The organism is Pseudaeromonas sp. HNCC25DJ180, assembly GCF_055413345.1.
Map to the genome: position 1 here is coordinate 113,561 of NZ_JBVAYF010000014.1, position 40,413 is coordinate 153,973.

Consider the following 40,413-nt stretch of genomic DNA (forward strand, 5'->3'; position numbering starts at 1 on the left):
GGAGACGGTGCAAACCCTGAGTCAGCAACCCAAGGGAGCCAAGGCGCTCAACTGTCTGGCCGAATTTGTCTACCGTCAGGGGTGGGATAGCTCACCTCTGGGTGAGGCTCCGGCTGCCGATCAGCTGGCGGGCAGCCCGGATCGCTTCGGTGGCGCGCTCGCGGGTCGTCTGGCCTGGTATCGCAGCGTGATAGCCGACGCCAAGGCGCCCGCCAGCGAGAAGAGTTACGCCCTCTATCGCGCTATCAACTGCTTTGCCACCAGTGGCTATAACCACTGTGGCAGCGAGGAAATCGCCGCGGCCGAGCGCAAGCGCTGGTTTATGACCCTGAAGCAGAGCTACGGCAAGAGCAGCTGGGCCCAGCAGCAGAAGATCTACTGGTGAGACGCTTGGCTGCTGCGTTGTGGCTGCTGGTCGCGGCGGGCTGCCAGCCCGTCGTTGCCCCCCAGGCGCCGCTAGCCGGGGCACCCTGGCAAGCCTCAGTGCTGGTTGAGGCCAGCGGCTATCATGCCTTCTGGCTCTGGGGCGGCGTGCGGCCCCAGCCTGTGTTGCACCAGGCCGAGCTGCTCTATCTGCTGCAGGGTGAGGTGCGCGCGAAGAGTACAGGTGTGGCGCTGCAGCCCCAAGGGCTGCCCCCCTCCCATCTGAAGGTGCCGCAGCTCTGGTTAAGCTACCGGGTGGCGACCCTGGAGTGGCCCCAGGGCGTGGTGCGGGATCTGCTGCGCCAACGCGCCGCCTGGCAGGCCCATGGCAACCGGGTGGTGGGGATCCAGATCGACTTCGATGCCGCCACTCCCAGACTGGCCGACTACGCCGTTTTCTTGCGCCAACTGCGCCGGCAACTCCCCGCCGACTGTGCCCTGAGCATCACGGGTCTGCTGGACTGGGGCGCCAACGGCGATCTGGCCACCCTCAATGGCCTGGCAGGCGTGGTGGATGAGCTGGTGGTGCAAACCTATCGGGGGCGCCACACAGTCACCGACTATCAACGCTACCTGCCCGCCCTGACACGCCTCACCCTGCCTTTTAAGCTGGGACTGGTGCAGCACGGCCAGTGGCAACCCGACTGGCAGCGCCAGTTCCGCCGTCAACCCAACTACCGGGGCGAGGTGGTGTTTTTGGTGAATAATACCAATAAAATCAAATAGATACAAAATAACCAATATAATCAATTACATATAACTAATTGAAATTATTGATTATTTTATTCGTATTGAGGCTAGAATTGACCCGCAATTAATAGTGTTAATCGCCACCTTTGCCGATAAGATGGATAAAACCCCAAACCATCCGGTTGATAGCAAAGGATTTCAACCGGCGCGGGGAACCGTTACAGATTAAAGCCGCACAAGTTCACGCTCGTATGGGGATTGGTTTCGGATAAGACATTGTTTAGTGTCAAATAAACTCGATGGAATTATTTAAAATGAGTTCAATTAAAGAATATATGTTTGGTCTTCGTGAAGATGACATGTGTCAATGGATTAGAGAGCATCTAGACGATGATGAAGCTGATGAAGAAACTCCTGGTTGGGATGATTTAGCTGAAGAATGGCATTATTTACAAGAGTTCCGAGATGAATCAGATGCAATGAATAATTGGATTCGCCAACATTCTTATTCAGATATGCATCGGGATTTTTTATATAAGATAAGTAACTTACGTGATTTAGTTGAGATGCAAGTAGCGACAGATCATGAGGATACATATTATAAAATGAGTTTTGCGCATGCAGTAACACTGATGGAATCATTTCTGTCTGATAGTGTCCGCTCATTGGTTTTATCTAATAAAACATATTTAGTGAATGCAATAACCAATATTGATGAATTGAAAAATTTAAAATTTTCCCTTGCTGAGATCATCAAATTTACAGATGGCATTTCAAGCATTGTTACATCTGAACTTGGTCAGCTCATGTACCATAATATTCCTAAGATACGTCAGGTTTTAGGCGCAATATTAGGCAAGAAACTATCACTCGACATAAGTAAAGTTTGCGAAATAACAACATATCGCCATGATATTGTTCATCGAGATGGAAAGACATTAGATGGAAAGTTCATCGAAATTGATAAGCAATTTGCCCTAGACACAATAATGCACATAGAAATATTTATTCAACAAGTTGCATCAGAAATAAGTGAAATTACAACTGCTAAACACGTATAACCAAAACTTGGTGTGGGACCGCTTTGCGGCCCCACAAGTGAGAAAACCCTGACGCTGTCGCAGTTATCAATCCATTTCCCCGGCAGACCGGATGATCATAACCGGATGATCATATTGACCTATGATCGGCTGATTACAAAATATTGAACACCCTCTGCAGCAAACTTAATATTGTATTTTATGGGAATTTAAAATGATTTTCTCGTACTTTTAGATCAGGTACGTTTTCGATATATGGGTGTGCTACATCTTTTTCTCCAAAAGAGTTTGATAAGCAATCTGTCGTGCTTAAAAGAGTATATCCATTCTTAACGTCTAAAAATGCTAATGCTCCGGGGGTTTCTTGAGGGACTCCTATCGTATAGGAGTAACTACCCCTGTAAAATCCAAAGTACCGCGTATAGGTTGTTTCGTCCGTCCAGCGTTTCAGCTTGTTCTTTTCACTAAATTTTACCTCAAGCTCTACATGGCCTTTTCTTTTGAAGAAATACGTTAATGATGTGGGCTTTTCTAGTGAGTAACAAATCAATGCCTTCCGCTCCACTTTCCCAGGAAGAGAACACTCTGCAATCAGTTTTTGTCCTGATGGACAACCACCAGCAGCATAAGCTGCATTAGTAATGAATAATATTATTGCATAGATTGACTTCATAAAAATACGCTCTCACATTCTCGGTAGGCGGCTTGCCTTTCTTCCAACCCCATATTTCTTCCATTTATTGCTCTGGTGATGCCTATTACATCTTGGAATCCATTATTGTTGTCTGCCAAATAGCGCGTAGGTTGGGCTGAGCTTGCGAAGCCCAACGTTTACCGAGCAACTAACTGCCTTTATTATTTAAGAAGCCAATCGTTAGATTAACAACCACGACTGTCCTATCGCATTTAACTATCACGCGGTAAACGTTGGGCTTCATTTCATTCAGCCCAACCTACGGGTTACCCATTTCGCTCTAGAAGGACAACTGTCCGTAGCATGTGCGGCACTTGCCAACAATAAAGCGATAAACTTCTTACAAAAACCTTTCGCAACCATGGGAAGCAGATTCCCTAAAATTGTGATTTTTGAATTACTATCTATTGATGTGGCCTCTACGATCAAAGAATAATCATGGAAAGAATATACTTTCAAAAAATTCATCTTCAGATAAATCCCTCACAAATGATCCTTTTTTTTCCTTTTCTGTGAATGAATTCTCGTCGCATTGTTTGTGCGCTATATATTTTTTGTCTTTTTTCACATCTAAAAATGCCTTTACCCCGAAGTTTTGTGAAGGAATACCCAAGACGTATATATATTCACCCCTGTTGAATCCAAGGTATGTTGTATAAGTCCCCTTATCTAGCCAGCGTTGAAGCTGATTCCTTTCATTAAACATCACACTGAGTTCAGATTTGTTGTTTCGAGTAAAGATATATCTGCCATTTTTACCGTTTTTGTCTGCGCATATATATGCGGCTGATTTGGCTTTGTCTTTAATATGGCATTCTGCAACCAATGTTTCATCCGACTGACACTGCTTCGAAAGTGATGATTGACTAAGAATGATCGTTGCAAATAATACCACTACTTGAATACTTGCGTGCATAACTCATATGCCTCCTGTCGTTCGGTTAATCCCATGTCTCTTCCGTTGACTCTCTTTGTTACTCCTATTACATCACTCGCTCCATTGCCAAGATCAAACCGGTATACCGTTCTGTATAACCAAAACCAAACTGCACTACGAATTGCATAGGGCATTTCATTAACTTTTTCAGGTTGATTTACGAAGTCTGGCGGAGTGTCTGTCCAATAATTATTATAATCAGAGAATAACCCATAATATTTCTCATATCCTGTTATTTGAATTAATCCTCTTCCTCGCAAATTTAGACCGTCATCGGGGTGATCACTTCGATTACCATTTAATCTTGAATAGTGTTTTCTGCCAATTGCCTGCTCATTAGCTCGGCGTGTAATTCGTTTGGTACGAGGGTCTTTTACATAGCCATCTTCATCAGCTTCAGACGGATGGGCTTTATAGTAGTCACTAAATCTTAGCAGTGTCGCAGGTGAAAACTGAAACGACTCTGTTCTGCCCTTCATGGTCGGGCCGACCTCTCCTCTTATCTGAGAGAAAAAGTGTCGTAGTCGCAAGGGCGTGTCCAGCTTATATGCTTCCAGCTTTCCATCCAGTTCAGTGACGACAGCTTGAATATCTTCGTCAGAGGCTTGTGGAAATATTAATTTTAGTTGCTCGGGAGTGACGCCTGCCTGGTGAGTGCGAGCCAACTCTGCCATCCCCAGCGGCCAGAAATGCCAGATATCGCGGTTTAGTTTTAGACTGGTGGCGCTTTGCATCCATTCCAGTTGGTCGATGCGCTGTTTTTCATGGGCCACTAACTGGTCAAATTCCGGTTGGGCGACTTGGGCCTTGAGCTTACCTAGCCACTGGTGACTGGCGTCGGTGGATTTGTCGTACCATTCGCTGGGATGGCGGACGATCAGCTTTTGCAGACGGCTGCGGCTTTGGGGGCTGTGCAGTAGGGGTTCGAGGTTGCACAGGGCGGCGGTGATCTCTTCACCACTGAGATGACCATCCTGGTTGGTATCGAGGCAATAAACCAGCTCCTGAAAAAAAGCCGGGGCCTGCTGCGGATCCAGATAGCCATCCGAGCCGCTACCATCCACTTTCTTGAAGCCCAGTTTCAACCAGTCATGCTGGCTTAACATCTCTGCCTGCTCCTTGCGCACATAAGCTCCCTCTTTGACACAGAGCCACTGCTTGTCACCGCTCTTTTCCTCCCTGGGGGCGGTTAGCAGAGTTGCCTCACTCTGTTGACCACTATCGACCCACTGGTTATCGCGTTTCTCATACAGCGCCAACCCGGCTGGCACTCTGGCATAGCGGGTACCGCCTGCGGTGTTTGCTTGGTTAGCCAGTACACCATCGAGCCGAGGGTCCTGGGTAAACAACTCCAGATGCACCTGGTGTTTGCTCTGCTTACCGCCCAGCAAGGAGCCTGGGCTCTCCATCAGGCCGAGGAAGCCTACGGTTTCCCCTGCCGCAATGGCAACTGGCGAGGGCAACACATAGAGCTGGTTGAGATGGCTCGGCGTCTGGCGCTTGATACGGATGTTGCTCTCCTCTACGCAGACCCAGGTTACCCCACACCGTCCAGAGAGCCTGCCCTGCGAGGGTGTCCGGTAGCGGCAACGCGCCATTTTGCGCACCTTGTCGCCCTGCCAGTGGAATTCAAGTTGATGAGCATCATATTCGATTAGAGTTCCAGATGGCAGCGATGTGTTATGGCCTCCTATCATCACGCGTCCAGTCGGGCCGTTAAACTGCGGATCGGCATGCCCCACCATGTCGTGGGTCAACTCGGCCTCAATCTGATCGAACAGCCAGAGTGGTTGTGGCGGGGTGATCCGCTCCAGCGCCGCCTCATCTTCGGCGACCCATACCTGGCTGCCCTGATTAAGCAGCACGCCTGCCTGTTCTCCGGCCGCCAATACCTCCCGGGGCAGCGCGCTTTTGATGCTCACCTTGATAAAACGGTAATCCTTGCCATCCACCGTGCCCCATTCCGGCTCGCACCCTGCCACCGGCTCCAGCTCGGTGCGGGCAGGCAGGGGGACTTTGGGTAGCTGCGCATCGGCTTGCTGCTGCTCGGCATCAGGGTGGTGATGGGGGACCGAGTTGCGCACATTCCAGCGTTTTTTCAGCACCAGTCGCTCACCATCCTGCTCCGGCTGCCAGGGTTTGAGGTGCATATAGAGGGAGTAGAAGGTGAACTCGTTTTTGGCCTGGGTATCTGGATTGATTTCGCAGTAGGCGTGTTCAATCAGACAGAAACAGTTGGAGTAGCGCAGGGTCTGTCCCTGAAACTCCGAATTGAGATAGTCATCCATCATGCGAAAAGCCACCACCTTGCCATCGGCCATGGCCCGCACTGGATGTTTATCCCGACACCAGGGGGCACACTCATCGCTGATATGGATGCCGCCGTGCCATTTTCTGTGATTCCCCAGCAGGTAGTGACCCGATTTCTCGGTACTCAGCACCTCGTCCAGTGCCTTGGCATCGGCAAACTCGCGGCCATCGGCGGTGAGGATGGGTAATGCAAACTTCATTGCAGCTCCTTATGCGGAAAATCGGCGAGCCTTATTCGGAAAAGAGGTAGAAGGTAGCGGGTTTGAGCTCATTCACCTGAGCCGCGCCGGTGTGCTCGGTGGGGGCGGCGGCGATAAGCTCGACCGCCTCAGGTGCGGCTTCGTTGGCTACCCCGCCCGGCAATCCCGGCATCTTTCCCGCCCAGCCTGAGCCGCTGCCCGGGCTGCCGCCTGAGTTCAGCTTGATGCCGGGGCCAACTAGCGTGATACCGCTGGCGTCCAGTTTGATAAAGCTGCCTCCGGCCTTGAGGGTGAGCTCGCTGCCAGCTTCAAGTACGACTTTCTGTCCCGCCTTGATATGTACCTCTTGCCCGGCCTCGACCAGCAGCGCCTGCGCAATCTTCTGATGGAGTGAGGCATCAACGGTGAGCGAGTAGTCCGCTTTGATATGGTCGCGCTTCTCGCCCTCCACCGTCAGATGGTCGTTGCCCAGGCTTGGCGGTGCGCCATCCTGGCCCGGCACCTTGCGCACGCGCGTCACCCGCTCGTTGTCGATATCCGTGTGCAGGTCGTGGCCGATATGCCAGGTGGCATCGTGCTTAATTACGGCGTTGAGGTCTCTTTGGCCGTGGATATATATCTCCTCCTGCCCGGCCTGGTCCTCAAAGCGCAGCTCGTTAAAACCTGTGCCCTGATGAGTCTCGGTGCGTAGCACGGTGCGGCTCTTGTGGCGCGGTAGCTCGTAGGGCGGGCGGTTGGTGGCGTGAAAGGTGCGTCCGGTGACTATGGGCTGATCCGGATCGCCCTCGAGAAAGCTCACTATCACCTCATGCCCCACGCGCGGTATGGTCAACAGGCCATACTGGCCACCGGCCCAGCCCTGAGCGACCCGCACCCAGCAGGAGCTCTGGTCGTTGCTGGCGCCGTAGCGGTCCCAGGGGAATTGCAGCTTCACCCGGCCATGCACGTCGCAGTAGATCTCCTCGCCCTTGGGGCCAACCACTGTGGCGATTTGTGGGCCATCGACCCTCGGCTTGCCGGGCGGAGTGGGGCGCCAGTTCTGCTGGCCGGGAATGGCGGTGAAGTGGTGGTAGTAAACCGTGGCGCCGCTGCCACCCTCCTCCTCCAGTGCCTGGGGTTGTTTGCCGGTATGGCGGATGGTGACCAGCTGCCACTCCCGGTTGCAGGCCGGATTGGCATGGCCGCTCAGGGTAAAGCGCAGCCCGGGCTGCAACTGGGCACAGTTGCCCTTGCCGCTCGCCTCGCAGGCATCGGCGCGCAGGGACTCCAGACGATAGCGGGTGAAGGCCTGACCGCTGGCATCCTGCTTGAAGCGCCCCGGGTAGTCGAAGTGCTGGTAGTCGGCATGCTGCGGCAGCTCCCGCGCCTCCTGCTGATGAGAGAGGCGATAGGCCGGCGTCCTGAAGCTGTAATCCTTGAGCTCGACCCGGGCCGGGCGCACTCGTTGGCTGACCTGGAACTCCCGCACATAGGCGCCCTGCTCCAGACCGTGGTCAGCGCGATAAAAGGGCAGCTCGGGGCCGCGGGGCAGCAGCCCGGCATCATCGCTGACTATCAGCCTGTGATGACCGGCCTCGAACTCGTGGTAGTAGCTCATCCCCTCCTCGGCCAGCAGCCGCTGCACAAAGGCCAGATCGCTCTCCCGATACTGGACGCAATACTCGCGTGGGGCATGGTTGTTCCGCAGGGCGAAGGCGTAATCCTGAATGCCCGCCTCCTGCAGCAGGATGGAGAGGATCTCTTCGGGCTTTTGTGCCTGAAAGATGCGGCTATTGTGGCGCAGCCCCAGACGCCAGAGGGCGGGCTGTACCGTCAGCTGGTAGTGGGTACGGCGAAAACCGCTGTCGCCCTGGATAAACTCGCAGACCACACCACAGACTCGCCGCTGCAGCTCCCCCTGATACCAGATGGCCAGCTCACAGGGCTGCTCCAGCACCTGGGCTATCTCGATATCCGCTCTGGGGCTGGCCAGCGCCAGCTGCAGGGTAAAGGGTTGGCTAAGGGCTTCATTATGGTCGAAGGCGGCCACCGCAAAGGTCTCATCCGGCAAGGCGCCCACCTTGACGGTAAACTGTAATCCTGTCGTGCTGGCCATGGGCCACTCCTGCTGCGTTTTCCCATGGCTACCGCACGCCATGGACGTGCTGAAACAGAAGGGAATGAGTAAAAAAGGGCCCCGATAAGGGCCCTGGATGTCGTGGCGCGGACTCAGCCAGCGATGGGGGTGCGCCAATCATCTGCGCCTGAGGTGCCAGAGACCATGTGCTCCCAGTCAATCTTGCGGTAGGCCAGGGAGACCTGGATCAGTTGGGTGAACTCCGACTTGGCGGCATCCTGGCAGTGGGGCATTTGGCAGTCGATATCGACGATAGTGGCATCGGTCAGCACTGTGCTGAAGAAGTGCTCCTGCTTGCCCTCTACCGAGGTGCGGAACCACTTGAGGGTCACCTTGGGCAGCATCTCGCCGGAGGCGAGGGCGTTGTACATCAATGGCACGGCCTTGTTGAGGGCGACGGTGAACTTGAAGGGCTTGTGGACGCGCTGCCCCGCTGGTTGGCCAGACTGGGGGTCCGTTGGCACGGTCACAACGTGATTGAACTCCTGTACCAGCATCTCGTCTTCGTGACCCTGCACGTAGATGTTGCCGACGGAATCGGAGGTGAAGGCCCCGGCGGTGATGTTGCCCTGGGTCTTGCCTTGAATGCTGATATAACATGGGGTTGGCATGTATTGCTCCTTTGAGTGAATGGTTGGAAAACTCAACCAGCCTCGCTATAGCAGCAAGCATGCCATCTCTATTTTTCTTTTTAATTCAATCAGTTAATCAGAGTGCGTCCTTGCTTGCCCAGCTGCGGGCGCAACTCGTTGCGCAATGTGCGGTTTATTGCTGGCAACGCTGGGTATTGGTAGCGGGATCTGCTGCCATGTGCGTAATAAGTTGCGCGGATAGGATGAATATAGTGGTGGCCGGGAGGGATTGGGTTCCTCTCAAGCTGATGGCAAGCGCCCCCGCTTGGATGGGAGGCGCTCACTCCGTGGCGCTACCGTGTAATGATGCCTGTGGTCTGATGATCGCGCATCATGGCAGCTCAGTGCCCCGTATGGTGACATAGAGTTGATACCACTCGCCCCGGCTGAGCTTAACCTGCTCGGCGGCCCCGCAGGCGCGGATGCGGCCAGGATGGCTGGTGCCGATCACCGGCTGGATGCGGGCCGGATGTTGCAGCAGCCAGGCCAGCACTATGCTCTCGCTGGCGACGCCATATTGATGGGCCAGTTGCTGCACCAGGGTGGCGGTGGCATGAACGGCTTGCGGGGCCTCTTGAGGCGCGGCGCCGCTGAACCACCCCTTGCCCAAGGCGCCCCAGGCCTGGATCTGCACCTGGTTTAAGCGGCAGTACTCCAGGGTGTCGCCCCACTGGCGGGTGCCCAGCCCCTGATCATTGTTGAAGCAGGTGGCGTTGTCGACCCAGTCATGTTGCAGCAGGCTCATCTCCAGCTGGTTGGCGATGAGGGGGTCGGGCAGGTAACGCTGCAGCAGGGCCATCTGGCCACTGTGCATGTTGGAGACCCCCAGATGACGCACCTTGCCGCTCTGCTTCAGTTGCAGCCAGGCTTCGGCCACTTCGCTGGGGTCCAGCAGCGGATCGGGTCTGTGCAGCAGCAGGGTGTCCAGATAGTCGACGCCCAGACGCGAGAGGATGCCATCTACGCTGGCCAGTATGTACTCCCGGGAGAGGTCGTAACGCTTGGGCCCCTGCTCATCGCCGAAGCGGATGCCGCACTTGGATTGCAGCAGGAGGCGTTCACGCAACGAGGGGTCGCGCTTGAGCAGTGCGCCGAAAACCACTTCGGCCTTGCCCAGGGTGTAGATGTCAGCGTGGTCAAATAGGGTGATGCCAATCTCCAGCGCCGCCTCCACGGCCGCGTGGGCGTGGGTGATATGGGCTTCGGTTACGGGTTGGCTATCCCAACTTCCGCCAAGCCCCATGCAACCGAATACCAAACGGCTGCTGCTGGGCAGGGACTGTTGCAGCATGAAAGCGTCAGACATGCTCCTCTCCTCTATGATGAATTTGCTAAACTAGCGCCGCCAGCATAATCTCGTACCTTGGTGCGAGAAATCAACACCAGGGTTCGAAATTCTAGCGGTCAGCAGGGAGAGTCAGATGTCAGAGTGCCACTCAGAGCCGGAAACCAGCTTTGCCGATCGATTGCGTCAGTTGATCGGTAGTGAGAGCGTCTCTGCCTTCTCCCGTCGGGTCGGCCTCTCCGAGGCCATGATCCGCAAGTACCTCAATGGTAGTGAACCCACCCTCTCCCGCGCCAATCAAATTGCCCGCCAGGCGAACTGCTCTCTGGAGTGGCTGGCCACAGGCCAGGGATTTCAGTATCGCCAGGCCGAGGTGGTGGATATGAGCGCGCTGGAGGAGGCGCTTTTGCTGGCGCTGGAGCTGCTGGATGCCGGCGAGGCGACCCTCTCCAACGAGAAGGCGCTCAAGCTGCTGGTCGCCCTCTACCAGTATCTGCGCGCCACCAAACGCGCCGATGGCTCTCTGGATAGTGCGGCCACCCGCGACTTTGCCAAGCACCTGCTGGGGCTCTGTAGTTAGGCTGGATTCTGGCTATGTTGGGGGGTGGCTTGTGCCTTGGTGATCTGGGCGGTTAGCCAGGCTTCGGCTTCCTCTTCACTGTTGCAGAAACAGTGGGGCAGGCCCGCGCTCTCATAGAGATGGCCCCAATAAAACTTGAGCAGTGAACTGGCGTGGGAGTGTTTGAGCTGTACGGCGGCACCACAACAGCCGAGCGTGGCGCGCGTTTTCACCACCTGGATCAGCATATCCGTGGCCTCCGGGGTCAGTAAGGCATCCCCCTCGACGATCAGATGTACACCCCAGGGTTGGCCCAGCAGGTGGGTGATGGCCGCATCAGCCTCTTTCCGGTACTGGAGCACCAGCTCCAGATTGACACCTTCGGCCACCGTATTGCGCAGCCAGTGCTCACGTAACTCGATGCTGTAGTAACCATGGATGACTTGCGGATCCGGGGTGGCAGGCGTGCTCATCTGGAGAGAGTCCGAGTAGCGGCAGATGGTCTAAGTCTAGCAGAATCCTGTGCTTCTGATGACTCCCTGTCGGCGCGCTAAACAGCCAGGCACCGTTGCCGGTGCCTGGAATGGGTGAGTTATTTCTTCTTGCTGAGATCGACCAGCGGCTTATTCACCAGTTTCACCGGCGCGTTACCCTGGATTTTGGCCACCTGAGCCAGGGCCTGCTCGGTATCAGCCTTGTTGCGTAGCAGGGTGTAGCTCAGATCGAAATGCTGACTCTGGCCCGGTTGCAGCTTGGGCACCAGACCCAGGGGGCGCTGGTATTTGGTGTTGTAGGCGTAGCTGGTACCAGGCTCTATGCCGGTCACATAGCCCTGCTGCTTGGTGTCGGTATTCTTCCACAGGGTCAGCACCGGCAGCTGCTTGATGTTATAGCCCACGGCTACCCCCATCTCCCCGGACTTGTTGTGCAGCACGGCCAGGCTATTGCCTTCGGCATCGCCCTTTGGCTTCAGGTTGAACACCATTTCATCGAAGTCCTTGGTGGGGGCCAGATAGGTTTGCCAGCTCTTGAGGCCCGCCTTGGCATAGTCGTTAAACGGCGAGATCTCGCTGGCGGCGGCGGTTACCACGGCACCCTCTTCCAGCAGCGGTGTGCCGAAGTTGCTGTGATAGATGATCTGGTACTCATCTTCGTAATCGGCCAGATTGGTCAGCTCGTCATGGATCTCGAAGCGGTTGGCGCCTGGCTCGACACTCAGCTCGGTCCAGGTCACCAGGTTGGCTTTCTTGAAGGTGCGTTCGGCCACCTGTCCACGCACATGAATGGCGTACGGAGCCGTCTCGTCGATGATCACCTTGACCGTGGAGGCCGGGGTATTCTGGGCGCGACCGTGCAGGCTCAACAGCTGGCCGTTGTCATCCACGCCGGGATGGCCGGTCCACTCGTAGCCGCAGCGCACCATCATCTCATTGAAACCATCCAGCCAGCCCAGGCCGTTGCGGCTTTCCAGATCGATAAAGGCCGGGTTGACTATCTCCTTGACGGGGGAATCCCAGCCCAGACGTAGGTCACCACTCTTCACCTGATAGATGCCCATGCCACGAGTCGGTACTAGCGTGATCTGCATGACGCCGTTGTCGATCAGCAGCAGGTCTACCCCCTCCTGTTTACCCCCATGCAGACGACGCTTTTCCAGGGTGAAGGGGGTGGGACTCTTGATGCCCAGGGAATCGCTGCTCACTTTCCAGTTACCCAGATCGCTACCGGTAGCGGCATCGCTCAACACGAACTCGGCGGCTTGGGCCGAGAGGGAACCGAGGGCGAACAGGATGGCGGCTGAGAGGCTCTTTAACATGATTGGTGCTCCTTGTTGTGGTTGTTTGCTGAGATTAATCGTTTCAGCTTGACGCCAACTTAGGAAGTTAGTCGTCAGTCGGCAAGCGCCACCGCAGGGGTGTGTGAGTCAGCAGGCAAAATAGTGGTGAAATAAACAGCTGAATTGGGTGCTGGATCCCAATGATTTTGAGAGCGCTTTCAAGGTGCTGAGGTCAGTGAAACCAGGGGGAGGCGGAGTGGATACGGGGCTATTGTGGCACTCCCCTTTTGCACTCCCCTTTTGCAAGGGGAGGAGCGTTCGAGATCTACAGGGGCGAGGGGCCCCCCATGCTTGGTTGCTCGCCATTTGTTTCAAATGGAGACATGAGCATACGCTAACCCTGTCAGGGATGAGCGACTGACTTCAGGCCAAGGGCGTCAGGTGCTGGTCATTGATGGCCACCACCTTGGCGACCCGGCGGCGGTACTTCTCTTCACCGGCCAGATGATCTGTGTGCATCCAGACCCGGACTATCTCCAGGGCCAGGGCAGAGCCGATGATCTTGCCGCCCAGGCAGAGCACATTGGTGTCCGAGTGGGAGCGGGCCAGTCCGGCGCAGAAGGGATCCTGGCAGACGGCGGCATAGACCCCATACAGCTTGTTGGCGATCATGGCGCTGCCATAGCCGACACCATCGATAAAGATGCCGCGATCCACCAGACCCTTGCTGACCGCCTGGGCGGCCGGGTAGACCGAGTCTGGCAGATCGCAGGCCTCTTCATCATAGGCCCCAAAATCCAGGGTCTCATGACCCCACTCCTGCAACAGGGCCTGGACCTGCTGCTTCAGCGCAAAACCGGCATGGTCGGATGCTAAGGCTATTTTCATCTCTCTCTCCACGTAAATGAGTCCAGAGCCCGGCGGGATCGCCATCCGGGCACCAGGGGTTATTCGGCCCGGATCTTCAACCGCCTGGGCACCACATGGATGCCTGGCTTGTAGTGGTGCTCGATGGCTTCCATCGTCAAGGCCAACGCCTTCTCGGCGATGAGGGGGAACTGCTGGGGCAGGGCATTGATGCGCACCGGCAGGAAGTCCAGCAGGCGATTGTCACCGAAGGTGGCCAGCTTGGTGTTGGCCAGTAGATCTGGATGTTTTACCAGCTCATCCAGCACCCCCTCCAGCAACACGTAGGAGGTGGTCAGGATCGCCTGGGGCAGCTGCCCGGACTCAATCCATTCGGCGCACAATCTGGCGCCCTCTTCGCGGCTGAAGTGGTCGCCATACTGGGTCTGAGGTCTCAGTTGCGGCGCCGAGTAGCTGATGGCCTTGCGAAAGCCCAGCTCCCGCTGCTGGGAGATGGCGATGTCGGCTACCGCACCTATGAGGCCTATGCTTGTGGGCTGGTTGACCAGCAATGAGTCGGTCAGGCGCATGGCGCCCTGCATATCTTCGCTGATCACCGAGGCGAAAAAGTCATCATCCAGCGCCCGGTCGATGGCGATGATGGGCACCTTGGCCTGCAGCTCCCGGTAAAAGCTGTGGTGGCTCTCCAGCACACTGGCGACCAGCAGGGCGTCGATGCGGCGCGCCACCAGCATCTCCGCCAGGGCCATCTCGGTGGCGGGGTTGTCATCTGAGCAGGTGATGATGAGCTGAAAGCCCTGTTCCCGGGCGCCCGCCTCCAGCAACTTGGCCAGTCGGGCATAACTCTGGTTTTCCAGATCCGGCAGGATGAAGCCGAGCAGGCGACTGCTACCTAAGCGCAACGCCGTGGCAGCCTGGTCTGGTTTATAGTTGTATTGAGTGACTATGGCCATCACCCGCTCCTGGGTCTTGGCGCTGATCCTGTGCTGTGCCGCCTTGCCGTTGATCACATAACTGGCTGTGGTGCGAGAGACACCGGCCAGACGGGCCACTTCTTCGAGTTTCATGCTTGGTTCTCCAGGTGCGAGTGCAATTTGTCCATCACAATGTGCACTCCGTCATATTACGGAAAACATCTTAACGTTTCGAGCTTGAATATAACACTGAAACGATCCAGCATTTGAGCTGAAACGATTAATTTGTGAATTGAGTTCGATGTTGACCCTTCTGGGGTCAAGAGTTGATAGGTGTCATGCAAGACACTATACCTAAACCATACGTTAGAGCCGTAATCGCGAGGTAGCACACCATGCTGACGCTGAAAAGTAATGACATACAACTTGGTGCCTCGGCAGCCGACAAGCAGGAGGCCATCCGCCAGGTAGCGGCGCGGCTGAGTGCGGCAGGTCTGGTCGCTGATGGTTATGTAAACGGCATGCTACAGCGCGAAGCTCAGAGCGCCACCTACCTGGGCAGTGGCATCGCCATTCCCCATGGCACCACGGATACCCGGGATCTGGTGCAACAGACCGGGGTTCAGGTGCTGCACTTCCGCGAGGGTGTGGAGTGGGCCGAAGGGCAGAAGGCTCATGTGGTGATCGGTATCGCCGCCAAGTCGGATGAGCATCTGGGTATCTTGCGGCAACTGACGCGGGTGTTGTGTGACGAGGCGGTCGCCGCCCGTCTGCCTGGGGTGGAAAGTGCCGCCGAACTGGCGGCCCTGCTCAATGGTGAACAGCTGAGCCAGCCGCTGTTGCTGGAAGAGCGCACCCTGCTGCTCGACTTTCCCGGCCAGGATCTGCTGAGCATGCAGGCCGTGGCGGCCGGGCTGTTACGCAACGCCGGCGCCCTGGATCAATCCGCGGTCAACGCTGTGGTGACTGAGCCTGCTAACTCCCTGGGTCAGGGGCTGTGGCTCTGCCGGGTGGCAAGTGGGGTGAGTCGCACCGGTGTGGCTCTGGTGCGCACGGCGCAACCCTTCACTCAGGATGGTCAGCCGGTCAATGGCCTGTTGCTGATCGCCGCCTGTGATGGCCAGCATCAAGCGGTACTGGAAGCGCTGATCCGCCTCATCCACGGTCAACAGCTGAATAAGTTGTGGAGTGCCAGCGCCAGTGAGGTGGTGACCCTGCTGACCGAGGAGCCGCGTGAGGGGCTGGAGCAGACCTTTACCATCATCAACCCCCACGGTCTGCATGCTCGTCCCAGCGCCATGCTGGTGAAGACAGTCAAAGAGTTCGCCAGCCAGATCTGGGTTGCGAATCTGGATGGTGACGGCAAGCCGGTCAATGCCAAGAGTCTGATGAAACTGGTGAGCCTGGGCGTGCGCCAAGGCCATCGCCTGCACTTTACCGCCCAGGGTGCGGATGCTCCTGTGGCCCTGCAGAAGATAGGCCAGGCGATCGCCGAGGGTCTGGGTGAAGGAGCCGGAGAATGAGCCTGCATATTGCCCACTCCATCCTGACCCTGACCCCCAATCCGGCGCTGGATTTGACCGGTCATCTGCCCCAGTTGCAGGTCGGCCAGGTCAACCTGGTGCACTCAGGTCAGCTCCATCCGGCGGGTAAGGGGATCAACGTGGCCCGGGTGCTCAAGGATCTGGGGGCCCAGGTGCTGGTTTCCGGTTTTCTAGGCCAGGAGAACCAGGCGCCCTTTCAGGAGCTGTTTGCCCGCTGCGGCCTGCAGGATCACTTCCTGGCTGTGGCGGGAGCCACGCGCATCAACGTCAAGATGGTGGAGGCGAACGGTCAGGTTACGGATCTGAACTTCCCCGGCGTGACGGTCGGTGAGAGTGAGCTGCTCTGCTTCGAACAGCGGCTGCAGGAACTGCTGCCCCAGGTGGAGTATGTGGTGATGGCCGGCAGTCTGCCACGGGGTTTGACGCCTGCGCGGTTGCAGCAATGGCTGGAGCGGCTGGCCAGTCAAGGCAAGCGAGTGATCTTCGACAGCAGCGGTGCCGCCATGGAAGCCGGTTTGGCCGCCAAGCCCTTCCTCATCAAGCCGAATGAACATGAGCTGGCCGATTGGGCGGGTCAGCCGCTGGAGAGCCAGGAGCAATTGATGGCCGCCGCCGAGTCACTGCAGGCACGCTATGAGATCCCCAATGTGGTGGTCTCTCGCGGGGCTGATGGGGTGCTCTGGCTGGCCGGGGATCGCTGGTGGCAGGGCAAACCACCGCGCATGAGCGTGGTCAGTACGGTTGGGGCGGGTGACTCCATGGTCGCCGGTCTAACCTGGGGTTTGAGCCAGGAGTGGCCCATAGAAGAGACATTGCGTCTGGCCTGTGCCGTCTCGGCACTGGCTGTGACCCAGATCGGGGTCGGGATTACCGATCAACAACAGCTCTCCACCCTGATGGCGAGCATCGAAGTTCAGCAAATCCGTTGAGGTTATTCTGATGAATATTGCCATTGTTACCGCCTGTCCAAGCGGGATCGCCAACAGCATCATAGCGGCTGGCGTATTGGAAAAAGCCTGTGCCGAGCTGGGATGGTCGGCGGTTATTGAGTGCCAGAACACGCTGAAGGCACCCCATCTGTTGACCGAGGCCGAGATAGCGGCGGCCGAACTGGTAATCGTCGCCGGGGACAATGTGGATCTGGCGCGCTTTGATGGCAAACGCCTCTATCAGGCGGCCGTGATCGCCGCCATTCCCGACGCCAAACAGTTTTTACAGACGGCGGCGCAAGCGGCCGTCCCCTACCAACATAAGGCGCAGAGCAAGGAAGTTTCCATGAGTGTGCAGCGTATTGTGGCCATTACGGCCTGTCCGACCGGCGTCGCCCATACCTTTATGGCGGCAGAGGCGTTGGAAGGCGAAGCCAAGAAGCGCGGCTACTGGGTCAAGGTGGAAACCCGCGGTTCGGTCGGTGCCAAGAATGCATTGACGGCCGAGGAGATAGCCGCCGCGGATCTGGTGATCATAGCTGCCGATATTGAAGTGGATCTCGCCCGTTTCAACGGCAAGAAGCTCTACAAGACCAGCACGGGGGCGGCGTTGAAGAAGACCGCCCAGGAGATGGACAAGGCCTTTGCCGAAGGCAAGGTGTGGTCTGCTGGGCAAGCGGCGAGTGCCGACAAGAGCAGCGGCAAGGCGGAACTGCCGGGCGTCTACAAGCACCTGATGACCGGGGTCTCCCACATGCTGCCCATAGTGGTGGCGGGGGGCTTGTGTATTGCCCTCTCCTTCGTGTTCGGTATCAAGGCGTTCGAGGTGGAAGGCACACTGGCGGCGGCGCTGATGAAGATAGGCGGGGCCTCGGCCTTTGCCCTTATGGTGCCGGTACTGGCCGGTTACATCGCCTTCTCCATTGCCGACCGTCCCGGTCTGGCGCCGGGTCTCATCGGCGGTATGCTGGCCAGCTCCCTGGGGGCCGGCTTCCTTGGCGGTATAGCCGCGGGTTTCCTGGCGGGCTACAGTGCCAAGTGGGTGGCTAATAACGTCAAGTTGCCGCAAACCATGGAGGCCCTGAAGCCTATCCTCATCATACCTCTGGTTGCCTCGCTGTTTACCGGTCTGGTGATGATCTATGTGGTGGGTGGTCCGGTCGCTGCCGTGATGCATGGCCTGACCGAGTTCCTCAAGGAGATGGGCTCTGCCAATGCGGTTCTGTTGGGGATCATCATAGGTGCCATGATGTGCTTTGACCTGGGTGGCCCGGTCAACAAGGCGGCCTATACCTTCGGCGTCGGCTTGCTGGCTTCCCAGAGTTATGCCCCTATGGCGGCTGTGATGGCCGCCGGTATGGTGCCAGCCCTGGGTATGGGTCTGGCCACCTTCCTGGCTCGTAACAAGTTCAGCGAGCCGGAGCGTGAAGCGGGCAAAGCCTCCTTCGTCCTGGGTCTCTGCTTCATCTCTGAAGGCGCCATTCCGTTCGCGGCGCGCGATCCGATGCGCGTCATTCCCTCCACCATGTTGGGTGGGGCGCTTACCGGTGCCCTCTCCATGTGGTTGGGTTGTACCTTGATGGCTCCGCACGGTGGTCTGTTCGTCATGCTGATCCCCAATGCCATCAACCATGTCTTCCTCTATCTGCTGGCTATCGCTGCAGGGACCGCCGTCACCGGTATTCTGTATGCCATGCTGAAGCCGAATGAAGAAGCCGCCTTGGCTGCGGGCAAGTAAGTCGTGTCTGGCCGACCTGCGGGTCGGCCTCCTGAGAGTCGAAGTCCCTTTGCTACCCGGCATTTGCCGGGTTTTTTTATTTAAGAGGTAGCTAGATGTCACGCTGAACTTGTCTTGTCACCGCCATTCTGGGAGGTTAGGAACTATATTGAATGCGGATATAAAAACCGAGGTGACGATTATGACGCTGGATGAATTGCATGCACTCTATCTGCGGCAGCAGGTGAAGAAGGCGGTCATCGCCTTTGATGCGTTGAGCGGCGGCTGGGTGGTCGAGTTTAAGGGGGCATTTGGCCTGGCCCCCCTGACCGATGCCAAGGGGTGTCGCGTTACGTTTCCCCATGAGTTGGCGGCCGAAGAGGCCATCAGTTGGGTGGGCGAATGCCCTATCCAGATCGAGGATGAGCAGCGACACCATGAGCCCTGAGTCGCTTGAGCTGTCGGCTAGGCGAAACATTATCTGTGGGTGGTAAATCGGTAAAACTAGCCCGATAGCGTGTGATCGGGTTGGTGGGGTCAGATTTGAACCTGCGCTGGATCGCAGTATGGGGAGTTGGGTGAAGAGTCACGAATTTAACGGCTGCGGGGGGAGCCTGGCTGAGCCTGAGAAGCAGGTTGAGCATGAGGAGTTGCTGCGCTTGCGTGGTACGCTGATGGCCTTGCGCCGCGAAAACCGCCAATTGCATGAGAAGCTTGATGCCGCGTTGGATGGCACAGGTCTCTGCCTCTGGCAGGGGCTGGTGCAAAGCGGCGAGCTGACGGTGTTCAACCTGCAGGCGTTCGAACATGGCCAGATGGCTCCTCACTTCGCGCTCTGGCAGGCCAAGCTGCATCCAGATGATAGGGAGGCGACCCTGCGCCGCTACCAGGCGCACCTGGCGGGGCGCACCCCATTCTATGAGGCGGAATACCGCACTGTGGCCGAGGATGGCCGCGTTACCTGGCTCTGGGATCGGGGTCGGGTGGTGGAGTGGGATGGCGAGGGGCGTCCGTGGCGCATCATGGGCTCCCATGTGGACATCACCCAGCGTAAGGAGTCAGAGCGGCAGTTGGCCCGACAGGCCCAGAGTGATCCGCTGACCGGGCTTTTGAATCGTCAGGCGTTTGCCCAGGCGGTGGCGCAACGGATGGCGCAGCGGTTACCCCGGCAAACGGCTGGCCTGTTGTTTATCGATCTGGATGACTTTAAATCGGTCAACGATCGCTTTGGCCACCGCTGTGGGGATCGCCTGCTGGTGCGGGTGGCCGAGTGGTTGCAACAACTGGCTCCAGCCGGTGCCCTCCTGACGCGCCTGGGGGGCGATGAATTCCTGCTCTATCTGGATCAGGCGGTTGATGAAGCGACAAGCAGCAGGCTGGCCGAGCAGTTGCTGGCTCGAGGCACCGCCCCCCTGTTGCTGGATGGCCAACTCATCTCGCTTGGCATGAGTATAGGCATAGCCCTATGGCGGGGAGACTCCGATTATGAGCGGGTGTTGGAGCTGGCCGATCTGGCCATGTACCAGGCCAAGCAGAGCGGCAAGCTCAACCATCGTCTGCTCTGGCTGTGACGCGGCCGCTTTAGCGGGGCAGCAGCAGCGAAGTGGGAGCGCTCATCAGTGAGAGGCCCAACAGGATCAACAAGAGCCCCCCGACCAGTGCCGTCGCCAGCGCCAGTTGTTGCAGGGTGCGGCCATGGCGTGATGGGTGGCGTAACCAGGCCCAGGCCAGGCTGCGGGCGCGCTGGCTGAGGATCGCCAGCAGGCTGACGGTCAGTGCCGTACCTGCCGCCATGGCCAGGGTGGCGGCCACCCCCAACCAGAAGTGCTCCATCACCTTGGCGAGCACCAGGATCAGCAGGGCGCCGCTGCAGGGGCGCAACCCCATGGAGAGCAGGATCCCCAGGTGGGCGCGCCAGCTCTCGGCCTGGTTCAACTCCTCGGCATCGGGCAGGTGGCTATGGCCACAGCCGCACTGGTTTGCAGGCAAGGCGGTGACGCTGCCCTGCTTGCCCATACTGTTCCATTCGGACGCATTGGCTTTGTAGAGGGGGCGTATGCTGCTCCATGGCCGGCGCGGCTGGTGCAGTTGCCAGAGTTGGCGGGCGGCTCGCTGTGCCAGGAACAGCCCCATCAGCGCCACCAACAGGAAGCTGCTGCGATCTAACCAGACCCCTACCCCTTGCGCCTGGCGCGCCGTCATATCAAATAACCAACCCGCCACGCCTATGAGCAGAATGGCGACCATGCCTTGCAGCATGGCCGCCCCTATGGAGAGGCGAACCGCCTGCTTGAGGCGGCTGGGCTGGGTGGCCAGATAGGTGGCGACGACCAATTTGCCATGGCCGGGACCGGCAGCATGGAACACCCCATAGGCGAAGCTGGTGGCAATGAGGCTGGCGATGACGCTCGGTTCCAGGCTAGCCGAGGCGCGCAGCAGGCCGCCCAGCTTGCGATGGAATTGCATCTGCCAGCGGATCAGCTGGTAGGTGAGCTGTGGCCACTGCTGATAGAGCCAGTAACCGGCGGCCAGCAGCAGCCCCAGGGTCAGGATGAGCAGCAGGCGACGGGTGACGTGCAATGACATGAGACTCCTCACGGGCGGTGGCACTGGATCGTGATCTGTTCGGCAAAGGCCGTGCCCAGACCATCATCGGCCTGATCGGTTTTATCGAGCGAGATGGCATACATGCGCTGTTCATCCGTGGGATTGGGCGGCCGCAACGTGCGCTGGCACCCCTTGGCTCCGGGCCCCGTCAACTGGATGGCCTGCTCCTGCTGATGCAGCATCTCTACATAGTAGGTGGCGTCGTAGATGGCAAACACCAGGCTATGGTCGGTCAACGGCAGGGGGGCCTTGAGTGGCAGGGTATAGTTGAAGCGGATGCGGCCATCGCTCATCTGGGTTTGGTACTCATGCACCGGACCAAAGCTCACCTTCTGCCCATCCAGCGTCATGCGGTTCAGATAGTTCTCGCTGGCCAGGTTGGTGATGGTGTCGTGGCCGAATAGCTGTAACTCCTGGGCCACGCTATGGCCCGCCGCCTTGGCGTCATCCAGTATGGTGGCGCTGTAGAACTCATCAAACAACCAGGAGAGGCGTAACGCCGTCAGTCGCTGCTGCCCATCGATCTGCAGCTCGGTCTGCATATCGATCCAGCTATGGGGGTGGGCGGCCACCAACGGGCTGGCCAGTATGCACACCGCATAGCAGACTCTGGGGAGTTGGCGTGAAGCTAACCGACCAAACATAGGGGCTCCTCAATGGGTACACAGGCGAAGGCCGGCGTCAGACCAATCCTAGCAGAATGTTAACTCCGCATCAGGGTTCCAGCGCCTTGAGCAGCGTGCTCAGGTTGTGCTCCAGAAAGGCCAGGTAGGTGGGAGCGTCTCCTTTTGGGCCAGAGAGGGCATCGGAGTAGAGTTTGCCGCCAATCTTGACCTGAGTTTCGCGGGCTATCTGCTCCATCAGCCTGGGATCGCTGATGTTCTCCACAAACAGCGCCGGTATGTTTTGCTGACGGATCTGGCGAATGAGGTTGGCCACCTGGGCGGCCGAGGGCTCGGCGTCGGTATTCATGCCTTGGGGGGCCAACAGGGTGAGGTGATAGGCGTGGGCCAGATAGCCGAAGGCATCATGGGAGGTGATCGCCTTGCGGCGCGCCTCCGGTAGGGCATTGAAGCGGATCTTGTAACGCATATCCAACTGCATCACCTGAGCCTTATAACTGGCGGCATTGGCTGCATAGAGGGCGGCGTTGGCCGGATCGGCGTCAGCCAAGCCTTGTGCAATATTGTCCACATAGATCAGCACGTTATTGGCATCATTCCAGGCATGGGGATCCGAGTCGCCGTGGTGGTCGTGTCCGTCTTCATGCTCCTCACTGCGATGCAGAGGCGTGATGCCGTGGCTGGCGACCACTGTGGTGCCCTTGAAGCCTGAGGATTGCGCCAGTCTGTCCAGCCAGCCCTCAAAGCCCAAGCCGTTGCTCACCAACAAGTTGGATTGCGCCAGGGTACGCACATCCTGGGGGCTGGGTTGGTAGACATGGGCGTCACCATCCGGCCCGACGAGCGTGGTGACGTGAACCTTGTCGCCCCCCACCTGCTGTACCAGGTCGCCCAGTATGCTGAAGGTGGCGGTGACGGGGAGCGGCGCGCGCTCAGCTTGTACTGACTGGCCTAGCAGCAGGGCGGCCAGGCTCAGGGCCGAAGCGAATATACGTAACCGGGTCATAGGGTCTCCTTTAGGGGAATGGGGCTCAGGCTTCCAGGTGTTTCAGACGCACATAGCGCCACACCAGACCGCCCTGGGTGCCAAACAGCAGGGAGATAAAGTAGAACACTCCCAGGCTGAGGATGATGGTGGGGCTGGTGGGCCAACCCAGATGATAAGAGAGCAACAGGCCGCAGAGGGTGGCAACAAAGGCACTGACGCAGGCTCCGGCCAGCAGACCGGCCAGACGGGCACTCCAGTAGCGCATGGCGGCACCGGGCAGGATCATCATGCCCACCGACATCAGGGTGCCCAGGGCATGGAAACCGGCGATGAGGTTCAGCACCGCCAGCAGCAGGAAGGCCATGTGTACCCAACTGCCGGAGCGACTGACGGTGGCCAGAAAGTCGGGATCCAGGCACTCCAGCACCAGGGGGCGCAGCAGCAGGGCCAGGGCGAGCAGAGTCAGGGTGCTGATACTGCCGAGCAGCCAGAGCGCATCGTTATTGAGGGCCAGGGCCGAGCCAAACAGCACATGTAGCAGATCGACACTGCTGCCGCGAATGGAGATGAGCAGCACCCCCAGGGCCATGGAGATGAGGTAGAAGGCGGCCAGGCTGCTGTCTTCACCACTCTTGGTCAGGCGCGAGACGGCGCCGGAGAGTAGCACCACCACACCGCCAGCCACCAGGCCACCCAGGGTCATGGCCTCCACCGACAGACCGGCTACCAGATAGCCGATGGCCGCGCCAGGCAGGATGGCGTGGGACATGGCGTCCCCCGTCAGGCTCATGCGGCGCAACATCAGAAATACGCCGATGAGCGGGGCGCTGAGACAGAGGGCCAGGCAGCCGGCCAGCGCCCGTTGCATGAACATGAATTCCGAGAAGGGGGCGATCAGCAGATGGTAGAGCATTATTTGGGCTCCAAGGGGCGATGGCATTCGGCGGCTTGAGGATCCGGCGCTATGGGCAGGCGGCGGGCGCGGTTGAGGTTGGCTTCGGTCACCACCTCGGTGGTGGGGCCCCAGGCGATCACCTCGCGGGCTAACAGCAGGCTCTGGGGAAAATGACGGCTCACCTGGGTCATGTCATGCAGCACGGCGAGCACGGTTTTGCCCGCCGCCTGCCACTCCCGCAGCACACCGAGCAGATCCTCGCTGGTCTGGGTGTCGATGGCGCTGAAGGGTTCGTCCAGCAGCATCAAATCCGCCTCCTGCAGCCAGAGGCGAGCAAACAGGGCGCGCTGCAGTTGGCCGCCGGAGAGGGCATCCAGATTGGCTTCACTCATCCCCTCCAGCCCTACGCGCTCCAGGGCCGCGGCGACCTTGACTCTCTGCTCCCGAGCCAAGCGGCCAAACAGGCCGCAGTGACGCCACAACCCCATGGCCACCATCTCGCGCACCGTGATGGGGAATTGGCGGTCGATGCGGCTCTGCTGGGGCAGGTAGCCGATCTGTTGGCTCGCCACGCCGAGCCGGATTTGCCCCTCCAGGGGGGGGAGTTGTCCCAGGATCCCCTTGAGCAGAGTCGACTTGCCGCCACCATTGGGACCGATCACCGCCAACAGCGAACCGGCCGCCACCTCGCCATGCAGATGATGCACCACAGGGTGACGGGCATAGCCCAGAGTGAGATTGTCAAAATGGATCATGGTTTACCTCATGGTCCAGAGCAATGCGCTCCAGATGAGTGCGATGAGGAGGGCGGCGATCAGCAGGCGCGTCAGCGTGCCGGTCAGGAGTAGGGAGGATTGGGTCATCATAGGGAATAGTTATCACTTGTGAAGAGGCTGCACGTTACAACATAACGTTCGATGCAGGCAATCCCTGTGAGAAAAGAAATAGGGTATGCTGGCAGCCTTACGTCCAGCATAGTTGTGAGATAGAGGAGTGCCATGGCCCCTAGCCATGCTTGTTGCCAGCCAGGAGCGGCAGCCAATATGACCCCCAATCGGCAGAAGGTCCGCGATCTGCTGCTGGCCAGCGAGCGCCCCTTGAGTGCCTATGAGGTGCTGGATCGTCTGCGTCAGCAGGGCACCCACTGGCAGCCTCCGACCGTCTATCGTGCCCTGGATTATCTGGTGGCGCAGGGGTTGGTTCACTATCTGCAATCCATCCAGAAATTTGTCTCCTGCCCCCATCAGGAGTGTGACCATTTCAGTCAGTTACTGATCTGTGTGCAGTGCGGTCAGGTACAGGAAGTGCCGCTGGTGGAGGAGTTGCTCGCCATCCTCAAGGTGCAGGCCGCCCAGCAGCACTTTACCCTGGAGCCCCAGTTTCTGGAGCTGAAGGGGCTCTGTCAGCAGTGCAGCCAGGCTGGGTCATAGCTTGGAATAAGGACTAATTCGGCAAAGAAAAAGGGCTCTTTCGAGCCCCTTTTCTCTTATTGGCGCTGTGGGGCGCCAATCAGCGAAGAGATCAGCTTGTGGTTGCGGTGTGAGGCACTCTCATTTTCCGGCTCGGCTGACTTGGCCACCTTAGCGGGGGCGGGAGCCTGCTCGGCCACGCTCTCATCCAGAGTAAGAGTGGGCGCTGCTGCCTTGGTGGCTTTCGCTTCTGGAGCTTTCGCTTCGGGAGCGTTAGCCCGTACCTGCAGGTTCTCTACTCTATGGATGTGCGTTCCCTCTTCCTTGCAGCTCTGGACCAGGGCATCGTGACGCTCGTCGGCGGAGAGTAGGGTGAGCTGGCTTTCCGGGCTGCGCTCGACCAGGCGGCCGATCTGCAGGGCCAGGGAGAGATCGAAGGCGGCGGCGGTTTGGCCCTTCACCTGTTGTAGTTCGATGCGGCTCTTGCTCTCGGCTTGAGCCGTCAGCAGCTGGCGTACCAGCTCGATGGGAAGTGAAGTCTGCCCCTGGCCGATGAAGATGATCACCTGCTGAAACTTATCCATGATGTTAATCGGCAGAGCAGATACGGTGTCATTGGCGATGATGAGTACACGATTAGCCATTAGAATCCCCTTTCCATGAACATTTGGCCTCAATTGAGATGGCATTATGCGATTTGCGGCCAGCTCGGTATGAGTCAAGAGTCACAGGTCGGGAACTCGGAATCGCCCGTTTCTGTGCGGTCACACCGCAAAATGGATAACTGGGCTCACTCTGGCAGGCGCTCCTGCTCGGGCAGCGTCAGTTCGATGGGAAAGGATTGGCGCAGGGCTACCTGGGTCAAAAAAATGCGAATGGCATCGGCTGTGCTCATCCCCAGTTTCTCCAATACCGCCTCGGCGCGCTCCTTGATCTCCGGTTCGATGCGGGCGCGCACCATGTCACTCTTGATGATGGTCATGAACTCTCCTTGTGCATTCGACTCCCCCTAGAGTGCAGCATCGCCCTCCTTGGCACAAGTTGCTTGCAGGCAAAGGCGTTACCCCCACACATTTCAGGGTTGGTTCTGGCTCTTGGGCCCCGCATAATCGTGGCATTACCCAAGTCGCGGCAGTTTCGAGCCAGGTGGCGTTAGCCGCGACCCGTCCCAGGAGAGTGCAGGTGAAGTATATCGGTGCCCATGTCAGTGCCTCGGGTGGAGTGGAGCAAGCGGTGGCGCGCGCCCAGGCTCTGGGGGCGAATGCCTTTGCGCTCTTTACCAAGAATCAGCGCCAGTGGAGCGCAGCTCCCCTGACCCCCCAAACCATTGCGGCCTTCAAACAGGCCTGCCAGCAGGCAGGCTTCCTGCCCGAACAGATACTGCCCCATGACAGCTACCTGATTAATCTGGGCCATCCGGAGCCGGAAGGATTGGCTAAATCCCGGGACGCCTTTCTTGATGAACTGCAGCGCTGCGAGCAGTTGGGCCTCTGCTATCTGAACTTTCACCCGGGCAGTCATCTCAAGCAGATACCGGAGGCGGTCAGCCTCAAGCTGGTGAGCGAGTCCATCAACTGGGCGCTGGAGCAGACCCAGGGGGTGACGGCGGTGATTGAGAACACCGCAGGACAGGGCAGCAATCTGGGGTGGTCGTTCGAGCAGCTGGCCGCCATTATCGAGGGGGTCGAGGATAAGAGCCGGATCGGTGTCTGTTTCGATACCTGCCACGCCTTTGCTGCCGGTTATGACCTGCGCAGCCATGAGGGGTGTGAGCAGGTGTTTGCCGAATTTGAGCGTATCGTCGGTTTTCGCTACCTCAAGGGGATGCATATCAACGGCGCCAAGAGCAGCTTCGGTAGCCGGGTGGATCGCCACCACAGCCTGCAGCAGGGGGAGTTGGGCGAAGCGGTATTTCACTACATCATGAATGACAGCCGCTTTGATCGCATTCCGCTGATCCTGGAGACTGTGGATCCGGACATTTGGGCCGATGAAATTTCCTGGCTACGCTCGTTGCCCCGCTAGGGAAGGTGCGGACAAGTATTGAGTAATGAAAGCGCCCCTCTACAACGCATTGAATTTTTATAGATTTTAACTGGTCACGGGCAGGGACTTCTTCGCCTGTTTCCTGGATGGGTTGCGATAAATTCTCAGGCGAGAGGCCTCGGTTTGCTATGCTTGAATTACTCGGTTATTTCTGACAGATATTGTTATGGCTGTTCCTGTTCATGGTGACTCGTCCATCATCTGGGTTGAGAATATCTGCCTATCTATCCTCAACGGCGCTTTTAATGAGGCCGGGATCGCTCTCTGGCTCCAGCAAGTGCAACAGAGTTGGCAACAGCAGGGAGGTCCGGCGAGTTGGGCCAGTGTGCTGGATATGTTTGGCTGGCAGGGGCGCACCCCGGAGTGTGATGCTCTGATGCGGGAGGGCGTTGCCTGGTCGAAAGCCCATGGCTTGCAATATCGCATCATGTTGATGAGTCACGGCACTGCCAATATCTATTTTCAGCTCACCCAGATTGCCAACCCCATAGTTCCGAGCAGCAGAGACATGGTTGTTTGTCAAAGCTATGCCGAGGCCGTTGAACAACTGCAGCAGCACGGCTTCAACGTCACCTTGCAACAGCTCCAGCCGCGAACATAACCCAACGCAACCCGATATATTCACATGGCGTAATTAGCGCTTGGCTGGCATAGCCAGGTCGCTGCCCATGCTGTGGTTGAGGTTTCACAAAAAAAAAGTAGCAACCTTGCCACGGTGATAAGGTTGTCAGAAGTGTCTGCTCTGACTTACTATCAAGAAGTCACCTCTGGTGGCGTACTGATGCGGTCAGGTTACTGCGGGAAGGGTATCTACTCACATGTCACGCTGGACACAGTTTTTTGCCTTGGCGTTAGCCTGCTGGCTGCCTCTGCAGTCGGCACTGGCCTGGTTGCCTGTGCAGCTTCCAGCCAGCGCTAACCAAGCTCCCCTTGACCAAAGCCGCCCCCCTTCTCTGGTTCATGATGCCATGGCTCATGAACCGGCTTCTCACGACGCCAGCCAGGCCCGCGCTCATGGAGCTATGCCCGGCTGTGACATGTCCGACGCCGAGATGGCCAGCTCCCTGTCCCCCTCTCACGCGCAAGTCAATGCCGCCGCTGCCGCCTGTACGGGTAGTGGTTGTGACACTCAGCAACTGCCTGGCATGTTGTTGGGCCATCATCACTGTGGTGCCTGTGTGCCTGTGCTGGGTGCTTTGCTGGATACCGTCATAGTGTCAGATTTTGGTCTGCGCCCCTCCCAGGAGCGGCTGGAGTGGCACTCCCCGCGCTATATCAACTTTGTTCCTGGTATCCCCTCTCCTCCTCCTTGCCATCAATCGGTTTGAGCGCTATTTGGCCAAATGGCCAACCCAAATCTGTTAATTGATGCTTGTGCCCTGAGCTGTCCATGACCCGTGTTCTACTCGGGTGTCATGGCGTGGGGCTATTGAGGATGCCAATATGCTGCGTTTTAGCTCTGTTCGTTCCCTACCTTGTTCCCTGTTTGCTGGCCTGCTGTTGACTCTGGCGTCGGCTCCCACCTTGCAGGCGGCCCAACATGATATGGCCAATATGACCCTGTCGAATGCGAGCATGGCCAAGAGGGCCCCGACCTATGAGGTGCGAGGCCAGGTGGTCAAGCTGGAGGGGGGGCAGGTTGTGCTCTCCCATGAGGCAATTGCCGCGCTACAGTGGCCCGCCATGACCATGCCGTTCCAGTTGGCTAAACCTGAGCTGGCTCAGGGGTTGACGCCTGGGCTGCATATCAGCGCCCAGTTCGAGAAGGTCGAAAACGATGCGCCGCGCATCGTCTCTTGGCAGGCCGCCCCTTAAGGCTCTGTTGCGTTGGCTGAGTCGGGCACTTGCCCGCCTCAGCCATGACCATGACTCTTGGCACAGGGGATGAATGATGAGCCAGCAGAAGCAAGAGGGGCTGTGGTTACGCCCGCTCGTGACACTTGGATTGGGTTTGCTACTGGGGGGCGGCGCTCTTTGGCTATGGCAGCAGGAGGTGCAAGCACCTCCTGCCGAGCCTGCTAGTCAGCAGGCTGCCGCTCTCCCGCGCCAGATCCTCTATTACCGTAACCCCATGGGGTTGCCGGATATTTCAGCTACGCCGAAAAAGGACGAGATGGGCATGCCTTACCTGCCGGTCTACGCCGATGAACCGGGGGCGACTCCTGCTGCGACACCTAAGGGTGAGCATAAGGTGCTCTACTACCGCAATCCCATGGGGTTACCGGATGTCTCGGCCACGCCGAAGAAGGATGAGATGGGCATGGCTTATCTGCCTGTCTATGCCGATGAGCCCTCGGATGGCGGTGTGGCCCTGACCCCGGATCGCATTCAGACGCTGGGGGTGAGTAGTGAGCCGGCGCGGCAGGAGCCCCTGCTGCGGCAGTTGCGGGCCGTGGGCCAGTTTGCGGTGGATGAGCGGCGTCAGGTGTCGGTCTCGGCCAAGTTTGGCGGCTGGATTGAGCGCTTGCCAGTCAATACCACGGGGCAGATGGTGCGTCGGGGTGAGACGCTGCTGGCGGTCTACAGTCCTGAGCTGATTGCGGCCCAGCAGGAGTATCTCATCGCGCGCGATAGTCAGCACAGGCTCAACCTCGAGCCCACCCTGGCGGGAGGCAAACGGCTGACGCTGAGTGAGGGGGCTTTGCAGCGTCTACGTTTCTGGGACATACCGGATGCGGATCTCTCTCGCCTGGTCGCGACCGGGCAGGTGCGGCGCACCCTCTCGTTGCAGGCCCCTGCCGATGGGGTGGTGCTGAGCAAGAGTGCAGTCCAGGGGATGCGCTTCGAGGCGGGGCAGTCCCTGTTCGAACTGGCGGATCTCTCCCGGCTTTGGTTGCTGGTGGAGGTGTTCGAGAATGATTTGGCGCTGGTGAAGCCGGGGCAGCAGGTGGCAATCAAGGTGAATGCCTATCCGGGGGAGCGCTTCAGCGGTCAGGTGGCCTTCATCTACCCGACGCTCAATAGCCAGAGTCGTACCGTGCCGGTGCGCATCGAGCTGGATAATCGTAACGGTCGGCTGAAGCCAGCCATGTATGGTGAGGCCCAGCTCTCGGTACCGGTAGCCAATGAGCGGGCGGTGAGTGTGCCCGAGTCGGCGCTGATCGACAGTGGTACCCGGCAGGTGGTGTTAGTGAGCCAGGGCAAGGGCCATTTTTCTCCGCGCGAGGTGCTGGCTGGCGTCCATGGCGAGACGGCCAAGGGCGAGCGACGGGTGGTGATCTTGCAGGGGCTATTGCCGGGAGAGCAGGTGGTGACACGAGCCAACTTCCTGCTGGATGGTGAGAGTAATCTGCGAGCGGCTTTTGCCGGCCTAACGGCTCCGGCCAGCGCGGCCCTTCCGGCGACGGATCTGAATTCCCACGTGGATAAGTCTGCGGCCATGGCGAGCATGTCGGTTGGCGTCAGTGGGGCGGGAGGAGAGTAACCATGTTGCAGAAACTGATCCGTTGGTCGCTCTACAATCCGGTGCTGGTGTTGCTGCTGACTCTGCTCATCCTGGCGGGGGGGACTCTGGCGCTGTTACGCACACCGCTAGATGCGATACCCGATCTCTCGGATGTGCAGGTGATCGTCTACACCGAGTATGCCGGGCAGGCACCCCAAGTGGTGGAGGATCAGGTCACCTATCCTCTCACCTCGGCCCTGCTCTCTGTGCCCAAGGCCAAGGTGGTGCGCGGCTTCTCCTTCTTCGGCGCCTCTTTTGTCTATGTCATTTTTGAGGATCACACCGATCTCTACTGGGCTCGCTCCCGAGTGCTGGAGTACCTGAGCGGCATCAGCGGCAAGTTGCCGGCTGGGGTCAACCCGGCTCTGGGGCCCGATGCTTCGGGGGTGGGTTGGGTCTATCAGTATGCGCTGGTGGATAAACCAGCCAAGCCAGGAGAATTGGGGCAGAGTCTGGAGAGCCTGCGGGCCCTGCAGGATTGGACCCTGCGTTACCCCCTGTCGGCGACGCCCGGTGTGGCGGAGGTGGCCACGGTCGGCGGCTTCGTCAAGCAGTACCAGGTGGTGCTCGATCCGCGCAAGCTGCAGGCCTATGGCATCTCGCCGCTGGAGGTGATGGAGGTGATCCGCGCCAATAACCAGGAGGTGGGGGGGCGTGTCATCGAGTTGGCCGAGACCGAGTTCATGCTGCGTGGCAAGGGCTACCTGCGCGGTGTGGCCGATATTCGCGACCTGGTGATCCGTCAGGTGAATGGCACCCCGATCCGGGTGGGGGAGGTGGCTCGGGTCGAGCTGACGCCAGATGAGCGGCGGGGTCTCTCCGAGCTCAATGGCCAGGGGGAGGTGGTCTCCGGCATAGTGGTGGCGCGCAGTGGCGAGAATGCCCTGGGCGTCATAGAGAGAGCCAAACAGAAGCTGGCCGACCTCAAGCAGAGCCTGCCGGAGGGGGTGGAGGTCGTCACTACCTATGATCGCTCCGAGCTCATCCACAGGGCCATTGCCACCCTCAAGCACACCCTGCTGGAAGAGAGCGGCATAGTCGCCCTGGTCTGTCTGCTGTTCCTGCTTCATGTGCGCAGCGCCCTGGTGGCGATTCTGGTGCTGCCCGTGGGGGTGCTGGCGGCTTTTGTGGCCATGGGCGCCTTGCATATCAATGCCAACATCATGAGCCTGGGCGGCATCGCCATTGCTATAGGTGCCATGATAGATGCGGGCATAGTGATGGTGGAGAATGCCCATAAGCATCTGGAGCGAGCGCCGCCTGGCGCGTCACGCCGCGAGATCATGTTGGCGGCGTGCCAGGAGGTGGGGCCTGCGCTCTTCTTCTCTTTGCTCATCATCACCCTCTCCTTCCTGCCGGTCTTCACGCTGGAGGAGCAGGAGGGGCGGTTGTTTGCGCCTCTGGCTTTCACCAAGACCTTTGCCATGGGGGCGGCGGCGCTGCTGTCGGTGACGCTGGTGCCTGTGCTGATGTGGTTGCTGATCCGGGGCAGAATCGTGCCGGAGCAGGCTAACCCGCTCAATCGCTGGCTCATCGCCGCCTATCGCCCGGTGATCCGCTGGGTGTTGCGCGGCAAAGTCGTGACGCTGGTGCTGGCCTTGGGGCTGCTGGTGGCGACCCTCTATCCCTTGCAGCGCATTGGTAGTGAGTTTATGCCTAACCTGCATGAAGGCTCTTTGCTCTTCATGCCGGCGGCCCTGCCTGGGCTCAGTGTGACCAAGGCGGCGGAGTTGCTGCAGATCCAGGATCGCATCATCAAGTCGTTCCCCGAGGTGGCGTCCGTGCTCGGCAAGGCTGGTCGTGCCAACAGCGCCACCGATCCGGCCCCGCTGGAGATGTTCGAAACCGTCGTCAACCTCAAGCCTGAGGCCCAGTGGCGGCCAGGCATGACGCTGGAGAAGTTGATCGATGAGCTGGATCAGGCGGTGAAGATGCCAGGCATGGCCAACTCCTGGACCATGCCCATCCGGGCCCGGATCGATATGCTCTCTACCGGCATTCGGACGCCGGTGGGGATCAAGGTGTTTGGCCCTGAGCTCCCGGGGATTGAGCGGCTGGCCCGCCAGGTGGAGCAGGTGGTGAAGGGCATCGACGGGACGCGCAGTGCCTATGCCGAGCGCATCACGGGGGGCTACTACCTGACCCTGACGCCAGACCGGGAGGCGCTTGCTCGTTACGGGGTGAGCATAGCCACTCTGCAGCAGGTGATCGCCACCTCAATGGGTGCCGAGCAGGTGACGACCACGGTCGAGGGGCGGGAGCGTTACGGGGTGACGTTGCGCTATCCGCGGGAGCTACGGGATACGCCTCAGGCCATGGCGCGTGAGGTGCTAGTGCCGACCGCCAGCAGTGGTCTTATTCCTCTGGGTTCGCTGGTCTCGCTGCGCCTGGAGCAGGGGCCGCCCAGCATTCGTACCGAGAACGCCCAGCTGGCGGCCTATATCTATGTGGATGTGGTGGGGCAGGATATTGGCGGTTGGGTGGGCAGGGCGCAGCAGGCGGTGGATGCAGCGATCCAGGCGGGCACCATACAGCTGGAGCCCGGTTACCACCTGAGCTGGAGTGGGCAATTTGAGTATATGGAGCGGGCCAAACAGCGGCTCATGCTGGTCGTGCCCTTTACCCTGGCGCTTATCTTCCTGCTGCTCTATCTCAACTTCCGCAATCTGAGCGACAGCCTCATCGTCTTGCTCAGCGTGCCCTTTGCTCTGGTCGGGGGGATCTGGTTGCTCTGGTGGCTGGATTACGCCTGGTCGGTAGCGGTGGCCGTGGGCTTCATCGCCCTGGCCGGGGTGGCGGCGGAAACCGGGGTGGTGATGTTGGTCTATCTGGAGCAGGCTTGGGCCGAGATGCAGCGGCAGAAAGCGAGCGAAGGGCTGGCCTTGCGGCGAGCCGATCTCTATCGGGCGATCATGACGGGGGCCGCCGAGCGGGTACGGCCGAAGATGATGACTGTGGTGACTATCATGGCGGGTCTGCTACCCATAATGTGGGGCTCGGGTACCGGCTCCGAGGTGATGCGGCGCATTGCCGCGCCCATGGTGGGAGGTATGATCTCCTCGACCCTGCTGACCCTGCTGGTGATCCCGGTGATCTATGCCTGGGTCAAACAGTGGCAGCACGGGTTGCGCAACTGATGTCGGATGAGGCCGAGGTGGGCGGCGTTGCGGCCCCCTTGGCCTCTTTGCGACAAACTGGATGATTTTTGCTCGATTTTCTCGGTAGATGAGATACTATCCGCGCCTTTGTATGGGGATCCTCTGGAGGGGAGATGCCAACACCGATTGCTCACGCCTCAGCCGGGGTTGCCACAGTGCTGTTAACCCTGGGGCCGGGGATTTCACGTAAGTCGCTGCCTTGGCTGGTGGTCGGTGGCGCCAGTGCCGGTGCGGCGGCCGACCTCTATTTTCTGGCGCCCTCCTGGTATCTGCTAGGCCTGCACTCTCTGCTCATGGCGGTCACTCTCTGGTCACTGGCTGTGGTATTGGGCGAGCGCTGGCGCAGCCGCATTCCTGAGGCGCTGGCGTTGGCGTATACCTCTCACTGCCTGTTGGATTTCCTGTTTACCAAGCTCAGCCGTGGACCGGCACTCTTCTGGCCTTTGACCCGTACCCGCTATCGACTGGGCTGGGTGGGTATCTCTGATCAGCTCAACAACCAGCCTTGGTCGGTTTTGCTAATTAATATTCTGCTCGAATTAGGCTTGTTTGTGTTGCCTGCCCTCTGGTTGGTATGGCTCCGCTGGCGCTCTCCCGGCCAAGGTAAGCGATGGCAGACCTTCGCAGGCAAGAATTGAAACTGTGGGTAAATAAAAAAGCGCCGAATGGCGCTTTTTTATTGCTGCTGGGCTGCTGTCGCCTATATGCGGACTGGCTTGGCTCTGACCATGGCTATGATGCCCAGTAGGATGAAGGGGATGCTCAACCACTGGCCGACGCTGATGGCAAAACTGGATTCATAGGCTGCTTGCGGGGTCTTGACGAACTCCAGCAAAAAGCGGGAACCAAATATCAGCGTCATGAAGAGGCCAAAGCCGAAGCCCTCGCGCTTCATCTTCTGCAGACGATAGAGGCTGAGCAGCACCAGGAAGGTGAGAGCGTAGCAGGCTGCTTCATAGAGCTGTACCGGGTGGCGAGGCAGCAGATCGATGCGCTCGAAAACCACCCCCCAGCTGCCGTTGGTTGGCAGGCCGACGATCTCGGAATTCATAAAGTTACCCAGGCGAATAAAGCAGGCAACCAAGGCCGTGGGGATGGCCAGGCGATCCATCAACCAGAACAGCCGGGTATCCGGGTGCTGTTTGACAAATAGCCAGATGGCCAGCAGTACGCCGACAGTGCCGCCGTGACTGGCGAGGCCGCCACGCCAGATCTTGAGGATTTCAATAGGGTTGCTGAAATAGTACTCAGGCTCGTAGAAGATCACATGTGCCAAGCGGGCCCCGACTACCGTGCCGATGAAGATGTAGGTGAGCAGTTTATCCAGCTGTTCGGTGGGATAGCCTTCGCGGCGATAGATGCGCTGCATTATCTGGTAACCGATCAAGAAACCGCCGGCAAAGAGGGCGCCGTACCAGTGAATGGCCAGGGGGCCGAGTTGTAACAAGATTGGATCTGCGTTCCAGTGAATCATCCTGCCTCCACAGTGAGAGCCTGAAAATAGGGTCTATTACCGGGGCAAGGGTAACACGTCACTCTCTATGGTGTGAGGCCTGATTCTGCCTGGCTGGTGTCAGGGGTGGGGTCTACACTTTGATCAGTGTCACAAAGAAAGGGGGCGCCATGAGTGACTATCAGGGGCCGGAGCGGAGGCATGGACCGCGCAGAGTTCAAGTGGATAGGCGAGCCGAGGTACGTTGGGAACCAGATAAGGAAGACAGGCGCCAGAACCCGGGGCGTCGCAAGAGTGATCAGGGCGTTGGTTACTGGGTGGCCCGCGACTATGAGCGTTAGCCGGGCTCGGCGCTATTTAGATGACTGCGCTGGAGACGGCGGATCTGCCTAGATCCGCCGTGCTGCTTTGTGGTTACTGCTCTTCGTTGGGTGCTTGACTTGGCTTCATGCCATCCCACATGGCGGGCACCAGGCGCTCTTTGGTGGTGTGGCTGACAAAAATCACGGCAGCTATATGTAGGCCGACGGCGACCATCACCAGGTTGGCACATAGGCCATGCAGATCTTCGAGCCACTCTTCCGCCTCATAGGCATCCGTAGTCAGCATCCAGCCCGTGGTACCGGTGGCAAGCAACATGCCGAGCAGGAACAGCACCATCAGGGCGCCCAGCGGGTTGTGGCTCAGATAGTAGGGGTGTTTGCCGCTGCGCATGGCTTGCAGGTAGCCGAATAGACTTTTTGGCGTGGGGACGAAGCTGCTAAACCGTGCGTAAGTGGAGCCGATAAAGCCCCAGATGATTCGAGCCAGCACCAGGCCTATCAGGGTATAACCAATATAACGATGAGTTCTGCCACCCTCTTCGGTGAGCCAATAGTTGCTCAAAAATAGGATGGCGGTAGACCAGTGAAATAGTCGAACAAAACGATCCCAAACACGAACTTGTTGCATAGCTGTCTTCCCGGGGTAATTTGAATCTGAACACAGAGTAGGCTCTGAGCATGGCTCCTCGCAACCGAGGACCTGCTCTTTATCATGTAAGGGAGCCGTGACCTCTTTTCAGCCATGGCTCAGAGGACAAACGAGCTGGAATGGCGCATGATGATTTATGGTTGGCCGATAATGAACAGCATAACAGTACCTGAATTAAGCCAACCTTAACGAGACAGCTTTGGGGCCGGAGTGATAACGGCTATCATGAGGTGATGCAGTACCCGTGCTGCCTCCCGTAGATAGATTCAGGAAGACGGTAATAAATGAAATTATCAGGCGCAATGAGCTGGCTCATCGGTGGGGTGATGTTGCCGCAGGTGGCACAAGCGATTCCTCTTACCAACTTTATCGATACCAGCTTCATCGGTGGTGGGGTGATGCTGTTTATTGCCGGTTTTTGCATGCTGTTTATCCCACGCATGTTCAAGATAGGTGTGCTCATCATGTTGTTGGCGGATGCCTGCTTCATGCTGCGAATCTTTTTCCGTAGCGAGCTGAACCACTATCTTGAAGCCCAGACGGCTTATGTGCCCTTTATCCAGGAGATGAGCCGCGACGCCAGCCGTTTCTATACTGTCATTGCCATTTTGCTCTTGCTGACCGGCTTGCTGCTGGTGCGAAGTATCTTGCGCCAGTTGTTTGGCTGGGGCCGCACTCTACCTCAGGTTGAAAAACGGGCATCCCCGGCTTCGGCTCGCAAAGAGGTAAAATCTCAAGCGCGTCCTGCGTTGAGGCCACAATATGCAGATGAGGAGTTGCCCCCTCCCTCACGGCACAAGCGAGATGGTCGCAATAATCGTTTCCGGGTCCATGATTATCTGGAACAGTTGGAGCGACAGCAGGAACAGGGCCACAGGGATGAACGCTAGTCTGCGTTGTTTTGCCAGCGCCAGGGGTGAGATTGATATTGATCCTGGTATTAGCACTGAGTTGTCTGCAATATAGCCGCCATTTATCCGGGCTATAGCCTGGTTTTCTACTTTTTATTGCGATTGAATGTATGGATGCACATAACAAAGCAAGTTTACCGGCGATAACCCTGGCGGCGATTGGGGTAGTGTATGGCGATATAGGTACTAGCCCGCTCTACACCTTCAAGGAGTGTTTTTCGCCACATATAGGACTGGTCCCGACTCAGCCTGTGATTTTTGGCTTTCTCTCGCTTATCTTCTGGTCTTTGATCCTGGTCGTGTCGGTCAAGTACTTAGCCTTTGTGCTGCGTGCCGACAACCGCGGCGAGGGCGGGATACTGACGTTGATGTCACTGGCGGGTCGGAATACCCCACCGGCCATGACCACTCTGCTCTTGGTGTTGGGTTTGATCGGAGGGGGGTTCTTTTATGGCGAGGTGGTGATCACTCCGGCCATGTCTGTGCTCTCGGCACTGGAGGGGCTACAGGTAGTTACTCCCCTGTTTACTCCCTATATCTTACCCGTGGCTATCGCCGTATTGACGCTGCTCTTTGTTATCCAGAAGCATGGTACAGCTAAGGTCGGGCGTCTGTTCGGCCCCATCATGTTGCTCTGGTTCGGTTCCCTGGGGGGGTTAGGTCTACTCTCTATTATCCAACATCCAGAGATCTTAGCGGCCATGCATCCCAAGTGGGCGATTCAGTTTTTTGTCGCCTACAAGTGGATCGGCTTTGTCGCTCTAGGCTCCGTGGTCCTCGCCATTACTGGTGTAGAGGCGTTGTATGCCGACATGGGTCACTTTGGCAAGAAACCCATTCGCCTAGCTTGGTTCATCGTGGTGCTGCCCGCACTCTTGCTCAACTATTTTGGTCAAGGGGCTTTGCTGTTGAGTGATCCTACTGCGGTCAAGAATCCATTCTTCCTATTAGCACCCGAGTGGGCGATGGTTCCCATGGTTATTCTGGCTACCCTGGCGACTGTGATTGCCTCTCAAGCCGTTATCTCGGGTGTTTTCTCGCTGACGCGCCAGGCGGTACGTTTGGGCTATTTGCCTGGTATGACGATCAAGCACACCTCGGAGAGTGAGGCGGGCCAGATCTACCTGCCATTTATCAATTGGATGTTGTTTGTGGCTGTGCTGGTGGTGGTGGTGGCGTTCCGTGAGTCGAGTAATTTGGCTGCGGCCTATGGCATCGCCGTGACGGGCACCATGGTGATTACCTCTATTCTTCTTTGTACTGTGGCGCGTTATAACTGGGATTGGCCAAGTATTGTGGTACGAATCATGTTGATTACCATGTTGATCATTGATGTGCCCTTCTTTGCTGCCAATGCGTTGAAGCTGCTGGCGGGGGGCTGGCTGCCGTTGGCACTAGGCTGTGTGATGTTTACCGTAATGGCGACCTGGAAGTGGGAGCGATTTCTGTTGTTTCGCCAACTGTCGCGTATGAGCATGCCCTTGGAGAGCTTCATCACGTCATTGAGCAAGGATCAGCCGGCTCGGGTACCGGGTACGGCTATCTATATGGCGAGAACCCAACAGGGCGTGCCTCATGCGTTGCTACATAATTTGAAGCATAACAAGGTGCTGCACGAACGAGTGATTATCATGACGTTCAGAACCCAAGATGTGCCCTATGTAGAGCCGGATCAGCATGTGCAGATTGAGCGGCTATCCGATACCTTCTGGCGTATCTCGGCCACGTATGGCTTCCATGAAACGCCCGATGTGGAAGAGGTATTCCGGCGCTGTGCGCAAAAAGGGATGGCCTTCAGCCTGATGGGCACCTCTTTCTTCTTATCTAGAGAGACACTGATCCCGACCCGGCGTTCGCTGTTTGCCAGACTCAGAGCGGCGTTGTTTGTGTTGCTCAGCAAGAACGCGCTGCGGGCGAATGACTTTTTCCACATACCGGCTAACCGAGTGGTGGAGTTAGGGGTGCAAGTTGAGGTGTAAGCAGCGGGTTTAGAGTGTAAAACGAAGGGCGTCTCAGTGACGCCCTTCGTTTTAATCAGTATTTGATGAGTCGACTCAGGCTCAAGCGGTCAAGATCCGGCTTCAGTTGACCAGCGGCTATATTGCGAGCAATAGCCTGGTAGCGATTTTTACAGCCAGTCTTGCGGATGGCGCTGTTAAGATGGAAATTGACTGTCCGCTCAGTAATACCCAGTATTTTGGCCGCCTCCCATGAGGTCTTGCCTTCACTTACCCAAAATAGACACTCACGCTCCCGTTCCGACAGGTTAGGGTTGGGCGGGCTGAGCAGCTCACAGGCGCGTTGGAACACATATGGATAAACAACGCTCAGGCAAGTGATGCTGGAGAATACTTCACCAGTCGGTTTTTCTCGACTGAGATGAAGCATGGCATGGTGCCCCTGAGGACTGTGTATGGGTAGCGTCACCCCTTCGCGCATACCATGTTCGGCGCGCTGACGCATAATGGCCTGTCCCTGTTCAGGTAGAGCGCCATCGTGCCAGGAGAGTTCACTCCATATAATGGGCTGACTCTGTTTCAAAGAGAGGATGACTAGAGGGTCATGGGTGGCTATATGGCTTTGCCAGCAATGTTCTGACCAATCTTTCGGTGTGTGACTTAATACGGTCACAAAAGATTGTAATAGGCCAGATGGAATGAGTAGGCCGAATTGATAGTAGTCAAATCCACACATCTGCGTGATCTTATACAGCTGCTGGTTTAACTGCTCAGGCGATGAGCATTCCTTGATCTGTCGGATCTGATTTTTTAGCAAGTCTTCACTGACCATAAGTCTTCCAATGTTTGGTAAATTTCCGAGTCCTGATCCCGAGGGATGATAACTACATCCCTTCAACTTTATCCCGTGTGCATCAATGCGATCACCCAATAAACTTAGAAAATAGTTCATCCGGAGGCAAGCTATCCTGTACCTATACTGAGACATTTACGAGTCCAATCGCATCAAAACACGATATTGATAAAAGCTTGAACAGGTTTACGGCTTAAAAAAGCATGAAATATGTGACAAGGGTACTTGCAAATGAGGTTGGGGTTTGTTCTGTATAGACAGATCTTCTGAGTATGCGTGCTTTTTGTGCACTTGACCTAGGTTTATCAGAAATGTCTTGTCATAACTGACTCGCTCCCTATAATGCCGCCTCGTTGATACGGCAAAGCAGGCACTCTTCGGAGGTGATGCAAGCGGTGTTAACCGGGCCGAAACGCCCCGGAGCGAGTGCAGTAAAATGTGCTTGACTCTGAAGCTGGGAA

At 57.8% G+C, this 40,413-nt stretch carries 39 protein-coding genes (1 of these 39 running past the window's edge); 19 read left to right on the plus strand and 20 right to left on the minus strand.

All coding sequences use genetic code 11. The features are described 5' to 3' along the window. The 3 genes from ACZYTD_RS13765 to ACZYTD_RS13775 all read left to right on the plus strand — a co-directional run. On the plus strand, window positions 1–385 hold the 3' portion of the coding sequence (locus ACZYTD_RS13765) for a PA5441 family protein (protein WP_463892831.1). 1,763 nt of this gene lie to the left of the window's left edge; only the last 385 of its 2,148 coding nucleotides appear in the window; its start codon lies beyond the left edge, outside the window; the stop codon is at window positions 383–385. Window positions 386–483: 98 nt separating this feature from the next. Continuing rightward, window positions 484–1,149 (plus strand): DUF3142 domain-containing protein, encoded by a 666-nt coding sequence (locus ACZYTD_RS13770; protein WP_463892889.1) that lies wholly within the window; start codon window positions 484–486, stop codon window positions 1,147–1,149. A 278-nt stretch (window positions 1,150–1,427) separates the two neighbouring features. Then, complete coding sequence (locus ACZYTD_RS13775; RefSeq protein WP_463892833.1) at window positions 1,428–2,174, plus strand: hypothetical protein; 747 nt, start codon at window positions 1,428–1,430, stop codon at window positions 2,172–2,174. Window positions 2,175–2,352: 178 nt separating this feature from the next. Here ACZYTD_RS13775 and ACZYTD_RS13780 read toward each other — a convergent pair whose 3' ends face one another. The 6 genes from ACZYTD_RS13780 to ACZYTD_RS13805 all read right to left on the minus strand — a co-directional run bounded on the left by ACZYTD_RS13780 (window position 2,353) and on the right by ACZYTD_RS13805 (window position 10,348). Further along, a complete protein-coding gene (locus tag ACZYTD_RS13780; RefSeq protein ID WP_463892834.1) occupies window positions 2,353–2,826 on the minus strand; it encodes a hypothetical protein in 474 nt (157 codons plus the stop codon). A 457-nt stretch (window positions 2,827–3,283) separates the two neighbouring features. Further along, entirely contained in the window at window positions 3,284–3,763 is a 480-nt protein-coding gene (locus tag ACZYTD_RS13785) for a hypothetical protein (RefSeq protein WP_463892836.1), read from the minus strand. Continuing rightward, window positions 3,742–6,294, minus strand: coding sequence for a glycoside hydrolase family 19 protein (locus ACZYTD_RS13790; RefSeq protein ID WP_463892838.1), 2,553 nt, complete (start codon window positions 6,292–6,294; stop codon window positions 3,742–3,744). The genes ACZYTD_RS13785 and ACZYTD_RS13790 overlap by 22 nt, the downstream gene beginning before the upstream one ends. 31 nt (window positions 6,295–6,325) lie before the next feature. After that, window positions 6,326–8,389 carry a type VI secretion system Vgr family protein gene (locus ACZYTD_RS13795; protein ID WP_463892839.1) on the minus strand — a complete coding sequence of 688 codons (2,064 nt, stop codon included), beginning with the start codon at window positions 8,387–8,389 and terminating at the stop codon, window positions 6,326–6,328. A 113-nt stretch (window positions 8,390–8,502) separates the two neighbouring features. After that, the gene (locus ACZYTD_RS13800) at window positions 8,503–9,021 is read right to left on the minus strand and encodes an Hcp family type VI secretion system effector (RefSeq protein WP_463892840.1); all 519 of its coding nucleotides are present in this window, start codon (window positions 9,019–9,021) and stop codon (window positions 8,503–8,505) included. A 352-nt stretch (window positions 9,022–9,373) separates the two neighbouring features. Further along, on the minus strand, window positions 9,374–10,348 hold the full coding sequence (locus ACZYTD_RS13805; RefSeq protein ID WP_463892841.1) for an aldo/keto reductase: 975 nt from the start codon (window positions 10,346–10,348) through the stop codon (window positions 9,374–9,376). A gap of 115 nt (window positions 10,349–10,463) precedes the next feature. On the opposite strand from ACZYTD_RS13805, the gene ACZYTD_RS13810 reads away from it, so the two are divergent. Continuing rightward, window positions 10,464–10,907 (plus strand): helix-turn-helix domain-containing protein, encoded by a 444-nt coding sequence (locus ACZYTD_RS13810; RefSeq protein ID WP_463892843.1) that lies wholly within the window; start codon window positions 10,464–10,466, stop codon window positions 10,905–10,907. Here ACZYTD_RS13810 and ACZYTD_RS13815 read toward each other — a convergent pair. From ACZYTD_RS13815 to cra, 4 genes are all read right to left on the minus strand, one after another. Continuing rightward, window positions 10,904–11,359, minus strand: coding sequence for a hypothetical protein (locus ACZYTD_RS13815; protein ID WP_463892844.1), 456 nt, complete (start codon window positions 11,357–11,359; stop codon window positions 10,904–10,906). The two genes, ACZYTD_RS13810 and ACZYTD_RS13815, sit on opposite strands and share 4 nt — an antisense overlap. Before the next feature lie 119 nt (window positions 11,360–11,478). Further along, window positions 11,479–12,702: an aldose 1-epimerase family protein gene (locus tag ACZYTD_RS13820; protein WP_463892845.1), complete on the minus strand. Its 1,224-nt coding sequence runs from the start codon at window positions 12,700–12,702 to the stop codon at window positions 11,479–11,481. A 384-nt stretch (window positions 12,703–13,086) separates the two neighbouring features. Continuing rightward, window positions 13,087–13,551: an RpiB/LacA/LacB family sugar-phosphate isomerase gene (locus tag ACZYTD_RS13825; RefSeq protein WP_463892847.1), complete on the minus strand. Its 465-nt coding sequence runs from the start codon at window positions 13,549–13,551 to the stop codon at window positions 13,087–13,089. Window positions 13,552–13,610: 59 nt separating this feature from the next. Then, entirely contained in the window at window positions 13,611–14,597 is a 987-nt protein-coding gene (cra, locus tag ACZYTD_RS13830) for a catabolite repressor/activator (RefSeq protein ID WP_463892849.1), read from the minus strand. A 242-nt stretch (window positions 14,598–14,839) separates the two neighbouring features. Between cra and fruB the strand changes: the two genes are divergently transcribed. The 5 genes from fruB to ACZYTD_RS13855 all read left to right on the plus strand — a co-directional run bounded on the left by fruB (window position 14,840) and on the right by ACZYTD_RS13855 (window position 20,205). Next, on the plus strand, window positions 14,840–15,967 hold the full coding sequence (gene fruB / locus ACZYTD_RS13835) for a fused PTS fructose transporter subunit IIA/HPr protein (protein WP_463892850.1): 1,128 nt from the start codon (window positions 14,840–14,842) through the stop codon (window positions 15,965–15,967). Further along, on the plus strand, window positions 15,964–16,917 hold the full coding sequence (gene pfkB, locus ACZYTD_RS13840; RefSeq protein ID WP_463892851.1) for a 1-phosphofructokinase: 954 nt from the start codon (window positions 15,964–15,966) through the stop codon (window positions 16,915–16,917). Before fruB ends, pfkB begins: the two co-directional genes overlap by 4 nt. Before the next feature lie 10 nt (window positions 16,918–16,927). Then, window positions 16,928–18,655 carry a PTS fructose transporter subunit IIBC gene (gene fruA, locus ACZYTD_RS13845; protein WP_463892852.1) on the plus strand — a complete coding sequence of 576 codons (1,728 nt, stop codon included), beginning with the start codon at window positions 16,928–16,930 and terminating at the stop codon, window positions 18,653–18,655. 181 nt (window positions 18,656–18,836) lie between these two features. Further along, window positions 18,837–19,082, plus strand: a complete 246-nt coding sequence (locus ACZYTD_RS13850; protein ID WP_463892853.1) for a hypothetical protein — start codon at window positions 18,837–18,839, stop codon at window positions 19,080–19,082. Between the two features lie 118 nt (window positions 19,083–19,200). After that, on the plus strand, window positions 19,201–20,205 hold the full coding sequence (locus ACZYTD_RS13855; protein ID WP_463892854.1) for a diguanylate cyclase domain-containing protein: 1,005 nt from the start codon (window positions 19,201–19,203) through the stop codon (window positions 20,203–20,205). Between the two features lie 10 nt (window positions 20,206–20,215). Here ACZYTD_RS13855 and ACZYTD_RS13860 read toward each other — a convergent pair whose 3' ends face one another. The 5 genes from ACZYTD_RS13860 to aztA all read right to left on the minus strand — a co-directional run bounded on the left by ACZYTD_RS13860 (window position 20,216) and on the right by aztA (window position 24,502). Beyond that, the gene (locus tag ACZYTD_RS13860; RefSeq protein WP_463892855.1) at window positions 20,216–21,220 is read right to left on the minus strand and encodes a nickel/cobalt transporter; all 1,005 of its coding nucleotides are present in this window, start codon (window positions 21,218–21,220) and stop codon (window positions 20,216–20,218) included. An 8-nt stretch (window positions 21,221–21,228) separates the two neighbouring features. Next, the gene (locus ACZYTD_RS13865; RefSeq protein WP_463892856.1) at window positions 21,229–21,885 is read right to left on the minus strand and encodes a DUF1007 family protein; all 657 of its coding nucleotides are present in this window, start codon (window positions 21,883–21,885) and stop codon (window positions 21,229–21,231) included. 70 nt (window positions 21,886–21,955) lie between these two features. Beyond that, the gene (locus tag ACZYTD_RS13870) at window positions 21,956–22,870 is read right to left on the minus strand and encodes a metal ABC transporter substrate-binding protein (RefSeq protein WP_463892857.1); all 915 of its coding nucleotides are present in this window, start codon (window positions 22,868–22,870) and stop codon (window positions 21,956–21,958) included. A gap of 25 nt (window positions 22,871–22,895) precedes the next feature. Then, window positions 22,896–23,765, minus strand: a complete 870-nt coding sequence (locus tag ACZYTD_RS13875; protein ID WP_463892858.1) for a metal ABC transporter permease — start codon at window positions 23,763–23,765, stop codon at window positions 22,896–22,898. Further along, a complete protein-coding gene (aztA, locus tag ACZYTD_RS13880; protein WP_463892859.1) occupies window positions 23,765–24,502 on the minus strand; it encodes a zinc ABC transporter ATP-binding protein AztA in 738 nt (245 codons plus the stop codon). The genes ACZYTD_RS13875 and aztA overlap by 1 nt, the downstream gene beginning before the upstream one ends. A gap of 288 nt (window positions 24,503–24,790) precedes the next feature. On the opposite strand from aztA, the gene ACZYTD_RS13885 reads away from it, so the two are divergent. Further along, complete coding sequence (locus ACZYTD_RS13885) at window positions 24,791–25,177, plus strand: Fur family transcriptional regulator (protein ID WP_463892861.1); 387 nt, start codon at window positions 24,791–24,793, stop codon at window positions 25,175–25,177. A 56-nt stretch (window positions 25,178–25,233) separates the two neighbouring features. On the opposite strand, the gene ACZYTD_RS13890 is transcribed toward ACZYTD_RS13885, so the two are convergent. Together ACZYTD_RS13890 and ACZYTD_RS13895 are read right to left on the minus strand one after the other, a co-directional pair. Next, window positions 25,234–25,800, minus strand: a complete 567-nt coding sequence (locus ACZYTD_RS13890) for a PIN domain-containing protein (RefSeq protein WP_463892862.1) — start codon at window positions 25,798–25,800, stop codon at window positions 25,234–25,236. Window positions 25,801–25,946: 146 nt separating this feature from the next. Then, window positions 25,947–26,138, minus strand: a complete 192-nt coding sequence (locus ACZYTD_RS13895; protein ID WP_463892863.1) for a type II toxin-antitoxin system RelB/DinJ family antitoxin — start codon at window positions 26,136–26,138, stop codon at window positions 25,947–25,949. A 200-nt stretch (window positions 26,139–26,338) separates the two neighbouring features. Here ACZYTD_RS13895 and nfo point away from each other — a divergent pair, with 200 nt between their 5' ends. The 7 genes from nfo (at window position 26,339) to ACZYTD_RS13930 (ending at window position 34,443) form a co-directional block, all read left to right on the plus strand. Next, window positions 26,339–27,181 (plus strand): deoxyribonuclease IV, encoded by an 843-nt coding sequence (nfo, locus tag ACZYTD_RS13900; protein WP_463892865.1) that lies wholly within the window; start codon window positions 26,339–26,341, stop codon window positions 27,179–27,181. A gap of 187 nt (window positions 27,182–27,368) precedes the next feature. Continuing rightward, window positions 27,369–27,803 carry a hypothetical protein gene (locus ACZYTD_RS13905; RefSeq protein WP_463892866.1) on the plus strand — a complete coding sequence of 145 codons (435 nt, stop codon included), beginning with the start codon at window positions 27,369–27,371 and terminating at the stop codon, window positions 27,801–27,803. A gap of 217 nt (window positions 27,804–28,020) precedes the next feature. Further along, entirely contained in the window at window positions 28,021–28,530 is a 510-nt protein-coding gene (locus tag ACZYTD_RS13910; protein ID WP_463892868.1) for a hypothetical protein, read from the plus strand. Window positions 28,531–28,645: 115 nt separating this feature from the next. Next, complete coding sequence (locus tag ACZYTD_RS13915; RefSeq protein WP_463892870.1) at window positions 28,646–29,017, plus strand: copper-binding protein; 372 nt, start codon at window positions 28,646–28,648, stop codon at window positions 29,015–29,017. Window positions 29,018–29,093: 76 nt separating this feature from the next. Beyond that, window positions 29,094–30,626, plus strand: coding sequence for an efflux RND transporter periplasmic adaptor subunit (locus ACZYTD_RS13920; RefSeq protein WP_463892871.1), 1,533 nt, complete (start codon window positions 29,094–29,096; stop codon window positions 30,624–30,626). 2 nt (window positions 30,627–30,628) lie between these two features. Then, on the plus strand, window positions 30,629–33,784 hold the full coding sequence (locus ACZYTD_RS13925) for an efflux RND transporter permease subunit (protein WP_463892873.1): 3,156 nt from the start codon (window positions 30,629–30,631) through the stop codon (window positions 33,782–33,784). 134 nt (window positions 33,785–33,918) lie between these two features. Continuing rightward, window positions 33,919–34,443: a metal-dependent hydrolase gene (locus tag ACZYTD_RS13930; RefSeq protein WP_463892875.1), complete on the plus strand. Its 525-nt coding sequence runs from the start codon at window positions 33,919–33,921 to the stop codon at window positions 34,441–34,443. Between the two features lie 62 nt (window positions 34,444–34,505). Here the strand turns inward: ACZYTD_RS13930 and lgt are convergent, their stop codons facing one another. After that, entirely contained in the window at window positions 34,506–35,279 is a 774-nt protein-coding gene (gene lgt / locus ACZYTD_RS13935) for a prolipoprotein diacylglyceryl transferase (protein ID WP_463892876.1), read from the minus strand. Window positions 35,280–35,672: 393 nt separating this feature from the next. Further along, complete coding sequence (locus ACZYTD_RS13940; RefSeq protein ID WP_463892877.1) at window positions 35,673–36,209, minus strand: cytochrome b/b6 domain-containing protein; 537 nt, start codon at window positions 36,207–36,209, stop codon at window positions 35,673–35,675. 305 nt (window positions 36,210–36,514) lie between these two features. On the opposite strand from ACZYTD_RS13940, the gene ACZYTD_RS13945 reads away from it, so the two are divergent. Beyond that, window positions 36,515–37,120, plus strand: coding sequence for a hypothetical protein (locus tag ACZYTD_RS13945; protein WP_463892878.1), 606 nt, complete (start codon window positions 36,515–36,517; stop codon window positions 37,118–37,120). Between the two features lie 131 nt (window positions 37,121–37,251). Continuing rightward, window positions 37,252–39,120: a low affinity potassium transporter Kup gene (gene kup, locus ACZYTD_RS13950; protein ID WP_463892880.1), complete on the plus strand. Its 1,869-nt coding sequence runs from the start codon at window positions 37,252–37,254 to the stop codon at window positions 39,118–39,120. A gap of 55 nt (window positions 39,121–39,175) precedes the next feature. Here the strand turns inward: kup and ACZYTD_RS13955 are convergent, their stop codons facing one another. Then, on the minus strand, window positions 39,176–40,051 hold the full coding sequence (locus tag ACZYTD_RS13955; protein ID WP_463892881.1) for a helix-turn-helix transcriptional regulator: 876 nt from the start codon (window positions 40,049–40,051) through the stop codon (window positions 39,176–39,178). Window positions 40,052–40,413 lie beyond the last annotated feature (362 nt).

What these genes read in the sequence shown, in the direction of transcription:
- ACZYTD_RS13775 (WP_463892833.1), top strand. Translation starts at nt 1,428, where the DNA reads ATGAGTTCAATTAAAGAATATATGTTTGGTCTTCGTGAAGATGACATG.
- ACZYTD_RS13780 (WP_463892834.1), bottom strand. Translation starts at nt 2,826, where the DNA reads ATGAAGTCAATCTATGCAATAATATTATTCATTACTAATGCAGCTTAT.
- ACZYTD_RS13785 (WP_463892836.1), bottom strand. Translation starts at nt 3,763, where the DNA reads ATGCACGCAAGTATTCAAGTAGTGGTATTATTTGCAACGATCATTCTT.
- ACZYTD_RS13790 (WP_463892838.1), bottom strand. Translation starts at nt 6,294, where the DNA reads ATGAAGTTTGCATTACCCATCCTCACCGCCGATGGCCGCGAGTTTGCC.
- ACZYTD_RS13795 (WP_463892839.1), bottom strand. Translation starts at nt 8,389, where the DNA reads ATGGCCAGCACGACAGGATTACAGTTTACCGTCAAGGTGGGCGCCTTG.
- ACZYTD_RS13800 (WP_463892840.1), bottom strand. Translation starts at nt 9,021, where the DNA reads ATGCCAACCCCATGTTATATCAGCATTCAAGGCAAGACCCAGGGCAAC.
- ACZYTD_RS13805 (WP_463892841.1), bottom strand. Translation starts at nt 10,348, where the DNA reads ATGTCTGACGCTTTCATGCTGCAACAGTCCCTGCCCAGCAGCAGCCGT.
- ACZYTD_RS13810 (WP_463892843.1), top strand. Translation starts at nt 10,464, where the DNA reads ATGTCAGAGTGCCACTCAGAGCCGGAAACCAGCTTTGCCGATCGATTG.
- ACZYTD_RS13815 (WP_463892844.1), bottom strand. Translation starts at nt 11,359, where the DNA reads ATGAGCACGCCTGCCACCCCGGATCCGCAAGTCATCCATGGTTACTAC.
- ACZYTD_RS13820 (WP_463892845.1), bottom strand. Translation starts at nt 12,702, where the DNA reads ATGTTAAAGAGCCTCTCAGCCGCCATCCTGTTCGCCCTCGGTTCCCTC.
- ACZYTD_RS13825 (WP_463892847.1), bottom strand. Translation starts at nt 13,551, where the DNA reads ATGAAAATAGCCTTAGCATCCGACCATGCCGGTTTTGCGCTGAAGCAG.
- cra (WP_463892849.1), bottom strand. Translation starts at nt 14,597, where the DNA reads ATGAAACTCGAAGAAGTGGCCCGTCTGGCCGGTGTCTCTCGCACCACA.
- fruB (WP_463892850.1), top strand. Translation starts at nt 14,840, where the DNA reads ATGCTGACGCTGAAAAGTAATGACATACAACTTGGTGCCTCGGCAGCC.
- pfkB (WP_463892851.1), top strand. Translation starts at nt 15,964, where the DNA reads ATGAGCCTGCATATTGCCCACTCCATCCTGACCCTGACCCCCAATCCG.
- fruA (WP_463892852.1), top strand. Translation starts at nt 16,928, where the DNA reads ATGAATATTGCCATTGTTACCGCCTGTCCAAGCGGGATCGCCAACAGC.
- ACZYTD_RS13850 (WP_463892853.1), top strand. Translation starts at nt 18,837, where the DNA reads ATGACGCTGGATGAATTGCATGCACTCTATCTGCGGCAGCAGGTGAAG.
- ACZYTD_RS13855 (WP_463892854.1), top strand. Translation starts at nt 19,201, where the DNA reads ATGGGGAGTTGGGTGAAGAGTCACGAATTTAACGGCTGCGGGGGGAGC.
- ACZYTD_RS13860 (WP_463892855.1), bottom strand. Translation starts at nt 21,220, where the DNA reads ATGTCATTGCACGTCACCCGTCGCCTGCTGCTCATCCTGACCCTGGGG.
- ACZYTD_RS13865 (WP_463892856.1), bottom strand. Translation starts at nt 21,885, where the DNA reads ATGTTTGGTCGGTTAGCTTCACGCCAACTCCCCAGAGTCTGCTATGCG.
- ACZYTD_RS13870 (WP_463892857.1), bottom strand. Translation starts at nt 22,870, where the DNA reads ATGACCCGGTTACGTATATTCGCTTCGGCCCTGAGCCTGGCCGCCCTG.
- ACZYTD_RS13875 (WP_463892858.1), bottom strand. Translation starts at nt 23,765, where the DNA reads ATGCTCTACCATCTGCTGATCGCCCCCTTCTCGGAATTCATGTTCATG.
- aztA (WP_463892859.1), bottom strand. Translation starts at nt 24,502, where the DNA reads ATGATCCATTTTGACAATCTCACTCTGGGCTATGCCCGTCACCCTGTG.
- ACZYTD_RS13885 (WP_463892861.1), top strand. Translation starts at nt 24,791, where the DNA reads ATGACCCCCAATCGGCAGAAGGTCCGCGATCTGCTGCTGGCCAGCGAG.
- ACZYTD_RS13890 (WP_463892862.1), bottom strand. Translation starts at nt 25,800, where the DNA reads ATGGCTAATCGTGTACTCATCATCGCCAATGACACCGTATCTGCTCTG.
- ACZYTD_RS13895 (WP_463892863.1), bottom strand. Translation starts at nt 26,138, where the DNA reads ATGACCATCATCAAGAGTGACATGGTGCGCGCCCGCATCGAACCGGAG.
- ACZYTD_RS13905 (WP_463892866.1), top strand. Translation starts at nt 27,369, where the DNA reads ATGGCTGTTCCTGTTCATGGTGACTCGTCCATCATCTGGGTTGAGAAT.
- ACZYTD_RS13910 (WP_463892868.1), top strand. Translation starts at nt 28,021, where the DNA reads ATGTCACGCTGGACACAGTTTTTTGCCTTGGCGTTAGCCTGCTGGCTG.
- ACZYTD_RS13915 (WP_463892870.1), top strand. Translation starts at nt 28,646, where the DNA reads ATGCTGCGTTTTAGCTCTGTTCGTTCCCTACCTTGTTCCCTGTTTGCT.
- ACZYTD_RS13920 (WP_463892871.1), top strand. Translation starts at nt 29,094, where the DNA reads ATGAGCCAGCAGAAGCAAGAGGGGCTGTGGTTACGCCCGCTCGTGACA.
- ACZYTD_RS13925 (WP_463892873.1), top strand. Translation starts at nt 30,629, where the DNA reads ATGTTGCAGAAACTGATCCGTTGGTCGCTCTACAATCCGGTGCTGGTG.
- ACZYTD_RS13930 (WP_463892875.1), top strand. Translation starts at nt 33,919, where the DNA reads ATGCCAACACCGATTGCTCACGCCTCAGCCGGGGTTGCCACAGTGCTG.
- lgt (WP_463892876.1), bottom strand. Translation starts at nt 35,279, where the DNA reads ATGATTCACTGGAACGCAGATCCAATCTTGTTACAACTCGGCCCCCTG.
- ACZYTD_RS13940 (WP_463892877.1), bottom strand. Translation starts at nt 36,209, where the DNA reads ATGCAACAAGTTCGTGTTTGGGATCGTTTTGTTCGACTATTTCACTGG.
- ACZYTD_RS13945 (WP_463892878.1), top strand. Translation starts at nt 36,515, where the DNA reads ATGAAATTATCAGGCGCAATGAGCTGGCTCATCGGTGGGGTGATGTTG.
- kup (WP_463892880.1), top strand. Translation starts at nt 37,252, where the DNA reads ATGGATGCACATAACAAAGCAAGTTTACCGGCGATAACCCTGGCGGCG.
- ACZYTD_RS13955 (WP_463892881.1), bottom strand. Translation starts at nt 40,051, where the DNA reads ATGAACTATTTTCTAAGTTTATTGGGTGATCGCATTGATGCACACGGG.